This is a genomic window from Schumannella luteola, from assembly GCF_013408685.1.
GTDB classification, from domain to species: domain Bacteria; phylum Actinomycetota; class Actinomycetes; order Actinomycetales; family Microbacteriaceae; genus Schumannella; species Schumannella luteola.
In genome coordinates this window covers 2,613,724-2,668,694 of record NZ_JACBZY010000001.1, presented here as the reverse complement: position 1 = coordinate 2,668,694, position 54,971 = coordinate 2,613,724, and the positions used below count along the sequence as shown (strand labels likewise).

General features: G+C 72.7%; 56 protein-coding genes (2 of these 56 only partly in view). 28 read left to right on the top strand and 28 right to left on the bottom strand.

Features of this window, described 5'->3' with window-relative positions:
• Window positions 1–827 carry the 5' portion of an NADP-dependent oxidoreductase gene (locus tag BJ979_RS12075; RefSeq protein WP_179568169.1) on the bottom strand. 139 nt of this gene lie to the left of the window's left edge, so the window shows 827 of its 966 coding nt (coding positions 1–827); its start codon is at window positions 825–827; the stop codon falls past the left edge of the window.
• A 96-nt stretch (window positions 828–923) separates the two neighbouring features.
• Between BJ979_RS12075 and BJ979_RS12070 the strand changes: the two genes are divergently transcribed.
• Window positions 924–1,427 carry a hypothetical protein gene (locus tag BJ979_RS12070; protein WP_179568167.1) on the top strand — a complete coding sequence of 168 codons (504 nt, stop codon included), beginning with the start codon at window positions 924–926 and terminating at the stop codon, window positions 1,425–1,427.
• 128 nt (window positions 1,428–1,555) lie between these two features.
• Here the strand turns inward: BJ979_RS12070 and rpsO are convergent, their stop codons facing one another.
• Together rpsO and BJ979_RS12060 are read right to left on the bottom strand one after the other, a co-directional pair.
• Window positions 1,556–1,825, bottom strand: a complete 270-nt coding sequence (rpsO, locus tag BJ979_RS12065; RefSeq protein ID WP_179568165.1) for a 30S ribosomal protein S15 — start codon at window positions 1,823–1,825, stop codon at window positions 1,556–1,558.
• A 134-nt stretch (window positions 1,826–1,959) separates the two neighbouring features.
• On the bottom strand, window positions 1,960–2,790 hold the full coding sequence (locus tag BJ979_RS12060) for a nuclease-related domain-containing protein (protein ID WP_179568163.1): 831 nt from the start codon (window positions 2,788–2,790) through the stop codon (window positions 1,960–1,962).
• 151 nt (window positions 2,791–2,941) lie between these two features.
• Between BJ979_RS12060 and BJ979_RS12055 the strand changes: the two genes are divergently transcribed.
• Entirely contained in the window at window positions 2,942–4,129 is a 1,188-nt protein-coding gene (locus tag BJ979_RS12055) for a MarP family serine protease (protein ID WP_179568161.1), read from the top strand.
• Between the two features lie 164 nt (window positions 4,130–4,293).
• Here the strand turns inward: BJ979_RS12055 and BJ979_RS12050 are convergent, their stop codons facing one another.
• The 5 genes from BJ979_RS12050 to BJ979_RS12030 all read right to left on the bottom strand — a co-directional run bounded on the left by BJ979_RS12050 (window position 4,294) and on the right by BJ979_RS12030 (window position 10,115).
• Window positions 4,294–5,907, bottom strand: coding sequence for a PrsW family intramembrane metalloprotease (locus tag BJ979_RS12050; protein ID WP_246286774.1), 1,614 nt, complete (start codon window positions 5,905–5,907; stop codon window positions 4,294–4,296).
• Between the two features lie 85 nt (window positions 5,908–5,992).
• Window positions 5,993–7,273 carry an MFS transporter gene (locus tag BJ979_RS12045; RefSeq protein ID WP_179568159.1) on the bottom strand — a complete coding sequence of 427 codons (1,281 nt, stop codon included), beginning with the start codon at window positions 7,271–7,273 and terminating at the stop codon, window positions 5,993–5,995.
• 150 nt (window positions 7,274–7,423) lie between these two features.
• A complete protein-coding gene (locus BJ979_RS12040) occupies window positions 7,424–7,966 on the bottom strand; it encodes a hypothetical protein (RefSeq protein WP_179568157.1) in 543 nt (180 codons plus the stop codon).
• Between the two features lie 55 nt (window positions 7,967–8,021).
• On the bottom strand, window positions 8,022–8,612 hold the full coding sequence (locus BJ979_RS12035; protein WP_179568155.1) for an MDR/zinc-dependent alcohol dehydrogenase-like family protein: 591 nt from the start codon (window positions 8,610–8,612) through the stop codon (window positions 8,022–8,024).
• A gap of 123 nt (window positions 8,613–8,735) precedes the next feature.
• A complete protein-coding gene (locus BJ979_RS12030; protein ID WP_179570301.1) occupies window positions 8,736–10,115 on the bottom strand; it encodes an FAD-binding oxidoreductase in 1,380 nt (459 codons plus the stop codon).
• 114 nt (window positions 10,116–10,229) lie between these two features.
• Between BJ979_RS12030 and BJ979_RS12025 the strand changes: the two genes are divergently transcribed.
• Window positions 10,230–11,240, top strand: coding sequence for a YihY/virulence factor BrkB family protein (locus BJ979_RS12025; protein WP_179568153.1), 1,011 nt, complete (start codon window positions 10,230–10,232; stop codon window positions 11,238–11,240).
• Here the strand turns inward: BJ979_RS12025 and BJ979_RS12020 are convergent.
• Window positions 11,206–11,535, bottom strand: coding sequence for a DUF7882 family protein (locus tag BJ979_RS12020; RefSeq protein ID WP_179568151.1), 330 nt, complete (start codon window positions 11,533–11,535; stop codon window positions 11,206–11,208). The two genes, BJ979_RS12025 and BJ979_RS12020, sit on opposite strands and share 35 nt — an antisense overlap.
• A gap of 189 nt (window positions 11,536–11,724) precedes the next feature.
• Here BJ979_RS12020 and BJ979_RS12015 point away from each other — a divergent pair, with 189 nt between their 5' ends.
• Complete coding sequence (locus BJ979_RS12015; RefSeq protein ID WP_179568149.1) at window positions 11,725–11,991, top strand: DUF7218 family protein; 267 nt, start codon at window positions 11,725–11,727, stop codon at window positions 11,989–11,991.
• A gap of 15 nt (window positions 11,992–12,006) precedes the next feature.
• Here BJ979_RS12015 and ku read toward each other — a convergent pair whose 3' ends face one another.
• A complete protein-coding gene (ku, locus tag BJ979_RS12010) occupies window positions 12,007–12,993 on the bottom strand; it encodes a non-homologous end joining protein Ku (RefSeq protein ID WP_179568147.1) in 987 nt (328 codons plus the stop codon).
• A gap of 59 nt (window positions 12,994–13,052) precedes the next feature.
• Between ku and BJ979_RS12005 the strand changes: the two genes are divergently transcribed.
• Entirely contained in the window at window positions 13,053–15,497 is a 2,445-nt protein-coding gene (locus BJ979_RS12005) for an ATP-dependent DNA ligase (RefSeq protein ID WP_179568145.1), read from the top strand.
• 77 nt (window positions 15,498–15,574) lie between these two features.
• Here BJ979_RS12005 and BJ979_RS12000 read toward each other — a convergent pair whose 3' ends face one another.
• Genes BJ979_RS12000 through BJ979_RS11990 form a run of 3 tightly spaced genes read right to left on the bottom strand, consistent with a single transcriptional unit; the run spans window position 15,575 to window position 18,628 of the window.
• Window positions 15,575–17,200, bottom strand: a complete 1,626-nt coding sequence (locus BJ979_RS12000; RefSeq protein ID WP_179568144.1) for an aspartate ammonia-lyase — start codon at window positions 17,198–17,200, stop codon at window positions 15,575–15,577.
• A gap of 52 nt (window positions 17,201–17,252) precedes the next feature.
• Window positions 17,253–17,465, bottom strand: a complete 213-nt coding sequence (locus BJ979_RS11995) for a hypothetical protein (RefSeq protein WP_179568143.1) — start codon at window positions 17,463–17,465, stop codon at window positions 17,253–17,255.
• Entirely contained in the window at window positions 17,462–18,628 is a 1,167-nt protein-coding gene (locus tag BJ979_RS11990) for an inorganic phosphate transporter (RefSeq protein ID WP_343046687.1), read from the bottom strand. The genes BJ979_RS11995 and BJ979_RS11990 overlap by 4 nt, the downstream gene beginning before the upstream one ends.
• A 195-nt stretch (window positions 18,629–18,823) precedes the next feature.
• Here BJ979_RS11990 and BJ979_RS11985 point away from each other — a divergent pair, with 195 nt between their 5' ends.
• Complete coding sequence (locus BJ979_RS11985) at window positions 18,824–19,237, top strand: hypothetical protein (RefSeq protein ID WP_179568142.1); 414 nt, start codon at window positions 18,824–18,826, stop codon at window positions 19,235–19,237.
• 30 nt (window positions 19,238–19,267) lie between these two features.
• On the opposite strand, the gene BJ979_RS11980 is transcribed toward BJ979_RS11985, so the two are convergent.
• Window positions 19,268–21,727 carry a DEAD/DEAH box helicase gene (locus tag BJ979_RS11980; protein WP_179570297.1) on the bottom strand — a complete coding sequence of 820 codons (2,460 nt, stop codon included), beginning with the start codon at window positions 21,725–21,727 and terminating at the stop codon, window positions 19,268–19,270.
• Between the two features lie 279 nt (window positions 21,728–22,006).
• Between BJ979_RS11980 and BJ979_RS17355 the strand changes: the two genes are divergently transcribed.
• From BJ979_RS17355 to BJ979_RS11930, 10 genes are all read left to right on the top strand, one after another.
• Window positions 22,007–23,137 (top strand): DUF2510 domain-containing protein, encoded by a 1,131-nt coding sequence (locus BJ979_RS17355; RefSeq protein ID WP_218853487.1) that lies wholly within the window; start codon window positions 22,007–22,009, stop codon window positions 23,135–23,137.
• 5 nt (window positions 23,138–23,142) lie between these two features.
• Window positions 23,143–23,289 (top strand): DUF2510 domain-containing protein, encoded by a 147-nt coding sequence (locus tag BJ979_RS11970; RefSeq protein ID WP_179568141.1) that lies wholly within the window; start codon window positions 23,143–23,145, stop codon window positions 23,287–23,289.
• Between the two features lie 205 nt (window positions 23,290–23,494).
• Window positions 23,495–24,910 carry a DUF2510 domain-containing protein gene (locus tag BJ979_RS11965; RefSeq protein WP_179568140.1) on the top strand — a complete coding sequence of 472 codons (1,416 nt, stop codon included), beginning with the start codon at window positions 23,495–23,497 and terminating at the stop codon, window positions 24,908–24,910.
• Window positions 24,911–24,962: 52 nt separating this feature from the next.
• Window positions 24,963–25,247, top strand: a complete 285-nt coding sequence (locus BJ979_RS11960) for an acylphosphatase (protein ID WP_179568139.1) — start codon at window positions 24,963–24,965, stop codon at window positions 25,245–25,247.
• Entirely contained in the window at window positions 25,244–25,978 is a 735-nt protein-coding gene (locus tag BJ979_RS11955) for a histidine phosphatase family protein (protein WP_179568137.1), read from the top strand. Before BJ979_RS11960 ends, BJ979_RS11955 begins: the two co-directional genes overlap by 4 nt.
• A 248-nt stretch (window positions 25,979–26,226) precedes the next feature.
• Window positions 26,227–27,546, top strand: coding sequence for a maltokinase N-terminal cap-like domain-containing protein (locus tag BJ979_RS11950; protein ID WP_179568134.1), 1,320 nt, complete (start codon window positions 26,227–26,229; stop codon window positions 27,544–27,546).
• Window positions 27,547–27,610: 64 nt separating this feature from the next.
• The gene (locus tag BJ979_RS11945; RefSeq protein WP_179568132.1) at window positions 27,611–28,897 is read left to right on the top strand and encodes a maltokinase N-terminal cap-like domain-containing protein; all 1,287 of its coding nucleotides are present in this window, start codon (window positions 27,611–27,613) and stop codon (window positions 28,895–28,897) included.
• Between the two features lie 53 nt (window positions 28,898–28,950).
• Window positions 28,951–29,541, top strand: coding sequence for a hypothetical protein (locus BJ979_RS11940; protein ID WP_179568130.1), 591 nt, complete (start codon window positions 28,951–28,953; stop codon window positions 29,539–29,541).
• A complete protein-coding gene (locus BJ979_RS11935; protein WP_179568128.1) occupies window positions 29,538–30,116 on the top strand; it encodes a DUF4352 domain-containing protein in 579 nt (192 codons plus the stop codon). The genes BJ979_RS11940 and BJ979_RS11935 overlap by 4 nt, the downstream gene beginning before the upstream one ends.
• The gene (locus BJ979_RS11930) at window positions 30,113–30,712 is read left to right on the top strand and encodes a hypothetical protein (protein ID WP_179568126.1); all 600 of its coding nucleotides are present in this window, start codon (window positions 30,113–30,115) and stop codon (window positions 30,710–30,712) included. The genes BJ979_RS11935 and BJ979_RS11930 overlap by 4 nt, the downstream gene beginning before the upstream one ends.
• On the opposite strand, the gene BJ979_RS11925 is transcribed toward BJ979_RS11930, so the two are convergent.
• Window positions 30,676–31,962 (bottom strand): hypothetical protein, encoded by a 1,287-nt coding sequence (locus BJ979_RS11925; RefSeq protein WP_179568124.1) that lies wholly within the window; start codon window positions 31,960–31,962, stop codon window positions 30,676–30,678. The genes BJ979_RS11930 and BJ979_RS11925 overlap by 37 nt on opposite strands.
• A gap of 133 nt (window positions 31,963–32,095) precedes the next feature.
• Between BJ979_RS11925 and BJ979_RS11920 the strand changes: the two genes are divergently transcribed.
• Together BJ979_RS11920 and BJ979_RS11915 are read left to right on the top strand one after the other, a co-directional pair.
• Window positions 32,096–34,222 carry a S9 family peptidase gene (locus BJ979_RS11920; RefSeq protein WP_179568122.1) on the top strand — a complete coding sequence of 709 codons (2,127 nt, stop codon included), beginning with the start codon at window positions 32,096–32,098 and terminating at the stop codon, window positions 34,220–34,222.
• 25 nt (window positions 34,223–34,247) lie between these two features.
• Window positions 34,248–34,622, top strand: a complete 375-nt coding sequence (locus BJ979_RS11915) for a YbjQ family protein (protein ID WP_179568120.1) — start codon at window positions 34,248–34,250, stop codon at window positions 34,620–34,622.
• A 42-nt stretch (window positions 34,623–34,664) separates the two neighbouring features.
• Here BJ979_RS11915 and BJ979_RS11910 read toward each other — a convergent pair whose 3' ends face one another.
• Window positions 34,665–35,567 (bottom strand): J domain-containing protein, encoded by a 903-nt coding sequence (locus tag BJ979_RS11910; protein ID WP_179568118.1) that lies wholly within the window; start codon window positions 35,565–35,567, stop codon window positions 34,665–34,667.
• A gap of 66 nt (window positions 35,568–35,633) precedes the next feature.
• Window positions 35,634–36,053: a hypothetical protein gene (locus BJ979_RS11905; protein WP_179568116.1), complete on the bottom strand. Its 420-nt coding sequence runs from the start codon at window positions 36,051–36,053 to the stop codon at window positions 35,634–35,636.
• A gap of 184 nt (window positions 36,054–36,237) precedes the next feature.
• Between BJ979_RS11905 and BJ979_RS11900 the strand changes: the two genes are divergently transcribed.
• Window positions 36,238–36,930 (top strand): DUF2510 domain-containing protein, encoded by a 693-nt coding sequence (locus tag BJ979_RS11900; protein WP_343046686.1) that lies wholly within the window; start codon window positions 36,238–36,240, stop codon window positions 36,928–36,930.
• A gap of 38 nt (window positions 36,931–36,968) precedes the next feature.
• Here BJ979_RS11900 and BJ979_RS11895 read toward each other — a convergent pair whose 3' ends face one another.
• Window positions 36,969–37,760: a DarT ssDNA thymidine ADP-ribosyltransferase family protein gene (locus BJ979_RS11895; protein WP_179568112.1), complete on the bottom strand. Its 792-nt coding sequence runs from the start codon at window positions 37,758–37,760 to the stop codon at window positions 36,969–36,971.
• Between the two features lie 210 nt (window positions 37,761–37,970).
• Here BJ979_RS11895 and BJ979_RS11890 point away from each other — a divergent pair, with 210 nt between their 5' ends.
• Entirely contained in the window at window positions 37,971–39,332 is a 1,362-nt protein-coding gene (locus BJ979_RS11890; RefSeq protein ID WP_179568110.1) for a DUF2510 domain-containing protein, read from the top strand.
• Between the two features lie 15 nt (window positions 39,333–39,347).
• Here the strand turns inward: BJ979_RS11890 and BJ979_RS11885 are convergent, their stop codons facing one another.
• Window positions 39,348–40,664, bottom strand: a complete 1,317-nt coding sequence (locus tag BJ979_RS11885) for a GNAT family N-acetyltransferase (RefSeq protein WP_179568108.1) — start codon at window positions 40,662–40,664, stop codon at window positions 39,348–39,350.
• A 68-nt stretch (window positions 40,665–40,732) separates the two neighbouring features.
• On the opposite strand from BJ979_RS11885, the gene BJ979_RS11880 reads away from it, so the two are divergent.
• Complete coding sequence (locus BJ979_RS11880) at window positions 40,733–41,791, top strand: DUF429 domain-containing protein (protein WP_179568106.1); 1,059 nt, start codon at window positions 40,733–40,735, stop codon at window positions 41,789–41,791.
• Between the two features lie 9 nt (window positions 41,792–41,800).
• On the opposite strand, the gene BJ979_RS11875 is transcribed toward BJ979_RS11880, so the two are convergent.
• From BJ979_RS11875 to BJ979_RS11865, 3 genes are all read right to left on the bottom strand, one after another.
• On the bottom strand, window positions 41,801–42,283 hold the full coding sequence (locus BJ979_RS11875) for an SRPBCC family protein (protein WP_179568105.1): 483 nt from the start codon (window positions 42,281–42,283) through the stop codon (window positions 41,801–41,803).
• Window positions 42,280–42,678 carry an ArsR/SmtB family transcription factor gene (locus tag BJ979_RS11870; RefSeq protein ID WP_179568104.1) on the bottom strand — a complete coding sequence of 133 codons (399 nt, stop codon included), beginning with the start codon at window positions 42,676–42,678 and terminating at the stop codon, window positions 42,280–42,282. The genes BJ979_RS11875 and BJ979_RS11870 overlap by 4 nt, the downstream gene beginning before the upstream one ends.
• Window positions 42,679–42,775: 97 nt before the next feature.
• On the bottom strand, window positions 42,776–43,135 hold the full coding sequence (locus BJ979_RS11865; RefSeq protein ID WP_179570295.1) for a DUF5997 family protein: 360 nt from the start codon (window positions 43,133–43,135) through the stop codon (window positions 42,776–42,778).
• Between the two features lie 74 nt (window positions 43,136–43,209).
• Between BJ979_RS11865 and BJ979_RS11860 the strand changes: the two genes are divergently transcribed.
• Genes BJ979_RS11860 through BJ979_RS11850 form a run of 3 tightly spaced genes read left to right on the top strand, consistent with a single transcriptional unit; the run spans window position 43,210 to window position 45,189 of the window.
• Complete coding sequence (locus BJ979_RS11860) at window positions 43,210–43,941, top strand: LysR family transcriptional regulator substrate-binding protein (protein ID WP_179568102.1); 732 nt, start codon at window positions 43,210–43,212, stop codon at window positions 43,939–43,941.
• A 10-nt stretch (window positions 43,942–43,951) separates the two neighbouring features.
• Window positions 43,952–44,275, top strand: a complete 324-nt coding sequence (locus BJ979_RS11855; RefSeq protein WP_179568100.1) for a tryptophan synthase subunit alpha — start codon at window positions 43,952–43,954, stop codon at window positions 44,273–44,275.
• A gap of 35 nt (window positions 44,276–44,310) precedes the next feature.
• The gene (locus tag BJ979_RS11850; protein WP_179568098.1) at window positions 44,311–45,189 is read left to right on the top strand and encodes an aminodeoxychorismate lyase; all 879 of its coding nucleotides are present in this window, start codon (window positions 44,311–44,313) and stop codon (window positions 45,187–45,189) included.
• Window positions 45,190–45,611: 422 nt separating this feature from the next.
• On the opposite strand, the gene BJ979_RS11845 is transcribed toward BJ979_RS11850, so the two are convergent.
• Complete coding sequence (locus BJ979_RS11845) at window positions 45,612–47,750, bottom strand: DEAD/DEAH box helicase (protein ID WP_179568096.1); 2,139 nt, start codon at window positions 47,748–47,750, stop codon at window positions 45,612–45,614.
• A gap of 204 nt (window positions 47,751–47,954) precedes the next feature.
• Window positions 47,955–48,344: a DUF6804 family protein gene (locus BJ979_RS11840; RefSeq protein ID WP_179568094.1), complete on the bottom strand. Its 390-nt coding sequence runs from the start codon at window positions 48,342–48,344 to the stop codon at window positions 47,955–47,957.
• Window positions 48,345–48,401: 57 nt separating this feature from the next.
• Here BJ979_RS11840 and BJ979_RS11835 point away from each other — a divergent pair, with 57 nt between their 5' ends.
• A complete protein-coding gene (locus BJ979_RS11835; RefSeq protein WP_179568092.1) occupies window positions 48,402–49,733 on the top strand; it encodes a M20/M25/M40 family metallo-hydrolase in 1,332 nt (443 codons plus the stop codon).
• Here BJ979_RS11835 and BJ979_RS11830 read toward each other — a convergent pair.
• Window positions 49,717–51,312 (bottom strand): SDR family oxidoreductase, encoded by a 1,596-nt coding sequence (locus BJ979_RS11830; protein ID WP_179568090.1) that lies wholly within the window; start codon window positions 51,310–51,312, stop codon window positions 49,717–49,719. The two genes, BJ979_RS11835 and BJ979_RS11830, sit on opposite strands and share 17 nt — an antisense overlap.
• Before the next feature lie 111 nt (window positions 51,313–51,423).
• Between BJ979_RS11830 and BJ979_RS11825 the strand changes: the two genes are divergently transcribed.
• Window positions 51,424–51,771 carry a TfoX/Sxy family protein gene (locus BJ979_RS11825; RefSeq protein ID WP_179568088.1) on the top strand — a complete coding sequence of 116 codons (348 nt, stop codon included), beginning with the start codon at window positions 51,424–51,426 and terminating at the stop codon, window positions 51,769–51,771.
• Between the two features lie 45 nt (window positions 51,772–51,816).
• Here the strand turns inward: BJ979_RS11825 and BJ979_RS11820 are convergent, their stop codons facing one another.
• The gene (locus tag BJ979_RS11820; protein WP_179568086.1) at window positions 51,817–52,254 is read right to left on the bottom strand and encodes an SRPBCC family protein; all 438 of its coding nucleotides are present in this window, start codon (window positions 52,252–52,254) and stop codon (window positions 51,817–51,819) included.
• A 90-nt stretch (window positions 52,255–52,344) separates the two neighbouring features.
• On the opposite strand from BJ979_RS11820, the gene BJ979_RS17670 reads away from it, so the two are divergent.
• The gene (locus BJ979_RS17670) at window positions 52,345–52,716 is read left to right on the top strand and encodes a hypothetical protein (protein ID WP_246286770.1); all 372 of its coding nucleotides are present in this window, start codon (window positions 52,345–52,347) and stop codon (window positions 52,714–52,716) included.
• Window positions 52,713–53,645 carry an ROK family protein gene (locus BJ979_RS11815; RefSeq protein WP_343046685.1) on the top strand — a complete coding sequence of 311 codons (933 nt, stop codon included), beginning with the start codon at window positions 52,713–52,715 and terminating at the stop codon, window positions 53,643–53,645. Before BJ979_RS17670 ends, BJ979_RS11815 begins: the two co-directional genes overlap by 4 nt.
• Window positions 53,646–53,675: 30 nt before the next feature.
• On the opposite strand, the gene BJ979_RS11810 is transcribed toward BJ979_RS11815, so the two are convergent.
• Window positions 53,676–54,908, bottom strand: coding sequence for an MFS transporter (locus BJ979_RS11810; protein WP_179568082.1), 1,233 nt, complete (start codon window positions 54,906–54,908; stop codon window positions 53,676–53,678).
• Window positions 54,905–54,971 carry the 3' portion of a bifunctional riboflavin kinase/FAD synthetase gene (locus BJ979_RS11805; RefSeq protein WP_179568080.1) on the bottom strand. The gene runs 887 nt beyond the window's last position, so 67 of the gene's 954 nt are visible here — the last part of the coding sequence; its start codon lies beyond the right edge, outside the window — the gene reads right to left on this strand; the stop codon is at window positions 54,905–54,907. Before BJ979_RS11805 ends, BJ979_RS11810 begins: the two co-directional genes overlap by 4 nt.

Sequence of the window (54,971 nt, the reverse complement as noted above, 5' to 3'; positions counted from 1 at the left end):
CGCACCTGGCCGCCGGCGACCAGGGCCGCCAGCTCGCCCAGCTCCGGCAGGCCCGGAGTCAGCGAGTGACCGCCGATGTTCGTGACGCCGAGGCGCTCGACCGCGCTCGGATCGGTGATCGTGTTGATCCGGTGGGCCGCGACGCCGAGGGCGAGAGCCAGCTCGATCGTGCCGTGCCCGGCCTGATCGAGCACGGCCGTGATGCCGTCGGGGGCCAGGTCGCGCAGGCGCTGCTCGAGGCCGTCGCCGTAGCGCACCGGCTCGACGCCGAGACCGCGGAGCAGCTCGTCGTTGTCGGCTCCGCAGCTGCCGATCACGCGCGCACCGGTGCGTCGCGCGAGCTGCGAGCTGAACACGCCGACGCCGCCGGCCGCGCCGCTGATGAACACCGTGTCCTGCGGGCCGAGGCCGAAGGAGGCGACGCTCGCCCACGCCGTGCGTCCCGCGATGTCGAGCACGCCGGCGACAGCGAAAGGCACCTCGTCGGGGATCGCCACCACCGCATCCGCAGCGACGACCAGGTGGTCGGCCTGCGCGTGGAACCGCGCGCCGCCGAAGACGCGATCCCCCACGGCTCGCTCGGTGACGCCGGCGCCCACGCGGTCGATCACGCCGGCGAAGTCGTTGCCGTTCACCGAGGGCAGCGTCGGCGAGTAGCGCGAGCTCGATCCGCTCAGGATCTTCCAGTCGACCGGGTTGAGGCCCGCGGTCACGACGCGCACGCGGATCTGTCCCGGCCCGGGCTCCGTGGCCTCGACCGCGTCGAGCTGCAGTGAGTCGACGCCGGCCAGGCGGTGGAAGCGGACGGCGCGATCGGCAGTGCTCATGCTCCGAGCGTAGACGCGGTGCGTCACTCGGATGGGGACGTGCAGTGACTGCAACGAGCAGGGAAGAATCCTCGCGTACCTCAGCAGGGAGTCCCCATGACCGATCAGTCCGTCCCGCCCGTTCCCGCGCCGCAGCCGGGCATCGCCCCGCCGCAGCAGTTCTTCCCGCAGCCGGGCAACGCCGATCCGATCCCGCAAGCCGGAGCGGCTCAGCCGCAGTACGGGCAGCAGCCCCAGTACAGCCAGGCCCCGTACGCGCAGGCGCCGTACGACCAGGCTCAGTACGGGCAGCACCAGTACGGCCAGACCCAGTACGCGCAGCCCCAGCCCGGCGCCGCGCCCTACGCCTGGTCGGCGGCGCACCAGGGCCAGCAGAACGCCTCCGCGTTCGGCGCGCCGGCCGCGGGGATGTCGGCGGCGCGGAAGGCCGGACTGCGCACGATGCTCGTCGGATTCGGCATCATGCTCGTCGGCATCGTGATCACCGCAGGCACCTTCTTCTTCGCGGCGCCGGGCGGCAGCTACGTCGTGACCTGGGGCGCGATCATCTTCGGCGGTGTGCAGGGCGTCGCCGGGCTCGTGCGCTTCCTGCGCAACTGAGAGCGCCGGAGGCGGTCGATTCGGCCGCCTCCGGCCCCGGCGGCGACTCGCCGGGAACGCAGAAGCGGGCCGCCACCCGAAGGTGACGGCCCGCTTCCGTGCTGGGTCGAATCAGTGCTGAGGCGAACTCAGCGACGAAGGCCGAGACGCTCGATCAGCGAGCGGTAGCGCTCGATGTCGATGTCCTGCAGGTAGCCGAGCAGGCGGCGACGCTGTCCGACCAGGAGGAGCAGGCCACGACGCGAGTGGTGGTCGTGCTTGTGCTCCTTCAGGTGCTCCGTGAGGTCCTTGATGCGCTTGCTCAGCAGCGCGATCTGCACCTCCGGGGATCCGGTGTCACCGGGCTGGGTGGCGTACTCGTCGATGATCGCCTTCTTGGTGTCTGCATCCAGTGCCATAGAGGGATCCCTTCTCTCGTTGCGCGGTGCGCGACGCGGGGTGCGTGCGCTCTCTCGATCCGCGGCCGTCGTGACGGCAACCTCGCAAGATTAGCAGGAGTCGGCGGCTGCCGTGACACCGTCCGACGAGCGCGTCAGAGTCCGAGCGCGCCGCTGAGCCGCGTCAGCACCTCGGGTGCGGCGACTGCGATGGCGCCCAGCATCGCCGCGAGGCCCGCCGCGCTGCCGAGAACGGTCCAGAGCAGGCGGAGCCGCCGAGCCACGAGCACGTCGAGTTCGAGGCTGCGGAAGCGCTGCTCGACGTCGATGTCGGCGTCGTCGATCGCCTCGACCGGCTGCTCGCGCCAGGTGCGCGGCTGCTCGGCGACGGCACGGAGCAGCGTCACGGTCTGGGCGTCGAGGCGGCGCGGCGCCCGGGCGAGCACTCGCTCGAGTTCGGCCGGCGTCACGAAGGAGACTCCGTCGGCGTGGCCGCTCACCCGTCCGGCGCCCACCGCGACGACGAAGGAGCGCACCTCGACCTCGGAGCCCATCGCGACCGAGAGGCGGCTCTCGGCGTCGAGTCGCTCCGCGATCGCCGAGCGCAGAGCATCCGCCTCGGCGCCGGCGAGCTCGAAGCCCTCGCTCGTGAGCGGACGGCGAGCTGCCGCGCGGGCGACGACGGTGAAGACCCCGGCCGGGCCGATGAGCAGATGGTCGACCTGACCGGAACGCCCGACGGGGATGCTGTTGAGCACCGTCCACGGCGCGCCGAGACCGGCGAGCACGGCATCCAGTCGGCGCTCCCCCTGCGCGGCCCGGAACCAGCGGCGGGTGCCGGCGTCGAGCGGATCGGCGCCCAGTGCGCGATCGACTCGGCCGCGAACCCGCACCTCGGCCTGGTGCTCGAGGCACTGCCGCACGACGCGATACGACGGGGCGCGGCCCCGCAGAGTGCGCCCCGTGTGCGCCCAAGTCACTGTCATCGTTCCCCCCAGAACGTTTCCGGTTCGACGGTAGCCCGGCGACTCCTCGCGCAGAATCCCCCGAACGGGTGCTCGGGATGCGGCGCACGCGCACCTCCCGGGCATCCCGACAGGGCAGAATCGACCCCGATCGTCCCGACCCGGAGTGCCCATGCTTCTCGCCCGCCTGCTCGACGTGCTGCTCGTGCTCGTCCTGCTCGTCTACTTCGTCGTCGGCTGGCGCACCGGCATCCTGCGCACCCTCGGCGGGCTGCTCGGCGTCGTCGCGGGTGCGGCGGGCGCGTTCTTCGCGATCCCCCTCATCGTGCCGCTGATCCCCGAGCCGGGCTGGCGGCTGACCGCCGCGATCGGCCTCGCGCTGGTGCTCATCCTCGCCGGCCAGGGTCTCGGCGTCGGACTCGCTCGCGCGCTGCGCGGCCGGGATGCGGAGGATCGACGCGTCGCCTGGCCGAGCCGCCTCCTGGGCGGGGTGATGGGCGTCGTGATCGCCGCGCTCGCGAGCTCGCTCGTGATCAGCAGCCTCAGCGCCCTCGGCTCTCCCCTGCTCTCGCAAGCGGCTGCGGGCTCAGTGGTGCTGCGCGGCATCGACCAGCTCACGCCGGACCCGGTTCAGCAGGGACTCTCGCGCATCCGCGCCGCCGTGCTCGACAGCGGGCTCCCGCGCATCACCGAGGCGCTCGGCGGGGTCGACTCCTCACCCGGCGCGCCGACCCTGCAGGGCACGGATGCCCTCGGTCGCGCCTCCGCGTCGGTCGTGCGGATCAACGGCACGGCCTACGCCTGCGGCCAGAACCAGTCGGGGTCGGGATTCGTGGTCGCCCGCGACCGCATCGTCACGAACGCGCACGTGGTCGCCGGAGTCGCCGAGCCCGTCGTCGACACCCGCGCGGGCCAGGTCGTCACGGCGAAGGTGGTCTACTTCGACCCGAAGGCGGACCTGGCTGTGCTCGCGACGAGCGGCCTCGCGGCGACTCCGCTCAAGCTCTCCGACCCGCTCGATGTCGGTGCTCAGGGCGCTGTCGACGGCTACCCCTACGGCGGCCCCTACACCTCGGGCGGCGCGCAGGTGCTGGCCCGGTCGACCGAGCTCGTCGCGGACATCTACAACGACTCCCGGAACCCGCGTGAGATCTACACGCTCGCCGCCGTCGTCGAGCCCGGCAACAGCGGCGGCCCGTTGCTCACGACCGACGGCCGTGTCGCCGGCGTCGTCTTCGCCGAGAGCGCGACCGACGATCAGCTCGGCTACGCCTCCACCGACGCCTCGCTCGCTCCGGTGGCGGCGCAGGCGCCGGGACTCACGACGGCGGTCACCGCGGGTCACTGCACGCGGGGCTGAACTCCGCTTCCGATCGCTCGGCAACGGGGGTATTGACCTCGGGACCGGCCGGGTGCACCCTGGACTCAGATCAGCTCATCGCCCAGAAGCGTCGGAGTCACTGACCCGCCACTGGGCGATGAGTCTTTAACGGGCGGACTCGGTGATTCGACCGGCGCTCCGGCTCAGCCGCCGACGCCGAGCAGTGCCCGTCGCGAGGCCGTGACCTTGCCGAGCAGCACCAGCTCGTCCGACTGCGCCTCGGCTCGTCCCGTGTCGCGGATCACGCGCTGACGGGCCGCCGCCAGCATCGTGGCGTCGCGGATGTACCGCCCCATGAGCGCCTTCTGCCCTCGGGACGCCGCCCAGGCCCGCGCCTGCCGTCGCCCGGCCGGGCTGCCGAGCGCGACGACCTCATCGCGGTTGATCCACCCGGCGGCCGCATACTCGGCGAGGCGCGCGAGCGTCTGCCGCGACTCGCGACGCCGCAGCCAGAAGACGATGACCAGCAGTCCGATGAAGAGCGGCACCTCGACGACGCAGTAGTAGAGCAGGTAGCCGGGGATGCCGCCGGGAACGAGCGACGCCGCGGCGTTCCAGATGCCGTGCAGCAGCATCGCACCCAGCAGGCCGACGAAGTAGAAGCCCACCGACGGAGCCCAGTGCTTGAAGCGGCTGGCGGCGAGCCCCAGCGCGAGTCCCGTCATCGACGTGAACATGACGTGCGCGAACGGCGCGAGCACTCCACGCAGGAAGAAGATCGTCACGACCTCGCCCGAGAACAGGCCCGAGCTCAGCATCTGCTGGCCGAAGTAGAGGATGTTCTCGGTGAAGGCGAACCCGGCGGCGATCGTCGCACCGTAGACGATGCCGTCGACGGGGCCGTCGAAGTACTTGCGGCCGATGAGGAAGATCAGCAGGATGCCGAGACCCTTCGCGCCTTCCTCGACGATCGGCGCCTGCACGACCGCGCCCAGGAACTGGGCATCGCCCGAGCCCGGGTTCGACCCGGAGATGTAGAGCGCCACATCCACCCCCACGCCGACGACGAGGGCGGTCACGACGGCGACGCCCGCGCCCCAGAGGAAGGCGAAGATCTTGATTCCGAGCGGCTCGGGCTCCCAGCGGTCGACCCAGCGGATCGCGAGCAGCACGACCGTGAGCGGGATGAGCGCCAGCACGGCGGCGAAGATCGAGGCGACGCCGAGTGCGATGAGCGTGTAGACGAGGGCGAGGAGCAGGGCCAGTCCGGCCACGACGATGCCGATGATCAGCGCGACCCGACGACCGGTGTGCGGCTGGGGCGGCGGGGCGGCGAAGACCGGAGCCGCGTGCTGCATCGTCTCGGCGCGGATGTCGGCGGGCGCCGTGGCGAGGGCCGAGACGGTCACGCCCTGGGTGCGCACGAGCGTCGGCTCCGCCTCCTGCGGCTCGAGCGCGACCTCGTAGCCGGGCGTGAAGTGCGCCGCGTCGTAGGAGGGCTGACGGGAGTAGCGCGCATCGGGCAGCTCAGCGTCGGTCAGTCCGGGCTGCTGGCGGTAGTCGCGCGGCGGGGCGTACTGCGGCTGAGCCGGCTGGCCGTATTGAGGCTGGCCGTACTGAGGCTGGACCTGCTGGCCGTACTGAGGCTGGCCGTACTGAGGCTGGACCTGCTGGCCGTACTGCGGCTGAGCCGGCTGCTGCCCGTACTGCGGCTGCGGGTTGCCCCGCTGGGGCGGCGGGCCGGTGGGCGCGGCGGTCTGAGGCGGGGTGCCGTTCTGCTGATCGGGCTGCTGATCCGGCGTCCGCGGGTCGCTCATGCCGACACTGTATCCGGCGGCCCGGGCCGATCGCCGTGGACACGTCTCCCCATCCGTTCCGGCTCCGCCGGGGTGGGCGGGGTGCTCAGTTCGCGGCGACCGTGGTCGTCCGCCGCGCGATCCCCGCACTGATCACGGCGGCCACGACGCACAGGCCGGCGGCGCCGAACCACGCCGCCGTGTAGGTGCCGCTCGACTCGCGGATCACCCCCGCGACGATCGCGGCGATCGAGGCGCCGATCTGGTGCGCGGCGAAGACCCAGCCGTAGACGACGGGTCCGTCGGCGCCGAACAGCTCTCGGCACAGCGCCGCCGTGGGCGGCACGGTCGCGACCCAGTCGAGGCCGTAGACGACCACGAACATCAGCACCGGCGGCTGCACGGTCGACGCGAGCAGGTAGGGCAGCATCAGCAGCGCGAGTCCGCGTCCGGCGTAGTAGACGGCGAGCAGGATGCGCGGATTGATCCGGTCGGTGAGCCAGCCCGAGGCGATCGTGCCGACGACGTCGAACACGCCGACCAGTGCGAGCAGCCCGGCGGCGGTCGTCTCCGACATCCCCGCGTCGTGCGCCCCCGGGATGAAGTGCGTGCCGATCAGCCCGTTCGTCGTCGCGCCGCAGATCGCGAAGCCGGCCACGAGAGCCCAGAAGGTGCGCACGCGGGCCGCTCGGGCGAGCACCTGCAGCGCGCGTCGCGCCGGCGCGACGGCGCTCTTCGGCGGGAGGGCCGGGAGCGCGTCGGCGGGCGAGCCGTACGGGGTCATGCCGAGCTCGGCCGGGGAGTTGCGCAGACCGAGCACCGCGAAGGGCATCACGACGAGCGCGATGACGGCGATCACGAGCGAGGCGACGCGCCAGTCGCTCTCGACCGCGAGCCGCGCGACGATCGGCAGGAACACCAGCTGGCCCGCGGCGCTGCCCGCGGTCAGCACGCCCGTGATGAGCCCGCGACGGCGCAGGAACCAGCGGTCGGCGATCAGCGCGGCGAAGACTAGCGCCATCGACCCCGTGCCCACGCCGATCAGCACGCCCCAGGTGGCGACGAGCATCCACGGCGCCGTCGACAGCGTGCTGAGCGCCGCTCCCGCCGAGATGAGCAGCAGCGCCACCGCGACGACGCGACGCAGCCCGAAGCGTTCCATGAGCGCCGCCGCGAAGGGCGCGGTCAGCCCGAACAGCAGGATGTTGATGCCGACGGCCACGGAGATGTCGGTGCGCGACCAGCCGAGATCCTGCTCGATCGGCACCATGAGCGCGCTCGGCGCCGAACGGAAGCCGGCGGCGCCGACGAGGGCGAGGAGCCCCGCGCCGGCGACGAGCCAGGCGGGGTGGAGTCGGCGCGGGCGGCGCGTCTCGGGCGAGGTCACAGGGTGAGTATGCCGACTCGGCGTGCCGGTGACGCGCGCGCCGGCGCCGCCGTTCGTCGCGTTCCTGCCGTTCTCACCGGTCGAGACGGCGCGACGCGTCCGCCGACCGAACGGCTCCGGTCGACGCGACCGCGCTCCGACGGCGGGCGGTCAGCTGGTGCGCAGGTCGCCCGGGCGGCGGAACTCGAGCAGCGGCTCCGCGAGCGGGACCCGCCCGACCGCGGCGAAGACCGCGGCGGCGACGGTCTGTCCCGCGAAGGCGACGAGCATCAGCCGCAGACCGGGCGAGAACTTCGCCTGGATCAGGTCGGCGACCTCGTCGGGGATGCCGTTCGCGTCGGCTCCGATCCGGCGACCCCAGTCGAGCAGCACGCGCTCGGTCTCGGTGACCTCGGCGGAGTCGGGATCCCCTCCGCCCTCGACGAGCTGACGCCGGAACCAGGCGGTGCCGTGCAGGCTGTCGAGCGCGTCGGTGATGGCGTAGCCGAAGAGAGCGAGGGCGCGCTCGCCGATGTAGGGCACGAGCTCGTCGCGCAGCGCGTACCACTGGGTATAGGCGTCGAAGCTCGGCAGATGACCGAGCAGTGCCCGCTCCGACGGCGTCGCCGTCGCGCCGTCGGGCAGTCGGCGCAGCGCCGCGACTCGGGCGGCGGCGGTCAGCTCGGCGTCGGCCGGGATCGGCAGGAACGTCATGCCGACCAGCCTAGGCGGGGCGCCACGCCGCAGCGCGACGTCCCGCCACAGTGCGTCACGCGGCGGTGACGGCTCGCGGCTGATCTGCGTCGATGTCGTCGAACATGCCGGCGCGGATGGCCTGGAACACGTCGACGGCGGCCTGTGCGAGGCGACCGTGCGCCTGCGGGAAGACACGGCCGCGGGTGCTGTGCTCGAGCACGAGCGCGGGGCCCTGCTCGACGATGTGAGCGCCGAGATGACGGGCCCAGGCGGTCGCCATGGCCGAGACGCGCGCGTCGGTCGAGATGACGCGGACGTCGTCGCCGCGGCCGACGGGGTGGCTCGAGCGCATGAGCGCCCGGGCGACGAGACCCGGGCCGAGGTAGTCGACGACCTGCTGATCGGTGATCCACGAGGGGACGCCGAGCACGTCGTCCTGACTCTTGAGCAGGAGGTCGGGCAGCTCCGTCGAGTCGTCGCGCCAGGCGACGCGGTCGCGGTTGGCGAAGCCGACGGTGTCGGGGCCGTTGGCCTCCACCGATCCGACGACGAAGCCGTTGCCGCGAAGACTGGGGCGCAGTCGCAGCTGTCCGGTCGAGGGACGGGGCACGTGCAGGGGTCGCAGCTCTCGCGGCGCCTGACGCAGGGAATCCGAGGTGATCATGTAGCGGGTCGCTCCCTTCCAAGGCCTGCAACTCACGACCCTGGCGTGGTATTCCGGGCGAGGGGACGGTGGTGCCCGGGTGTTTCCTGAGAGCGATCCGAACAGCGAGCGTCCGCTGCGCGGTCAGAGCACCTTGCCGGGGTTGAGCAGCCTCTGCGGGTCGAAGACCGCCTTGATGCCGCGCTGCAACTCGAGCTGCGTGTCGCCGATCTCGTCGCCGAGCCAGCGCTTCTTCAGCAGCCCGACGCCGTGCTCGCCGGTGAGCGTGCCCCCGAGGCGCAGAGCCGCGCGGAAGAGCTCGCTCGCCGCATCCCAGACCTCCTCCGGCACATCGAGCGCCGAGCCCGTCGCCCTCGTGGGCAGCACGAAGTTGGGGTGCAGGTTGCCGTCGCCGGCGTGCGCGACGGTGGGGATCGGGATGCCGTGCTCGGCCGAGATGCGGTCGATCTCGGCGAACATAGCCGGGAGCGCGCTGCGAGGCACCGCGACGTCTTCGATGAGCACCGTGCCGTGCGACTCGAGCGCGGGGTGGAAGGAGCGGCGGATGCGCAGCAGGCGCTCCCCTGCCTCTGCGTCGGGCGCGAGCTGGGCCTCGCCGCCGAGGGAGGCGATGATCGGCAGCAGCTCCTGCGCCTCGCGAGCGGCATCCGCGCCGTCGGTCTGCACCAGCAGGTAGGCGCCGCCGGGCAGGTCGACCGCTTCGCCCTGGGACGCGAACCAGGTGCGCAGCATCTCGAGCGCGCGCGCATCCAGCAGCTCCATGACCGCGGGACGCACCGAGGAGGTCGCGATGACGCTCGCCGCCCGAGCCGCGTCAGCGACGTCGGCGAAGCTCGCGCCGATCGTGACCGGATCGCCTGCGGGCACGCGGCGCAGTCTGAGCGTGGCCTCGACGACGATGCCGAGCAGCCCCTCCGAGCCGATGAACAGCGCGGTGAGGTCGAGCCCGGTCACGCCCTTGACGGTGCGGTGACCGGTCGAGATGAGACGTCCGTCGGCGAGCACGACCTTGAGGGCGAGCACCGCCTCGCGCGTGACGCCGTACTTGACGCAGAGCAGTCCGCCGGCATTCGTCGCGATGTTGCCGCCCACCGTCGAGATCGCCTTGCTGGCGGGGTCCGGCGCCCACCAGAGCCCCTGCTGGGCGAGCCGGGCGTTGAGGTCGGCGTTGATGATGCCGGGCTCGACGACCGCGAGCTCGTCATCCGCCGAGATCTCGAGGATGCGGTCCATGAGCCGGGTCGAGATGACGAGCTCCCCCGCATCGCCGACCGCGCCGCCCGCCAGGCCGGTGCCCGCACCGCGCGGGACGACGGGGATGCCGTGCCGGCTGGCGAAGCGCAGTGCGGTCTGCACGTGCTCGATCGTGCGGGCCTCGACGAGCGCCAGCGGAGCCGCGGCGGAGACGTGCCCCGACTTGTCGGCGCGCAGCGCGTCGAGGGCGGCCGGGTCGAGCACGAGGGCGTCGCCCAGCTCGGCGAGCTCGTCGCGGATGATGTCGATGGTGGGCTGCGTCACGCCTGTCCTCCGGTGGTGCGGCGGCCGGCGGCGGGATCGCGCCTGGCCGTCGACCGAGTCTAGGGACGCGCGGCTCAGGCCCGCCGCTAGCCTCGCCCCATGCCCGAATCCGCCCCGGTGAGCCGTCGCGGTCGCGCGGTCTACGCGCTGCGGCGCACCTGGCGCGGCTACCTGCGCGGGCGCGGCTACGACGCTGCGGCGGCGCTCACCTTCTTCGCTGTGCTCACCGCCTTCCCCGCCGTGCTGCTCACGGTCGCCGCCTTCGCGCTCCGGGATTCGTCGGCGGATGCGGCGAGCGAGCTCGTGGCCGTGATCGGTCCCTTCGTGCCCGCCGGCGAGACGGACACGGTGCGTGACGCGATCGGCGAGCTGCTGAGCCTGCGCTCGCCCGGCGTCGCGGTGCTGATCGGGATCGCTCTCACGCTGTGGACAGCCTCCGGCTGGTGCACCGCCTACGGCCGCGCCGTGAACACGATCTGCGGGGTGCAGGAGGGTCGGCCGTTCTGGTTCTTCCGCGGCTGGATGCTCGTGGTCGCCGCCGCGGCGATCGTGCTCGGCGGGGCCGCACTCGGCATCCTGCTCATCGGACCGGACACGATCGGCGAGCTCGTGGGCGGACCGCTGAGTCCGGTGACCGCGACAGCGTGGGCGATCGTGCGCTGGCCCCTGCTGCTGGTGCTGCTCGTGGCCCTGCTCGCGCTGCTGCAGCGGCACGCGCCGAATGTGCGCGTGAGCGGGCTGCGTCGCCTGAGCATCGGATCGCTGCTGACCTTGACCGCGTGGTCGGCCGTCACGGCGGGATTCGCGCTCTACCTGCACCTCATCGGGGCGTACGGCCAGCTCTACGGACGCCTCGGCATCCTGCTCGCCGGGGTGCTCTGGGCCTACCTCAGCAGCACCGCGCTGGTGCTCGGCGCGCAGCTCGATGTCGAGCTGATCCGGCTGCAGCAGCTCGACGAGGGCGTCGAGGCCGAGGATCACATCCGGCTGCCGGTCAAGCGCACCGACCGGATGCTGCAGCTGGCCCGCCAGCACGACCAGGACGTCGCCGAGGGGCGGCGGATGCGCGAGTCGCTCAGTCGTTCCGGGGCGTCGACGTCGTCAGACTGACCGGCTCGTCACCGAGCTGGAGGCCGCCGTTGCTGCCGGCCGAGAGGGTGAGCTGCTCGAGCCACTGACGGTTGAGGTCGATCGGCCGACCGCCGTAGTACTTGAAGTAGAGCGGGATGCCGGCGCCGATCCAGATCGCGGAGTGGCCGTCGCCGACCGAGGGGTCGTCCTTCCAGTTGAGGAAGAAGCTCTCGCCCCGGCGCAGCTTGCTCGAGATCACGGCCTGCAGGTGAGCGAGAACCCGATCGTCGAAGGCGATCTCGGTCTTCACCGCGCCGTACAGAAGCTTGCCCATCGATCTCCTCATGCTCTCCCGCGCGGGTCACCGGCGGTCGGTCGTCATTCTCCCATTCCCGCCGAATCGTACTTCGGGGCTGGACCTGAGGTGGCGCGGGCTGCTATATCGTTCGCGCCGCGCGGATGCCGTGTGCGAGCGCGCTGAGAGCCTCGCGGAACCCTCGCCGCAGCGTCGTAGCGTGCCCGCATGCCAGGGAAGACGAATCCGAGTCTGAAGAATCCGGAGATGTACGAGGAGCTGCGCGACGACGGCGCCGGCAAGCAGAAGGCGGCGCGCATCTCGAACGCCGCCGCGGCGCGCGGGAAGAGCGCGGTCGGGCGGAAGGGCGGTGAAGCGGGCAGCTACGACGACTGGACGGTGGCCGAGCTGCGCACGCGCGCGAAGGAGATCGGTCTGACCGGATACTCGGGCCAACGCAAGTCGGAGCTCATCCGCGCGCTCCGGAACTCCTGACACCGCGTCCTCCCGTCACGACGCCGCCTTCCGCGAACCGCTCCCGCCCGAGGATCGCTTCTTCGGAGTGGACGCCGCCGGCGCCCGCTCCTCGGACGACGAAGACCGCGACGCCGCCGAGGCGCGCTTCTTCGGCGCGGAAGCCGCGTCCGTGCTCTTCGTCGTCGGCGTCTTCTTCTTCGCGGGGGCCTTCCGGGCGGGAGCCTTCTTCGCCCCGCCGGCGCGACGCCGCTCGACGCTCTGCCGCAGCGCCTCCATCAGGTCGAGCACCTCTCCCCCGCCGCTGTCGCTCTCGCGACCGAAGGTCTCGTCGGTGTCGAGCGTGTCGCCCTGCTCGAGCTTCGCCTCGACCAGCTGCCGCAGTTGCACCTGGTACTCATCGTCGAACTTCTCCGGCTCGAAGTCCTTCGAGAAGCTCTCGACCAGCTGCTGCGCCATCTTGAGCTCGTTCTCCGAGACGCGCGGATGCTCGTCCAGCCCGGGGAACTCGGCGTCGCGCACCTCGTCGTCCCAGAGCAGCGTCTGCAGCAGCAGCACCTCGTCGTGCACGCGCAGGGCGGCCAGGCGGGTGCGCTGGCGCAGCGAGATGCGCACGATCGCGGTGCGCTCGGTCTCCTCGAGCGTGCGCCGCAGCAGCGCGTAGGCCTTCATGGAGCTGGAGTCGGGCGCCAGGTAGTAGCTGCGGTCGAGGCGGATCGCATCCACCTGCTCTGAGGGGACGAACTCGACGACGTCGATGTCGCGACTGCGCTCGGCCGGCAGCGAGGCCAGATCGGCCTTCGTCAGCACGACGGTCTGATCGCCGTCGTCGTAGGCCTTGTCGATGTGCTCGAACGGCACGACCTCGCCGCAGATCTCGCACTTGCGCTGGTAGCGGATGCGTCCGCCGTCGTCGTCGTGCACCTGGTGCAGCGGCACGTCGTGGTCTTCCGTGGCCGAGAAGAGCTTGACCGGCACGTTGACCAGCCCGAAGCTCAGCGAGCCCTTCCAGATCGCCCTCATTTCTGCATTGTTCCGCAGAACGGCCGATCAGCCCAGAGGTGCGGCCCTACGTTCAGCTCATGGCCGAGAAGGGCACGCAGGTCGACGTCGACGGGCGACGTCTCACCCTGACCAACCTCGACAAGGTCATGTACCCCGCCACCGGGACGACCAAGGGCGACGTGATCGACTACTACGCGGCCGTCGCCTCGCGCCTGGTGCCGCTCGCGGCCGGGCGAGCGGCGACACGCAAGCGCTGGGTGCACGGCGTCGGCACCGCGCAGGATCCCGGCGCGATGTTCTTCCAGAAGGACCTCGGCGCGGGCACCCCGAGCTGGGTGCGCACCCGCGTCATCGCCCATGCCGATCACGACAACGTCTATCCGCTCGTCGACGACCGGGCGACCCTCGTCTGGCTCGCTCAGCTCGCGACACTCGAGCTGCACGTGCCGCAATGGCGCTTCGGCCCGCGGGGCGGACGCCACGATCCGGACCGGCTCGTGCTCGACCTCGACCCCGGCGAGGGCGCCGGTCTGCCGGAGTGCGTCGAGGTCGCCAAGCTCGCCCGCGCGATCCTGCGCGACGTCGGGCTCGATCCGATCCCGGTCACGAGCGGCAGCAAGGGCATCCACCTCTATGCCGGGCTCGACGAGTCGCGCTCGAGCGAGCAGATGAGCGCCTTCGCGCACGAGCTGGCACGAGCCCTCGAAGCCGACCACCCCGAGCTCGTCGTCAGCGAGATGCGCAAGGCGAAGCGCACGGGCAAGGTGCTGGTCGACTGGAGCCAGAACAACGGCAGCAAGACGACGATCGTGCCCTGGTCGCTGCGCGGACGCCCGCGGCCGACCGTCGCGGTGCCGCGCACCTGGCGGGAGCTCGGGATGGCGTCGCTGGCCCAACTCGAGCTCCCGCAGGCGCGGGAGCGGATCGCCCGGCGCGCCGACCCGATGGCGCAGCTCGAGGCCGGGCACGTCGAGCGGCGGCTCGGCGAGTACCGCGCGAAGCGGCGCGCCGGCGGCACCCCGGAGCCCTTCGGCGACGAGGCGCACCGCGCGCGTCGGGGCGAGGACGACGCGCCGATCTTCGTCGTGCAGGAGCACCACGCGACCCGACTGCACTGGGACTTCCGGCTCGAGCACCGCGGCGTGCTGGTCAGCTGGGCCGTGCCGAAGGGCGTGCCCGACGACTCCGGTCAGAACCGACTGGCCGTTCAGACCGAGGACCACCCGCTCGATTACGCGGGGTTCGCGGGCGAGATCCCGAAGGGCGAGTACGGCGCCGGCTCGGTGCAGATCTGGGATCACGGCCGCTACGAGCTCGAGAAGTGGCGCGAGGGCGAGGAGGTCATCGTCGACCTGCGCGGCGAGCGGCTCAGCGGGCGGTACGCCCTCATCCACACTGACGCCGACCAGTGGCTGCTGCACCGGATGAAAGAGCAGGGGGACGCCGAGTCGGCATCCGGTCAGGCTGCTTCGGTGACGACGGCGGCGTCTCATCCGCCCGCGCGTCGGCCCGGTCGCGCCTCGTCCGCCACGCCGCGCGACACGACACTCGCGCCCATGCTCGCGACGGCGGGCGCACCCGCCGACATCCGCGACCGGGATCCGGCGAAATGGCGCTACGAGATGAAGTGGGACGGCGTGCGCGCGCTCGCGCGGATCGCCGACGATCGGGTCGAGCTGCGCTCGCGCAACGGACTGGACCTGACTGCGACGTTCCCCGAGCTGCAGGAGCTCGCCGCCGGCGTGCCCGGATCGGCCGTGCTCGACGGCGAGATCGTGGCGCTCGACTCCGCGGGCCGGCCGAGCTTCGCGCGGCTGCAGCAGCGGCTCGGGCTGACGAAGGAGCGCGACGTCGAGAAGGCACGGCGTCGGGTCGCGGTCAGCGTGTTCCTCTTCGACGTGCTCGAGATCGACGGCAAGGCGACTGTCGAGCGCACCTGGCAGGAGCGCCGCGCGGCGCTCGAGGCGCTGGTCACCACCTCGTCGGAGCGCATCCAGGTGCCTCCGCTCGCGGGCGACGATCTCGAGCACGCCCTCGAGGTGAGTCGGCGCCTGGGGCTCGAAGGCGTCATGGCGAAGCGCATCGACGGCCGCTACCGGTCCGGACGCCGCAGCGCCGACTGGCTCAAGCTCAAGCACCTGCGCACGCAGGAGGTCGTGATCGGCGGCTGGCGCCCCGGCAACGGCCGTCGTGCCGACTCCATCGGCTCGCTGCTGCTCGGCGTGCCCGACGGCGGCCGACTGCGCTACGTCGGCCGCGTCGGCACCGGCTTCCGCGAGCGCGACCTCGAGCGGATGCGTCACCGCCTCGACGCGCTCGCCCGGGTGACCTCCCCGCTCGACGACGTGCCCGAGGCCGACGCGGCCGACGCGCACTGGGTCACCCCGTCGCTCGTCGCCGAGGTGGAGTACGCCGGGCTGACCGGCGAGGCGCGGCTGCGTCAGGCGAGCTGGCGCGGGCTGCGCCCCGACAAGGGCGCCGCCGAGGTGCACGACGAGACCGGCGATCCGGCCGTGGACTGAGAGCGGACGCTCCGGAATCGCAGCGGTCGCCGACGGTCACCTCGTCGACCGACCCGCTCCGGAACCCGCGACTCGGCTCAGGTGAGGTCGGCCTCCGTGCGCGGCGCGCCCGCGGCACGATCCTTCGCGGCCTGCTGCGCGTGCTGGATCGCCGCGAGATCGACGACGCCGGTGATCGGCGCGATGCCCGAGAGGCGTTCCGGCGACAGCACCCGCTGCACCTCCTCGCGCTCCATGAGCCCCGCATCCACCACCAGATCGGCGATCGACGACTGCGTGGTCAGCGCGGTGTGCGCGAGGGCTGCCGAGGCCGCGTAGCCGATGTACGGGGTGAGCGCCGTCACGACGCCGACGTTCGTCTCCACCTGGCGCTCGAGCCGGTCGGTGTTCGCCGTGATGCCGTCGATGCAGTTCACGCGCAGCGTGCGGCACGCGTTGGTCATCCACGCCAGCGACTGCAGGATGCTGTGCGCGATGACCGGCTCGAAGGCGTTGAGCTGCAGCTGGCCGCCCTCTGCCGCCGCGGTGACGGTCGCATCCGCGCCGATGACCGAGAAGGCCACCTGGTTCACCACCTCGGGGATGACCGGGTTGACCTTGCCGGGCATGATCGACGATCCGGCCTGACGCGGGGGCAGGTTGATCTCGCCGAGTCCCGCCTGCGGGCCCGAGGAGATGAGCCGGAGGTCGTTGCAGATCTTCGAGAGCTTCACCGCCGAGCGCTTGAGCACCCCGGAGAGCGTCATGAACACGCCGGCGTCGCTCGTCGCCTCGATGAGGTCGGCGGCGGTCTGGAACGGCAGCCCGGTCAGCTCGACCAGCTGGTCGCGCACGGCCGCGGCATAGCGCGGATCGGCCGTGATGCCCGTGCCGATCGCGGTCGCGCCCAGGTTCATCTCGGCGAGCCACGGGATGACCTCGCCGAGGCGCTCGTGGTCTTCGGCGAGGGTGTGGGCGAAGCCGCCGAACTCCTGGCCGAGCGTCATCGGCACCGCGTCCTGCAGCTGCGTGCGCCCGACCTTCAGCACGTGCTCGAACTCGCGGCCCTTCGCGGCGAACGACTCGGCGAGCAGTCGGTGCTCGGCGAGCAGACGCTGCAGGCCGAAGATCATCGCGAGCTTGATCGCCGTCGGGTAGGTGTCGTTGGTCGACTGGCTGCGGTTGACGTCGTCGATCGGGTGCAGCGTCGCATAGTCGCCACGCGGGCGGCCGAGGTGCTCGAGGGCCACGTTCGCGATGACCTCGTTGCAGTTCATGTTGGTGCTCGTGCCGGCGCCGCCCTGGATCGCGCCGACCACGAACTGGTCGTGGTGCTCACCCTCGAGGATGCGCTGGCAGGCCCACTCGATCGCGTCGGCCTTGTGCGCCTCGAGTGCGCCGAGCTCGCGGTTGGCGCGCGCAGCGGCCTGCTTGACCCGGGCGAGCGCGCGCACCAGGTCGGGGTAGTTGCTGATCGCGCGACGGGTGATCGGGAAGTTCACGAGCGCCCGGGCGGTGTGGATGCCCCAGTAGCTGTCGGCGGGGATGGGCAGCGATCCCAGCGAATCCGACTCGGTGCGGGTCTCGGCGGCGGCCGCGAGCTCCTCGGCCGCGCGCTCGGGACCGGTGGTCTCGAAGTTCTCGTCGCCGACGATGCGCTGCTCTTCGGAGAGCGGCGGGGAACCGGCGTCGGTCGATCGGGCGGCGGGCACGGAATCCGTCATCGGATCACTCCTTGAAGCACGAGAACAGCCTATTCAGCGCCGGCGGCGCGCGTCATCCCCCGTGCAGTGCGGGGACGATCAGGTAGATGCCGAAGAGCACGACGAGCGCGCAGAGCACGTAGAGGCCGACCGAGACGCGGCGTTGCCAGGAGCCCGTCGCCCCGCCGTCGCCGAAGCGCAGCGCGAGCGAGAACAGCGTGACGATCGCGCTCGCCGCGACGAGCGCCGCCGCTGCGACGATGAAGAAGGCCGCCCAGTCGATCATGCCGTCGCCCCCGATCCGCCCTTGCTCTTGCGCTTCTTGCGCTTCGGCCGCACGATGTCGCCGGGCTCGACCGTGTCGAGCGCGCGGCTGTCGACCGACTCGCGGCGCGAGTAGATGAAGATCGCCAGGATCGCGGCCAGGGCGAACGCGGCATCCGCGACGATGCCCCAGAAGCCGAGCTTCTCGACCAGGGCCATGAAGGCGCCGACCGCGCCGGCGGCGGGGATCGTGATGAGCCAGCCGAGGGCGATGCGCCCGGCGGTGCCCCATTTGACCGAGGCTCCCTTGCGGCCGATGCCGACGCCGATGACGCCGCCCGAGGCGACCTGCGTGGTCGAGAGAGCGAAGCCGAGGTGGCTCGAGGCGAGGATCGTCGCCGTCGTCGAGGCCTCGGCCGCGAAGCCCTGCGCGGGCTCGACCTCGGTGATGCCCTTGCCGAGGGTGCGGATGATGCGCCAGCCACCGCTGTAGGTGCCGAGCGCGATCGCGAGCGCGCAGACGATCACGACCCAGAGCTGGGGGCCGGAGCCGACCTCCTGCTGGCCCGCGGCGATGAGCGCCAGGGTGATCACGCCCATCGTCTTCTGCGCATCGTTCGTGCCGTGGGCGAGCGAGACGAGGCCGGCGGTGAAGATCTGACCGCGCTTGAAGCCGTCGCGGGCGCGCTTGGCGACGATCGCGTAGGCGATCTTGGTCGCGAGGAAGGCGACGAAGCCGGCGAGCACCGGCGCGAGGATCGCGGGGATGACGATCTTCGAGAGCAGGACGCCGCCGTCGATCGCCTGGAATCCGACGCCGACGATCGCCGCGCCGATGAGGCCGCCGAACAGGGCGTGGCTCGACGAGGAGGGCAGACCGAGCAGCCAGGTGATGAGGTTCCAGACGATCGCGCCGATCAGGCCGGCGAACACGAGCTCGGGCCCGATCTGGATGCCGCCCTCGCCCTCGCGGATCAGCCCGCCGGAGATCGTCTTCGCCACCTCGGTCGAGAGGAAGGCGCCGACGAGGTTGAGCACGGCGGCCAGAGCGACGGCGACTTTCGGCTTCAGAGCGCCGGTCGCGATGGGCGTCGCCATCGCGTTCGCGGTGTCGTGGAATCCGTTCGTGAAGTCGAAGACGAGAGCCAGTGCGATGACCAGCGCGACCATGAGAGTGACGTCCACCGCGAATGACCTTTCCACTCGGGTGAACGGAACACAACTCGGAGATGAACACGGAGTGTCGTGAGCACTCCTTGCGGACGACCGTTCTGTACCCCGGGCGCGGGTGCCCCGTTCTGGGCGTGTCCCCCGATGGCCTCCGATCCCTAGCCTGAACGCGGACGCACCCTCCCTCCGCAGCGTCCGGAAAGTACGCCCGTGCCGTCTCGCAGAACTCTCGGCGCGGTCGCGCTGAGCTCGCTCGGCACGGCCGCCGTCTCCTTCGCCGTCGTCGACGTGACGACGTCGATCAGCCGCGGCTGCGCCGACGCCACTGCCCGGGCGTGCTCGCACGAGGCGATCCCGGTGGCGGCCATCGTCTTCACCGTGCTCGGTTTCGTCGCGGTCGCCGTCGGCGTGGTGCCGGCGCTCATGTGGATCGTGCAGTCGGTGCGCGCCGCCCACGAGCAGACCGACGAGGAGGTCGACGACGAGCTGGTCGCCGACGACCACCGCCGTGCGCTGCGCGAGCCGGGCGACAAGCTGCTCACCGGGGAGGTCGACCTCGGCGACCCCGACGACGACGCGCCCGGTCGCCCGGGCCTCGGCGGGCTGCGGCGCTTCCTGCCGTGAGCCGGCTCAGCGCCCGGCTTCACTGACGCCTCAGCCGTCGAGCCGCTCCACCGCGCTGATCCGCACGACGGCGATGCCCTCAGCGGCGGACGCCTCGAGGTCGACCTCGCCGCGCACGACCCAGTCGTGATCTCCCGCCGGATCGGCGAGCGTCTGACGCACGAGCCAGGTGTCCGCCTTCTCGTCGACGTGCAGGAACGCCGCCGAGCGGGCATCCGCGCCGATGCCGATCGAGTCGTGCTCGTCGAAGTAGGCGTCGAGCGCGGCAGGCCAGTCGACGTCGGGATCGAGGGCGACCAGCTCGTCGTCGGCCTGACGGGCGGCCAGCTGCACCCGGCGCCAGAAGGCGTTGCGCACCATGGCCGTGAACGCGCGCCGATTGGCGACCACGCTGACCGGTCCCGGCGGCCGCACCGGCGCCGCTGTCGCGCTCGTCGCGACCGCGGCCCCCGGCTCGAGCAGCGCCTGCCACTCGTCCACGAGCGAGGAGTCGACCTGGCGCACGACCTCGCCGAGCCAGTCGATGAGCTCGCGCACCTCCTCGGTCTTCGCCTCGTCGGGCACCGTCTGACGCAGCGCGCGGAAGGCGTCCGAGAGGTAGCGCAGCACGAGGCCCTCGCTGCGGCCGAGCTTGTGGAACGCGACGTACTCGGCGAAGGTCATCCCCCGCTCCCAGAGCTCGCGCACGACCGACTTCGGCGAGACCGCGAAGTCGCGCACCCACGGCTGTGACCCGGCGTAGACCTCGTAGGCCTCGGCGAGCAGCTGCTCGAGGGGCATCGGCCAGGTGATCTGCTCGAGCAGCTCCATGCGCTCCTCGTACTCGATCCCCTCCCGCTTCATCGCGGCGACCGCCTCGCCGCGGGCCGTGAACTGCTGCTGGCTGAGGATCGCCCGCGGGTCGTCGAGGGTCGACTCGATCACGCTGAGCACGTCGAGCGCGTAGTCGGGAGCGTCCTCCTCGAGCAGCTCGATCACCGCGAGCGCGAACGGCGACAGGGGCTGGTTGAGCGCGAAGTCCGGCTGGAGGTCGACGGTCAGGCGGATGCGGGCCGTGCCGTCGAAGCCGCCGCCCTCCTGCGCGACGACCTCGGAGGTGCGCAGCGTGCGGTAGATGCCGAGCGCACGTCGGGCGAGCGCGCGCTGACGCGCGGGGGCCTCGTGATTGTCGAGCACGAGCCGGCGCACGTCGTCGAAGACCCCGCGGCCGTCATCGCTGCCGCGCGCGATCACGTTGATGAGCATCGCGGCGGTGATCGTCATCGAGCTCTGCAGCGTCTCGGGCTGCGCGTTCTGCAGCCGCTCCAGACTGCCGGGTCCCCAGCTCACGAAGCCGTCAGGGGCCTTCTTCTTGCTGACCTTCTTCGCCTTGCCCGGGTTCGCGGCGGCCTTCGCCGCGGCCTTGGCGTTCTCGATCTCGTGCTCGGGCGCGAGCACGACGACCTCGCCCGCGGTGTCGTAGCCGGCCCGCCCGGCGCGTCCGGCGATCTGATGGAACTCCCGGGCGCTGAGCTGCCGCATCCGGGTGCCGTCGAACTTCGTCAGCGCCGTGAACAGCACGGTGCGGATCGGCACGTTGATGCCGACGCCGAGCGTGTCGGTGCCGCAGACGACCTTGAGCAGGCCGTCCTGCGCGAGGGTCTCGACCAGGCGGCGGTACTTCGGCAGCATCCCCGCGTGATGCACGCCGATGCCGGCGCGGATGAGCCGGTTGAGCGTCGCGCCGAAGCCGGGGGCGAAGCGGAAACCCGCGATCGCCTCGGCGATGCGGTCGCGGTGGGCGCGATCGGCGACCCGCACGCTCGCGAGCGCCTGAGCCCGCTCGATCGCGGCGGCCTGCGAGAAGTGCACCAGGTAGATCGGAGCGAGGCCGTCGGCGAGCAGCGACTCGACCTCCTCCTGCACCGGCGTCAGCTCGTAGCGGAAGTCGAGCGGCACGGGCCGCTGCACCCCCGTCACCATCCCGACCTCGCGCCCCGTGCGGCGCTCGAGATCCGACGTGATCGCGCTTACGTCGCCGAGCGTCGCCGACATGAGCACGAAGCGGGTGCGCGGCATCTGCAGCAGCGGCACCTGCCACGCCCAGCCGCGCTCCGGGTCGGCGTAGAAGTGGAACTCGTCCATCACGACCGTGTCGTAGGGGGCCTCGTCACCGTGGCGGAGGGCCGCGTTCGCGATGATCTCGGCCGTGCAGCACAGGATCGGCGCGTCCGGGTTGACCCGGGTGTCGCCCGTGATCATGCCCACGCGCTCCGCCCCGAAGAGCTCGACCAGCGCGAAGAACTTCTCGCTCACCAGCGCCTTGATCGGCGCCGTGTACACCGAGCGGCGGCCCTGCGCCACATCCATCGCGTGCGCGGCGATCGCGACCAGCGACTTGCCGGTGCCGGTCGGGGTGCTGAGCACGAGGTGGCGGTCGAGCAGCAGCTCGAGCAGCGCGTCCTCCTGCGCCGGGTAGAGGGGCAGGCCGCGCCCCTCCGACCAGGACATGAAGCCCTGGGCGAAGGCGTCGGCGTCCCAGGGGCGGGTCAGCAGGTCGGCGAGCACCCGTCGAGTCTGCCGCACCGCGTCGAACCGAGCCGACGGACGCCGGCCTGTCCCCCGGATGCCCTCCAAATGGGGCCAGCCTGTCCCCCGGAGGGGGCGCGCCCACCCCGTTCCGGCGCGCACAGCTCTCCCCTAGGCTCCCAGTCCAGAAGGATCGATCGGGTTTCGGTCCTGGCGCGGGCGGGGGTCCGCGCCGCAACGATGGCAAAGGGGATCGTCACGGTGGCTGAGGGAGATGTTCGCGTTCCTGCGGGGTGGTATCCCGACCCGCTCGGACTGCCGCAGCTGCGGTGGTGGGACAACCACGCCTGGACCGAGTACACCTCGGATGCGCGCCAGCCGATGGTCGCGCAGGAGACCGTCACCCAGCAGGCCCGGCTGACCTTCGCCGACGCCGAGGACGAGCTTCCCGCCACCGACGCGGGAGCGACTCTCCTCGCCGAGGAGCCCGCGAAGCCGACGCAGGAGGCCCTGCTCTCGCTCGAAGCCCCGGTCAAGGAGGCCATCGTCGAGGAGGAGCTCTCGCCGGCGGCGAAGTTCGCCGAGTTCGTGCCGAGCAACGCGCCGACCACGCCCGCCTTCGACCTCGACACCCGCTTCGACGACCTGCTCGGCGACGCGCTCTCCGCGTCGCGCAGTGCCTTCTCTCACGTCAGCGAGGCGTCGGAGAGCTTCATCCCGGCCGCGGCCGACGACATGGCCGCCGCTCCGCTGGCTGCGACCACGGCGAAGGGCTCGACCTCGACCGGTCCCGCGTGGGTCATCGCGATGACGCCGCTCTACGTGCTGCTCGTCACCATGTTCTTCCTGCTGTCGCACTCCGGCGGCACCCTGCAGCTCGTCATCAGCCTCGTCGTGCCCTACCTCGGCTCGATCGTGCTCGCCTTCTTCGACTGGAAGATCCTGCGCGAGCGCGGTCTCGCGCCGGCGCACTGGGCGTTCTCGGTGCTCTCCGGCCCGGTCTACCTGATCGCCCGATTCGTGCAGCTCGTGCGCCGCTCGGGTCGCGGCTTCGGCCCGCTGCTCGGGATGCTCGGCTTCGCCGCCGTCAACCTCGTCGCGGTCGTCGCCGTTCCCGGCCTGATCATCTCGCTCGCGCCGGCCACCTTCGCCCACCAGGCCGAGTCGTCGATCACGGCCAGCGCCAAGGCCTTCGGCGCCGACATCATCGTCACCTGCCCCGAGACCGTTCCGACGATCGTCGGCGACGGGATGATCTGCAAGGCGAAGAACAACGCCTCCGACCCGATCGGCTGGGGCATCAACGTCAGCCTGCAGCGGGCCAACGGCTGGTTCACCTGGCAGGTCGACAACTGGGGCATCTACAGCTTCGACCAGGGCGACCAGGGCTGACGGCCATGAGCGACCAGGTGAACCGCGTCGTCGCCGCCGGCTGGTACGAGGACCCCGACGACGCCACGATCGTGCGCTGGTGGAACGGCCTCGGCTGGACCGAGAACGTCGCCGCGAAGCCGGAGCGCGCCGCTCCGGTCGGCGAGCTCTGACTCCGCCGCCACGCAGCTGAGCGGAAGGGCGCCCCGAGATCTCTCTCGGGGCGCCCTTCCGTGTCATCGGCGCCCGCTGCGATCGGGCGCGACCGCTCACCCTGGCCCCCGGTCGGGGTGAGGCGCGCCTCACCCCGGGATTCCTAGAATTCAGGGGTACCGCGCGACCAGGGGGGACGTGCGGCACGACACTGGGGGAACGATCATGACCGACGTCGCGAGCGCGCGGCCGCGGGCCGGGTGGTACGACGACCCGACCGACGCCGCCGGGCTGCGCTGGTGGGACGGCATCGTCTGGACCGACAACGCCATGCCGAAGCCGGCGGGTGCGCCCGTCGCCGTCCCTCCGCCGCTCGGTTCCGCCTACTCCGTCGACGACCAGCGCGCCGCCGCCTCGCCGCGCCGTGCCGCCCGGATGGCCGCCCGCGAAACCGCGCGCCGTGAGTCCGATGCCGAGCCGCTCGCCCGTGTGACGCAGCTGCGCCCCGCCGCCGACGTCATCCCCTCGCTCGGACTCGTGCCCGATGCGGTCTTCGCGCCCGAGCCGGTGCCCGTCGCGGTGCGACCCGAGCCGACCCCGGCCGAGCCGGCGCCGCTACCGAGCTTCGACGACTTCCTGGCGGCGGCATTCCCTCCGGCCGTGGACGCGGCGGCGACGCCGGCCACGGCCTCGACCCCGGCCACGCCTTCGATCCCGCAGCCCGGCGAGCTCGTCGGCGGGCCGGCGCCCGGCACCGCCGTGCTCGACGCCGCCGCGACCGCGCTGCCCGAGCCGGTGGCGCTCGCGACTCCCGCACCCTCATCGCCGGTGAGCGCCCCGCCGTCGCCCGAGCGCACGGCTCTGCCCGCGCCGGCCCCGCAGACGGCCGCCGCGGCGCCGCTGCTCGCACCGCGCCCTGCCGAGACCCGCGCACCGGACCGTGCGGAGCCGACGCCCGCGTCGCCCGGACGCGAGCTCGCCCCCGCCGCTCCGGCGGCCGGCGCTCAGATCGCCACGGGCGCGGTCGTCCCGACCCCGGGCGTCGACGCTCCGGAGAGCACCGGCGCCTTCGTCCCGGACTTCGCTCCCGACGGCCGGCCGATCGCGCCGGCCCCGGAGCTCCGGCTTCCCCCCGAGGTGCAGGCCGTCGCCGCGCCCGCGGTCGCAACCGCATCGCCGGCGCCGAGCCGGCGCGCCGACGACTGGTGGCGAGGACTCATGCCCACCGGCTCGGTGACCACGGCCTCGGTGCTGCTCGCCCTGACCCCGGTCTTCTCGGCCGTGCTGCCGCTCGCTCTGCTCGGCTTCGCCGTCGAGCTGCCGGAGTTCGCGATCGTGCTGCTCCTGCTGCCGGTCGCTCTGATCGTGCCGCCGGTGGTGCTCGCGCTCGTCGACCGCAGGCGCCTGCGCGGAATGGGCTGGGGTGCTCAGGCCAGCCCTGCCTGGGTGGTGCTCGGCCCGTTCGTCTACCTGCTCGCCCGCCAGTTCGTCCTGCAGCGACAGGGGGCGCGAACTCGCGCCTTCACCGTCACGACCGTGCTGATGCCGCTCGTGGCGATCGCCACCACCGGCGCGCTGCTCGCCATGTACCGGCACGACCTCCTCGTCTGGCTGCTCGTGCTCCAGGTGCGCCTGGCCTGACCTCGCCCCCGCCGCTCCGCATCGACGGGCACGCCCCGGGTACCGTGGCGTGATGACCGCCGCGCGCCGCATCCACGCCGTCGTCACCGGCCGCGTGCAGGGTGTCGGATTCCGCTGGGCGACGCTCGAGCACGCCGAGAGCGCAGGACTGAGCGGATGGGTGCGCAACCGCCCCGACGGGTCGGTCGAGCTCGAGGCGCAGGGCCCGGTCGAGCGGATCGACGACCTCGAGCGGTGGCTCCACGAAGGACCGCGCTGGGCCGAGGTCGCGTCGGTCGAGCTGCGGCCGATCGACGTCGCCGACGACGAGGCCGACACGGCATTCGAGGTGCGATGAGCGCCGCAGGGTCCGTGGGTCCGGTGCGGCTGCTGCTCGTGAGGCACGGCGAGACCGTGCTCAACGAGCGCGGCGTGCTCGACGCGGAGGCGCCCGGCGCTCGGCTGAGCGCGCTCGGACGCGCCCAGGCCGCGGCGCTGGTCGACCGGCTCGCCGGCGAGCGGATCGCGGTGCTCGGTCACAGCTCCATGACGCGCACGCGGGAGACCGCGCAGCCCCTCGCGTCCGCCCGCGCACTCCCCCTGCGGCTGATCGCGGGCAGCGAGGAGATCCTCGCGGGCGACCTGCAGGGCGTCACCGATCCGCGCCTCGTGCACCGCTACCTCGAGACCGCGCTCGCCTGGAGCTCGGGCGATCTCGCTCCGCGCATCCCCGGCGGCGAGGACGGTGGAGAGTTCTTCGACCGCTTCGATGCCGGCATCGCCGAGATCGTGCGGCGACTGCGCTCCGCTCACCGCGATGGCGTGACGGGTTCGGCCGTGCTGGTCACGCACAGCGCCGCGATCCGGGTCTGGGTGGCGCGCCGCGCTCAGGGCCTCGGTGCGGACTTCTCAGCGCGACGCCCGCTCTCGAACACCGGGATCGTCGTGCTCGAGGGCGCTCCGGAGAGCGGATGGCGTCTCGCGGGCTGGGCGGTCGACCGCATCCCTGGCGCCGTCGACGGCGGTCACGACGACGCCGGCGATCCGCTCGGCGCCCCGCTGGACGCGTCCGCCGACGACCTGGACTGATCCGGCGTCAGCGCTCGTCGTCGAGCTGCCCGAGCAACGCGCCGAGATCGCTCTGCTCGCCGCAGAGCCCGCTGAGCGATGCCTGACCGGCGTCGATCGACTCGCCGAGATGTGCGATGGTGCTCATGGTCTCCCCCCTGGCGACGACGGTAGGCATCCGGCCCGCGCGGCGCGCCTCCGTCTTCGGGTGGCGCCCGTCGTGAGGGGCACCCGAACCGGGGAGGCCGATCGCGCGCGAGAGGAGCCCCGTGACCGACGCCCCCTTCCCCGAACTCGATCCCCACGGCTGGGCGGCCCTTGCGGCCTGGATGCGCGAGCAGCGCTGGTACGCGGCGAAGGGCTCGACGCCGCGACTGCGCCAGGTCGCGCGCATCGAACTGGCCGCGACTCCCGACGGAGCGCTGCCGGTGACGCTGCTCGTCGCGGACGACGCGGACCCGCGCCGGCCGGTCTACCAGCTCGCTCTCGTCGTTCGTCCCGACCGCGATCAGCCGGCCCCGACTCCGGACGCCGCGGCGCGTATCGTGGAGCTCCCCGGCGGCGCCCTGCACGACGGCGCTCGCGATCCGGCCTACGCGGAGGCCGTGCTCGCGGAACTCGAGAGGGCCGGAGCCGAGATCGGCGAGGCGCCGCGCTCCCCCGCCGTCCCCTTCGCCGGCGAGCAGTCGAACACCTCGCTCGTCATCGGGCGCGACGGCGACCGCGACCTCGTGATCAAGCTCTTCCGTGTCGTCCGCCACGGCGAGAACCCCGAGATCGAGCTGCAGCGCGCCCTGACCCACACCGGCTCGCCGGTCGTGCCGCGCTTCATCGGATCGCTCTCCGCGGAGTGGTCTGTCGATGCCGGCGCAGCCGAGCGCGGCGATCTCGCCGTCGTGCAGGAGTTCGTGGCCGACGCGGTCGACGGCTGGTCGCTCGCGAGCCGAGCCGCCGCCGGCGGAATCGACTTCGGCGCCGAAGCCCGTCAGCTCGGCGCCATCACGGCGGCGGCCCATCGCGGGCTCGCGGCCGAGCTCGGAACGGTCGGCGCGACCGACGATGACGTCGCAGCGCTCACCCGGGTCTGGGAGCAGCGGCTCGACGACGCCGTCGCCGCGGTCCCTCAGCTCGCTGAGCGCGCCGACGCGATCCGGGGTCGCTACGCGGCGGCGGCCGCCTCGTCCTGGGGTGAGCTGCAGCGCATCCACGGCGACCTCCACCTCGGGCAGGCGCTGCACGCGGCCGACGGCCGCTGGCTGCTGATCGACTTCGAGGGAGAACCGCTGCGCTCGCTCGCCGAGCGGACGCACCCCGAGCCGGTGCTGCGGGATGTCGCGGGCATGCTGCGCAGCTTCGACTACGCCGGAGCCGGGCACGGCGAGTCGGGGGCCCGCTGGGCCGAGGCGGCCGCGACCGCCTACCTCGAGGGCTACGCGGATGCGGCCGGGGCGCTTCCGGGACCGCCCGAGCTGCTCACGGCGCTGCTGCTCGACAAGGCGGTCTACGAGGTGAGCTATGAGGCGCGCAACCGCCCCGACTGGGTCGGCATCCCGCTCGCCGCCGTCGTCCGGATGAGCGACGGCGGCTGAGCCGCCACGCCGTTCCCGGCGCACGCGCAGCCGGTGACCCCCGTTGGGGGGATATAACTGTCACATGCAGAGCACCCTGGACCGGATCGCCCAGTGGATGTCTCAGCAGGACTGGTACGTCGCGGTTCCCGGATCCGCCCCGCGTCTGCGCGAGCTCGTCGAGGTCTTCCTCCCCTCCGCCGATCCGACCGCCCGTGTGCGCGTGCTCGTCGTCGAAGACGAGGCACGGCCTGAGGGCGTGATCTACCAGGTGCCGATCGTCGAGCGCGACATCGCGCCCGAGCCGGGCGACCCGCGCTGGATCGGGCGAGGCTACGGCGGTGCCGCGTTGTTCGACGGCGTGGGCGACACCTCCTACGCCGCCGCGCTCCTCGCGGCGATGCACGAGACCGGCACCCTGGTCGACCCCGCCGACGATCGCTTCGTCGTGCGCTGCGAGGCCGTGCAGGATGCCGGCCCGAGCGCCCGCCTGCACGTGCAGGTCTACGGGCGACCCGAGATCACCGTCACCGTCTACCGCCAGGTGCTGCCCGGCCCGCACCCCGACGCGGATGCCGCCGCGCGGCTCGCCGGCCTCGGCGTCCGACCCCGACTCGTGGGGACGCTGCCGGTGCGGTGGACCGACGACGACGGCTGGGTCGAAGCCGCGCACCTGGCGCTCGCCGAGGAGAGCCAGGCCGGGCTCGTCGACGGCTGGACCTTCTTCGCCGCCGCAGCCCGAGCCGGACGCCCGGTCGACGACGAGCTGCGCCGCATCGGCGCCGCGATCGCCCGGATGCATGACGGCTTCGGCGCGACCGCACGCCGGGTGAGCGCCGCCGAGCGCACCCGCACCCTCGACTCCTGGCGCACCCGGCTCCTCGCCGCCTCTCACCTCGTGCCCGGCCTCGCGCCGCACTCCCTGGGCGCGCAGCGCGTGCTCGACCTGGCCGAGAACGCCGATTGGCCCGACGCCCAGAGCGTGCACGGTGCACTCGAGCTCACCGCGCTGCGCCGCACCCCCGGCGGCGCGTGGCAGATCGCCGACCACTCCGGACCCGCTCCGGCCCCGGCCGACGACCGCACCGACCTGCCCGACCGCGACCTCGCGGCCGTGCTGCGTTCGCTCGACTACGCCGCCGGGCTCACCGGAGCAAACCCGGTCTGGGCCGAGCGCGCCCGCGCGGCGCTGCTCGAGGGCGCGGGCGTCGAGGAGACCCCGCTGCTCGTCGCGCTGCAGCTCGATCTCGCCGTGTTCGACGCGGTCTCGGAGCATCGCACGCGTCCCCAGGCGGTCGGCATCCCCCTCGCCACGATCGCGCGACTCACCGCAGCACGACGCGACATCGACAGCGCGCTGACCGCCGCCTGACGGAGCGGGGTCCTCTGTCTGACGGTCGCTCACGATCTCGGTAGCCTGTCCTCATGACGCAGGATCGGGCGAGACTCACGCGTCGCATCGCGATCGCCGCCGTTGCCGCCGTCGCGCTCGTCGGCGTGATCCTGGTCATCGCACTCGGTGGGCTCGCCGATGACGAGGGCCGCGTGGTCGACAGCTACAGGATCGGCGAACGGATCGAGGCGAGCGGAGCCGCCACCGTCATCGAGTCGGTCACCCTCACCGATCGTCGCCCGGCGGGAGACCTCGAGGCCGCCGAGGGCAGGAGGTGGCTCATCGTGTCGGTCACGCAGACGAACCTCGGGACCGTGCCGCTGTTCGTGGCGAACCTGCGCATCGGCATCAACTACGGCTCGGCGCTCGACCAGACCGACGACACCAGCACAGTCGACCGCGTCGATGGCGGATTGTCCGCCTCGCCCCTGCAACCCGGCGTCGCCACCCGACTCGATTACGTCTTCGACGTGCCCGCTGACGAGACGGACGCCCGCAACGCCGTCGTCGGGGTGTACCGAGTGGATCGGGTGTACGGCGACCCGGTCTTTGGCGACACCTCCTACTCCTCGCCGCACCCGGTCGGTCGCATCGAGGTCGCCGACATCGAGGTCGCGTCATGAAACGGTCGGCGCGTGTCCTCGCGTCGCTCGCGGCCCTGGCCGTGGCGATGATCGCCGCCGCGACGGCGCCGAAGGACAACGCCGCGATCTCCGAGCCCTTCGCCGTGCACGGACGGCAGGGCGAGGTGGTGTCGACCCGTCTGCTGCTCAGTCGACTCGACGACGTGGAGATCGCCCGCACGCTGACCACCGATGACTGGGCGCCTCAGACGATCGACACGACAGGCCGGTGGGTCGTCGTGCATCTGACGGTGCAGACCCGCCGCGCGACCGAGAGCATCTCGTCAGCGCGGCTCGTGGTCGGCGGTCGCGAGTACGCGAACTACCTGGGACTGCGCAACGACCTCGGTTCGATCCAGAACGGCCCCGGCATCGCGACACGGGGCACGATCGCCTTCGAGGTCCCGACCGAGCTGCTGAGCGAGGCCGCCGCGGCGAAAGCCGAGGTGCGGCTGCAGACCGCGGTGCTGCCGTCGCTGGACGATGTGCCCACCTTCGAGGTCGATCTCCGTGCGGCGCCACGCTCCCGCTCGCTCGTGATCCCGGAACCCGAACCCGTGGAGCCGCTCGGATGAGCGCCGCACCGGCCACGGCCTGGCTTCGACGCAACCTGCTCGCCCTGGGAGTGATGGTCGTCGCCGGCGGCACCCTCGCCGTCCTGCTCGTCGCCGAGCCGTTCCTGCCGGGCGGTGGCGCCTCGACGACGCCCGTGCACCGCGTCGCGACGGGCGACGACCTCGAGCAGCAGGGCACGTCCTTCCGCATCAGCAAGGCCGGGATCTTCACGGCGGAGAGCGCGAGCCCGGTCACCGTGCCGAAGGGCTACGCACTCGTCGGCGTGCTGGTATCGATCACCCCCGGCGACGACGCCCCGGCCGACCCGGGCAGTTGCGACATCGTGCTGGCGGCGCCGGGAGGGCCTGGGGATGTGGACCGGGCCTGGACCAGCGAGAGCAGCCCGTCGCAGTACGACTACGGGACATCCCGCGGCACCCGCTCGCTGTGCCGTTTCTCCGACGACGGGGAGCGGCTCACCTACGAGGGCGTCTTCCTCGTGCCGGAGGCCGTCTATGACGACGCGTGGCTGGAGATCCGATTCACCGGATCGAAGGCGCAGAGCTACGCCCGCAGCGTCTACCGGCTCGCACTGCCCGACGACCCCATCCGCTGATCGTCGGTCTCCGCGGCGGAACGACGCGGTGCGCGGATGCGCACACGCTGCGGCGGGAGCTCACCCGTGCGCCGCCGCCACCAGCGGCCGATCACCTGATCGAACACCGCCGCCAGCAGCGCGATGCGGAGCGGCTCGGTCACCAGGCCGATCAGCACCGAGACGTTGTGGAACTCGTCGCGGGCGTACGCCATGTCGTGCGGGCCGATCAGCACCAGCACACCGCGGAACAGCCACTGGTGCACGGCGTACAGGAGGCCGGAGAGCGTCATGAGGATCACAAGGGTGCGAGCCCGCGCGTGCAGGATCATCCGCGCGCTGATCAGCAGTGGCTCCGCGGTCTCGTACCAGAGGCTCACCGTGCCGCGGATCCAGCGTCGCACCGGGCGCGGCATCGTCGCGAGTCGCACGCGCAGGCGCGCCTCGACCTTCACCGGCATCAGCCGCTCGTGCCGTGACTCCGCGATCGCCCGGCTGTACAGCACACCGCCGATCACCAGCCACGCCACCGGCAGCACGATGACCTGCAGGAGCAGCGGGATGGCGCCATCGATACCGCGGAAGATCAGGCCGACCCCCGACCAGAGCGACTCCAGATCACCGCGCAGATCCTGGATGGCGACCACGATGCGCCGCGACGCGAACCAGCCTCCCGCCTCGCCGAACACCGTGGACAGGCCGCCGACGGCGACGAAGATCCAGGTGGCCTCCAGGTAGATCTCCACGACGGCGAAGAATGACGGCAACCGGTCGCGGAGCCGGTCGATGAGGATGCGCAGCACGAAGGCGACCACGACGACGGAGGCCACGACCGGGCCGCTGCCGGGGTCGAGGACGTAGCGCCCCGACCCGAAGCTGTAGTAGAACGCCGTGACGGCGTAGTCGGAGAGATCGTCGGCGACTCCGCCGATCAGCGCGTAGAGCACGAAGAACGGCACGATCGACGAGAACAGCACGTCGCCGAACTCGCGCACGCGTCCGCGGAACGTCGGGGGGATGCCGCCACCCGGTACGGCCAGATACTCGCGCATCGCTCCACGTGCGACGAGGAACATGCCGACGAAGGCCACGAGACGAGCCAGCACGGCGATCGGCAGGAACAGGAGTGGCAGAAGTCCGCTGTCGAAGGAGAGCGGCGCCGCCGTCGAGATGACCACCTGACGCACCAGCTCGCCGGCGAGGTACCACGCCATGAGCGCGGCGAGGCTGCGACCGAGGATCCGGACCAGATCGGTGACCGTGCGGCGCATGCCCCCGATGCTAACGGGCGCTCAGCTCCGGAACGCGCGGGCTGCTCCGCCCGGCTACCGCCATTGCGCGCTGCGCCGCCGCGCTCTCTCGACGCGCAGGGTCCGCACGCCCCGACCGTCTTACTGTGGTGGCATGAGTCTCGAACCGCCCGTCGCCGCCCGCCGCCCCGTCGAGCGCCGTCACCACGGCGACGTGGTCGTCGACGACTACGAGTGGCTGCGCGCCAAGGACGAACCCGAGGTGCTCGCCCACCTGCACGCCGAGAACGCCTACACCGACGGGCAGACCGCCGACCTCGCCGTGCTCGAGGAACTCGTCTACGAGGAGATCACCCGGCGCACCCAGGAGGACGACCTCAGCGTGCCCGTGCGCGAAGGCGGCTGGTGGTACTACGCCCGCACCGAAGCGGGCTCGCAGTATGCGCTGCACTGCCGCATCCCGGTCGCCGACGAGTCCGACTGGACACCGCCGTCGCTCCCCGCCGATGGTTCGGCCCCCGAGGGTGAGCAGATCATCCTCGACGGCAACGCCGAGGCCGACGGCGACTTCTTCTCGATCGGCACCCTCGACGTCTCCCCCGACGGAGCCCTGCTGCTGTGGAGCGTCGACGCCGTCGGCGACGAGCGCTACGAGCTGCGCATCCGCGACCTCGCGACCGGCGTCGACCGGGAGGAGCGCATCCCCGGCACCTCCGGCGACGCGCTGTGGGACGCGAGCGGCGAGTGGATCTTCTACACGACGGTGGATGCGGCCTGGCGCCCCGATCGCGTGCTGCGCCACCGCCTCGGCTCGGCCCCGGCCGACGACGCCGTCGTGCTGCAGGAGCCCGACGAGCGCTTCTGGGTCGGCGTGGGCCTCTCGCGCAGCCGCCGCTACCTCGTCATCGAGCTCGGGTCGAAGATCACGAGCGAGGTGCACCTCATCGACGCCTCCACGCCCACCGCCGAGCCGAGGGTGGTGTGGCCGCGGCGCGACGGCGTCGAGTACGACATCGTGCACGCCGTGATCGGCGGACACGACCGGCTGCTGATCACCCACAACGAGGGCGCACCCGACTTCCGCATCGACGCGGTCGACCCGGCCGATCCGGCGGGCGCGCGCCAGGAGCTCGTGCCGCACCGCGAGGGCGTGCGCGTCAGCGGCGTCTCGGCCTTCGCCCACCACCTCGTGCTGCACTACCGCCGCGACACGCTGCGCCGCGTGGCGCTCGCCCGCCTCGACGCGACGACGACAGAGCCCGAGTTCCGCGAGCTCGAGGTCGACGAGGAGCTGTTCACCCTCGGCGCCGGCGGCGGACCGGAGTGGGAGCAGCCGACCGTACGGCTCACGCAGACCAGCTTCGTCACGCCGACGGTCGTGAGCGAGCTCGATCTGCGCACCGGAGAGCGGCGCGAACTCAAGCGCCAGCCCGTGCTCGGCGGCTACGACCCGGCGCTCTATGTGCAGCGCCGCGTCTGGGCCGAGGCGCCCGACGGCGAGCAGGTGCCGATCTCGCTGGTGTTCCGCCCCGACCTCGTGGGCCTCGACGCGGACGGTCTGCCGACCGCGCCGGCTCCGCTGCTGCTGTACGGCTACGGCTCGTACGAGCACTCCATCGACCCGGGGTTCTCGATCCCGCGGCTCAGCCTGCTCGAGCGCGGCGTCGTCTTCGCCGTCGCTCACGTGCGCGGAGGCGGTGAGCGCGGCCGGCGCTGGTACGAGCAGGGCCGGCTCGAGCACAAGCGCAACACCTTCACCGACTTCGTCGCCGCGGCGCGCCACCTGGTCGACCGGGGCTGGACGGCGCCCGACCGTCTCGTCGCCGAGGGCGGGTCCGCGGGCGGGCTGCTCATGGGCGCGGTCGCGAACCTCGCTCCGGAGCTGTTCTCGGGCGTGCTCGCCGCGGTGCCCTTCGTCGATCCGCTCACGAGCATCCTCGATCCGGAGCTGCCGCTCACGGTCGTCGAGTGGGACGAGTGGGGCAATCCGCTCGCCGACGCCGAGGTCTACGCGCTGATGAAGGGCTACTCGCCCTACGAGAACGTGCGCGACACCCACTACCCGCGCATCCTCGCCGTGACGAGTCTCAACGACACCCGGGTGCTCTACGTCGAGCCGGCGAAGTGGGTCGCGAGACTGCGCGAGGTGAACGCGCCCGTGCTGCTGCGCTGCGAGATGAGCGCCGGTCACGGCGGCGTCTCCGGTCGCTACGCGGGCTGGCGGCGTCGGGCCTTCGAGCTCGCCTGGATCCTCGACGCGGCCGGGGTGCACGGCCGCTGAGCCCGCCTCGTGGGATGCTCAGCGCATGATCATCGTGACTGGCAACGACATCCCCGGCTATCGCATCGACGCCGTCTTCGGCGAGGTGATGGGGTTGACCGTGCGCTCCCGCGACTTCGGCTCGAACCTGCTGGCGGGCTTCCGCGCGATCGGCGGCGGCGAGTTGCCCGAGCTGACCCAGGCGCTCTACGAGAGCCGTCACGAGGTGATGAACCGCATGGTCGTCGAGGCGCAGCAGCGCGGCGCCAACGCGATCATCGCGATGCGCTTCGACGCCTCGGAGATCGGTCAGCAGTGGACCGAGGTGTGCGTCTACGGCACGGCCGTCGTGGCGTTCCCGATCCCGGCCGGCGAGCCCGGTTCGACGGGGCAGTCGGCCGCGATCGCGGCTCAGGGCTGAGGATCGCGCGAGGCCCGCGGAGCTCACCGCACCGGCACCGGCTCAGATGAAGCGGATCGCCGCCTGGAGGCGGCTGCGCACCTCGAACAGATCGGTGCCGCCGATCGCGACGCCGGGGATGCCGCGACGCAGCAGGTCGACCGCGCGTGAGCGCTCGGCCAGCAGCGTCACGACGCCGCGCATCTCGCCGATGTCCTCGACGCCATCAGCGTGACCGTCGGGCACGACGATGAGCGCCGCGGTGAAGCGCACATGGGCCGACCGGCCGAGCTTGCGCGCGTCGAGGACCGTCTCGCGCACCGGGCGCGCGCCCGGCTCGATGCCGTCGCCCACGAGGTCGCCGCGTCGCGCCGTGACGGGCGCTCCCCAGTCGGCCGACTGCACGGCCCACAGTCCCGTCGGACCGAGCACGACGTGGTCGATCTTGCCGTCGCCGGCCGCGACGTCGTGCCAGAGCGTGAAGCCGATCCCGAGGGTGCCGAGGCGCCGTGCGGTCTCCTCCTCGGCGACGGCCGCCGCGAGCAGCGAACGCACCTCCCACGGCGCGCGCCGCACGAGGGCCGGGTCGTAGGGGTCGGGGATCGGGTCGCCGAGGCCGATCCAGGCGCGCACCTCGTCGAGGTAGCGCTGGCGATACCAGCCGCCTGGATGACCGGATGAGCGGGCGCTCGCCCGCGTGTCCTGCCGGGCGCGCGGCGCGCTCGGCGCCCACACCTGCGGCTGCTCGTCGGCGGCTGCCGAGCCGTCGTACCGGGCGCGGCTCTGCGGATCGCCGATCAGCGACCACGCCCGCTGCACGGCGTCGAAGGCGGCGGTCGAGCCGCCGGCATCGGGGTGCGTCACGCGCATCTGGCGACGGAAGGCCCGCCGCAGCTCGTCCTGCGACGCGGTCGGCGGAACCCCGAGCACGTCGTAGGGGCTCGCGGAGAGCGGGCTGTCGGGCATGAGCGGAACCTTATCGAGTCCCGGCCGGGAGATTCCGCCATCGGCATGAGCGGGCGATGGGAGGCGTCAGGCCCAATCGTCAGGAGCGATCCAGCGGAGTCCCTGAGCTCCGGCGAGAAGGCTCGCCCGCAGACGCAGGCCCGACACGGTCGCCGCCTCGTGCAGGGCCCGGATCCACGCGCGGTCCCCCGGCGGGAGCGTCGTGAGCGCCGGCCGCTCGAGCACCGCGACCACCGCCCGCGCCTCTGTCTCGGTCCGCAGCATCCTGAACACTCCCGCGAAGCCCTCGGAGGCGAGCTCATCCGGTTCGCTGGGGAGGTCGTCGATGGGAAGCAGCACCGGCAGCTGCACGTCGGCGCGGTCGAGCAGCAGCAGCCAGAGCTGGTCACGGCGGGCCTGGCCGATGAGCTCCTCCGCACGCCGCAGCACCAGGGCATCGGAGTCGAGCGGCGTGAGCACGGTCTGGTCGTAGTGGGGGATCGTCATGCGGCCAGCCTGGGGCGACGGGCGGGCCCGCAGATCCACCCGGTCACGATCCGTGGGGAATCGATCGAACGCGCGATTGGGGAGGAGGCCTGGACCGAGGCCGCGTGACCGTGGCCCGAACGGGGGCCTGACCGACGCCCGTCGGCTACCTACCCTGGGTCACGCGACCGAGGAGGAGCGATCGGTGACCGACACGCTGAGCACCAGCCCCGACGCCGGGTGGTACGACGACCCCGCCGCCGGAGGCGAGCTGCGCTGGTGGGACGGCGCGCGCTGGACCGCCGCGACGCGTGAGCGGCCGACCGCTGCCGACGGCGCGGCGCGGGTGCCGACCGAGGCCATCCCCGCCCCGTCTCTGGCCGAGCTGCTGCGCGAGGACGCGGAGCTCGATCGACGCCTGCACGAGCTCGGCGACGACCTGCCGCGGCCGCCCCGGCGCCGGCCCGACCCGGTCGGCCCGCGCCGCTCCACCTGGACCGCCGCCCCGGTCGAGGAGCCGGATGCGGGAGACCGCTCCTCGCGCACCCCCGCGGCGTGGGCTCTCGTCGCGCTCCCGCTCGTCCTCGGGCTGCTGCTGCCGCTCGGCTGGACCGTGCTCCGCGGCGTCGGCTTCTCGGCCGTGTTCGGAGTGCTGCTCGTGCTGGTGCTCGTGCACGCCCTCGCGGCGCTCCTGCTCGGCCTCGACGCGCGCGAGCTCCGCCGCCGCGACTGGGAGCCGCTCTCGCCGGTCTGGGCGCTGACGAGCGTCGTCGGACTGCTCGCCGCACGGATCGCCCTCGTGCACCGCCAGGGCGGCGAGGTGCGCCTCGGCATCATCCTGTCGGCGGCGTCCACCGCGCTCGGCATCGCGGCGGCCGCGCTGCTCGGATCAGCCTGACGTCACGGCCCGGAACGCGCGAGCTGCGGCGTGGCTGCTCAGTCCTCGGCGGGCTGGAACCAGGGCGGATAGACGCTGACCTTGGGGGTGCGCCCCGAGGGCAGCAGTGCGCGCAGCCGCTCCTTGGCCGGCTCGTTGGCGAGCCCGATCACCGCGATCGCCGCGAACGGGACCACCGCGGGCACCAGGAACTCGGCGCCGAGCAGGCCGTCCTCCTCGAAGCGCAGTCGGCGCAGCATGGTGGTCTGCGCCTCCTCGCCGACCGCGAAGCGCGTCGTCGTGCCGGCGGCGTCGCCGTCGGTCAGCACCGTCGCCTCGACCCCGGCCGACACGGCGGCGATCGTGGACACCAGCACGACGAGATCGGCCGAGGCGGTGGCCCGCGCGGCGTCCGACCAGGTCGCCCCCTCGGCGCCCGAGCGCAGCTCCACCCAGCGGCTCGCCTCGGGTGAGACGTGGAAGGCGACCGTCGCGGAGACGGGGAGCCCGGCGACCTCGGTCTCGCGGCGCAGTTCGCGCGTGACCGGAGAGCTGAGGTCGACAGCGGGCTCGGCGCCCGGCACGAGGCCGTCGGCGATGATGCCGGGCAGATTGTCGACGTGGGTCACGTGGAACAGTCGCTGGGTGCCGCGGTCGATGCGGACGGGCGGGGGCGCGGCGGCCACACGAGCGCCGCTGCGGTCCGGCGGAGGCGTGCGCAGCGAGGTGCGCGCGATGCTCGGCTTGGCTGTGCGCGACGGCGTGGACCGAACGGGCTCCTCGACGACGCGCGGGGTGCAGATGTCGCACAGTCCCGGCTCCAGTCCGTGGATGCACTCCTCAACCGGCAACGCTCACCCTCTCCGACCCGGAGACGCTCCGCGGGCCTCGACCAGGGTACGCGGATCGCGGCAGCGCGGCCGACGCGGTGAGCGGATGTGCACGCTCGGGCGGGGCGGCCGCGCGCGGCATCCCTCGGGCGGATGCCCCACGTCCTGGGGACTGTGCGACGCCCGTCGCCTGCCTACAGTGAGAGGGCATGCCGACTTGAGGGGGGAAGCGTGACTGATCTGGCGGTGCGTCTGCCCGTTGCCGGCTGGTACAAGGATCCGGCCAACGCAGAGCGACTTCGCTGGTGGACGGGCGAGACCTGGAGCCAGCACACGATCGAGCGTCCGACGAAGAAGGACGACGTCGAGGCCTCCGACGAGCGCCCGCGCAGCCGCGGCGCCCATCGCGCCGCCGGCGAACCGGACGTCGCAGCGGCGGCCCGCGAGGCCGCCGGAACCGAGGGTGTGACCACCGGCGAGATCGCGGCCTTCATCGCCGCCGAGACCGGCCAGACCCCGGCCCTGGCAGCTGCACCCGTCATCGTCGAGCCCGCGGGCTCCGAACTGGTCGCCGCTGTCGAGGCCAGGGATGACGTCGATCTCGACGAGGATCTCGAAAGCATCGACGATCTGGACCTGCAGCCCCGTCCCGCTGTCGAGCAGGCGCGGGACGTTACCACGACGACGCCCGAACCCGGCGTCGAGATCCGTCCTGCCGATGCGGGCGACCCGTCTGAGACCGCGCCCGCCGCCGAGATCCCCGTCGCCGAGGCCTCCTCCATCGAGCTCGCTGTCGAGCCCGAGCCCGCGCCCCGTCCGGTCTCGCTCGTCCCCGAGGTCATGGAGACCTCCGTCAACTCCCCGCTGCTCGAGCAGCTCGCCGCCGCCCCACCGCCCGTCGTCGCGGGCAGCACGCCGGGCACCGACGTCGTCGTCGCCGCCTCCGGGGTCAGCTTCGACGAGCTCATGAAGCAGCTGCCCTTCGCCGTCGACCCGGCGACGCCCGAGGCCGACGCGCTGCCGGGCAAGGCCGGCAGGTCGGGCAAGGGCGCCAAGGCCCGGAAGACCGCCAAGCAGGGCAAGGCCGTCGCGCCGGCGAGCGCGAAGAAGGCCGCCGGCACGAGCGACCAGGCTGCGCCCGCGGGCGCAGCGAAGTCGGGTCCGCGCACCGAGAGCGTCCAGACCGTGGGCGCCTGGCTGCTCGCGCTGCTCCCGATCGTCGCGGCGGTGCTCGCGACCGCGGCCCTCGTGCTGCCGCTCGTGGTGCCGGCCGTCGCCGACTTCGCCCTGCTCGGCGCGGGTGCGCTCACGCTGCTGCTCGGCGTCGTCTTCGCCGCCGCCGACGACGCGGCGCTCGCGAAGCGCGGCGTCGAGAAGCGGGTCACGGCGGTCATCGGCCTGCTGACCCCGCTGCCGTACCTGGCGCTGCGCACCCTGTCGCTCGCGCGGCAGAAGCGCAACGGCGTCGCACCGCTCGCGGTCTTCGTCGTGCTGCTCGGCGCAGCTGCGGCCGGCTACCTGCTCGCCGGGGACCGCCTTCCCGAGCTCGTCACGCTCGTGCAGGACCAGGCGAGGGCCCTGCTCGGCCTCTGACGCCCCGCCCGCCGCTCAGTACCAGAAGCTGAGGAAGGGCGGCACGGCGCTGTGCAGCACACGATCCGCGATGGCGACCGCCTCCGCATCCGATCCGGCGGTGCGTCCGGCGTCCGCGAGGGTGCGCACCCCGACCCCGCCGAGGTAGAGCGAGCCCAGCGTCGCCACGTCGGTGCGCAGCAGCGGAGCGTCCTCGTCGTGCCCGGCGTCGCCGACCCGCACACCGCCCTCGGCATCCGACTCGACCAGCCACCGCCCGCTCGCGAAGCCGAGCTCGTCCGCCACGTCGAGCCGCCAGCGCCCGGCGCCGGAGAAGCGACGCGCCTCGAGTGCGCGCGGCACGTCGAGGATGCGCAGCCACTCGTGATCGCGCACGGTCACCTCGGCGGCACGCTGGTCGGCGAGCCGCCAGCGCAGCGGCTCGTCGGCCGAGAGCAGGTTCGCGTCGAGCCGTGCGACGAGATCGAGCGAGAGCAGGAAGCGCAACACACCGAGTCGAGCCGAGGGGGTCGTGCTGTCGAGGTGGAGGACGCGCACCGTGCTGTGCTCGTCGCGCTGCGGGTCCTCGACGATGCGGAAGGCCGCCGCGGCGCGCACCTCGCCGTCTTCACGGAACTGCACCGCGCGCACGCCGGCCGCGTCGCTGTCGCCCGGTCGCAGCCCGGCGAACTGACGCCAGCGCTGCGGCCAGCCGTCGACCTCGCCGGGGCTCTGGATGCGGGCGGTCTCGTGCAGCTCGTAGGCGACGCGCGCGTAGTCCTCGACCGGGATGAAGTCGACGCGCCCCTCCGGTTCGTCGCCGACCCAGCCAGCCGCGCGCGTGTCGATGCGCCAGTCGGCCGCCGTCGTCGCCGGCCCGAAGCCGTAGCGACCGTAGATCGTCGCCTCGGAGACGGTCAGCGCAGCGAGCGGCAGGCCGAGCCGCTGAGCCGTGCGCAGCTCCCCCTCGAGCAGAGCTCGCGCGATGCCGCGGCGGCGGTGCGTGGGCGACACCGTGACCGAGCTGATCGCCCAGGTGCCGACGGTCCGCTCCCCCGGCACGCTGAGCTCGACGGGCCAGCTGTTGACGGTCGCGACCGGCTCGGCGATGAGCACCGACTGCGGATCCCACACGCCGGTCGTGCGCCGGGATCCCATCGCGACCCGCGAGAAGGCATTCTGCTCGTCGGTCGACGCCGGCCCGTGGAAGCCGCGCTCGTCGGCGCGGATCCAGGCCGCATAGGCGGCCTCATCGGCGGTGTCCAGGAGCCGGTAGTGCAGGCCGCGCTCCGCGAGGCGGCCGGCCGAGATGGCGTCGACGGGAAGGGCGAGGTGGTCGGGGGCGTCGCTCATGCCCCCAGCCTAGGAACACCCTCGGACTCGGGGCATCCCGCATGCGTCGCGCCCGATAGCCTCGCGCCATGCCGCGCTTCTTCGGGGTCGATCTCGCCTGGCGCGACAGCACCCCCGCCCGTGCCGCGAACGAGACCGGGCTGGCCGTGATCGACGAGACCGGCGCCGTGCTCTCAGCAGGCTGGGAACGCGGGGTGGATGCGGTCGCGGCCTGGCTGATCGCCTCCGCGGCGCCGGGCGACGTGATCGCGATCGACGCCCCGCTCGTCGTCACCAACGCGGCCGGGATGCGGCAGGCCGAGCGTGAGGTCGCGTCCGGCTACGGGCGGTGGAAGGTCGCCGCCAACCCGATGAACCTCGCCAGCCCGCTGCAGGGCGGCACGCTGCTGCGCGAGCGGCTCGAACACGCCGGCTTCGTCTACGTCGACGGAACCGAGCCCGCGCCGACCGACCGCGTCGCCCTGTTCGAGTGCTACCCGTACACGACGATCGTGGGCATGGAGGAGCTCGGCTACGACGAGCGCCGGCCGCGCTACAAGCGGCTCGATCCCGCCGCCTCCCGCACTGAGGCCCGGGTGCTGCGCGCCGCGGCGTGCGATCAGCTGATCGAGCGCATGACGGGGCTCGACACGGCCGATCCGCCGCTGCGGATGCGCTCGCATCCGCTCTCCGCGGCGCTCGTCGACGACGACTCGCCCCTGCTCGACGCGCCCTACAAGCACCGCGAGGATCTGCTCGATGCGCTGCTCTGCGCCTGGACGGCGTCGATCTGGCATCGCCACGGCGGGGCTCGCGTGCAGGTGCTGGGCGCGGGAGCGGCACCGGACGAGTCCGGCCGCCGCCCGACGATCGTGGCTCCGGCGCGACCGATGCAGCGCGTCGCCGAGCCGGAGCCCGCCCCGGTCGCGGCCGTCAGCGCCGACCTCGAGGATCGGGCCGACGGCGCCTCGCGATCCACGGCGCTGTCCGCCGGTGACGCCGAGCTCGAGATCGGGATGCTCGCCCGGGTGCTGGCGCTGTCGGCCGAGCTGCAGGCGAGTGACGGCCAGCGTCTCGAGCCCGCGCTGCGCTCCGAGCTCGGCGAGCTCGCCGCCCGGATCGCCCGCCGGCTGGCCGCCGAGCACTGACCAGCGGTCTCAGCCCGCGGCGAGCTCCTCGAGCAGCTCGTCCAGCTGCTCGTAGCCCTCGGTCACGCCGGTCTCCATGCCGGAGGCGACCATGCCGTCGCGCGACTCCACCGTCGGGTAGACCGAGTGGATGTCGAGGCGCGTCCGTCCGCCGTCGAGCCGGGTGAAGGTGAGCGACTCGAGGGCGACAACATCGGGGTAGCCCTCGAACTCGAAGGTCTGCAGCGCGAACTCCTCCTCGCGCACCGTGTGGAACACCCCGCGGAAGCCGTACCGCTCGCCGTCGAGCTCGTGCACGTAGTGCCAGGAGCCGCCCGTGCGGAAGTCGTACTCGACCAGGTCCATCTCGTAGCCGCGAGGTCCGAGCCAGCGCCGGAACAGGTCGGGCTCCCGATAGGCGCGGAAGACGAGCTCGACGGGGTGGTCGATCTCGCGCGAGATCTCGATGAAGGGCAGGCCCTCGGGGGCGCTGATGGTGACGGGGTTGCTCATGATGGTTCCTCCGGTGAATCGCCGGTCGGCGTCGACCGGTCTGCTGCCGCATCCCCGTCGTCGGCCAGCCCGGCCAGCACGTCGTCGAGGTCGCGGAACTGCCGCTCGTGGATCAGCCGGTAGCGATCGATCCAGGCGGTGAGGGCCTCGAGCCGCGCAGGCTCGAGGTGCACGGGGCGCCGCTGGGCGTCCCGGCTGCGGGTGACCAGGCCGGCCTCCTCGAGCACTCGGATGTGCCGGGAGACGGCCTGGGTCGTGATGGGATGCGGCTCGGCGAGCTCGTTCACGGTCGCCGGACCGCGGCTCAGTCGCGCGACGATCGCGCGGCGCACCGGGTCGGCGAGCGCGAGGAAGGCGCGATCGAGTCGATCGTCCTCGGCCCGGGGATCCCTCATTCCAACACTTCCCTTTAGCAACGGTTCTGTTGAGTACAAGCTAGAAGAGAACGCCGGACCCGTCAAGGCCCGGCGTCGGCGCTCTCGCCCCGCGAGCTCAGTCGCGCGCGGCGTCCGCGGCGGCCTTCTTGCGATAGGCCGCGTCGGCACGCACCTGAGCCTGCGTCGCGCGCTCCTGACGCAGCCACTCCGGCTGGTCCTCGAGCAGCGCGCGGATCTGCTCGGTCGTCAGCGCATCCGTCACACCGGCACGAGCGAGCCCCGACGTGGAGACGCCGAGCTTGCGAGCCACCTCCTGCTTGGGGTGCGGCCCCGTCAGGCGCAGCTGCACGAGCCACTCGGGCGGCGAGCTCTGCAGCGACTGGAACGCCTCGCGGGTGAGCGGGGTCTGCTGGAACTCCTCCGGCGTCGACGGCAGGTGGATGCCGAGCTTCTTGGCCGCCGTGGCCGGCTTCATGGTCTGCTGCTGCGCGCTCACGACACCAGGTTACGCGGGCCCGGCGGCACGAGATGACCGCCTAGCCTGGGGACGTGAGCTTCATCGTCGCCTTCGTGCCCGGGGTCGTGCCCGGCAAATGGGGCCGCACCTGGAACGAGCGCGAGAGCGAGACGCTCGAGCTGCGGCCGCTCGGCGAGGCTGTCGCGCTGGCGGAGCTGCGCGAGGGCGGCATCGCGATGGCCCTGCTGCGCGATCCGCCCGAGGATGACGCGCTGCGTTCCATCCCCCTCTACCGCGAGCAGCCGGTCGTGGTGGCGCCGAAGGATCACGCGATCGCCGACCTCGCGCGCATCGACCTCGCCGACCTCGCAGGAGAGACCCTGCTCGAGGGCACCGGAGCCGACGCCGTCGAGCTCGTCGCCGCGAACGTGGGCGTCGCGATCATGCCCCAGGGCGTGGCCCGCGCCCACTCCCGGCGCGACGTCATCGCCCGCCCGCTCGACGGGGCCGACGACACCGGGATCGCGCTCGTCTGGCGTTCCGGCGACGCCGGCGACGACCGCGTGCAGGCCTTCATCGGCATCGTGCGCGGCCGCACCGCGAACAGTTCCCGCGGCGCCTCGGGCACCGCCGAGGCCGAAGCCCTGCAGCAGGCGAAGGCGGCCCAGCGCGCCGCGAAGGCGGCCAAGAAGAAGGCCAAGCAGGATGCGGCGGCGAAGTCCGCTGCGGCCACGAGGAAGGGCGCCCGCCCGACACGCCCGGGCCGCCCCGGCGGCCGTTCGGGGGGCGGCGCGTCCCGGCGTCGCGGCTCGGGTCGCGGTTAGTCTCGACGTCATGTCGTTCGATCCGGATGGCGGTCACGCCCGCCGCGCCAGCCTCGAGGTGCTGCGCGCCGAGGCGAACGACGAGCTCGGCACCGTGGTGCTCGAACGGCTGCACGCCGGTGAAGACCCCTGGGCGTTCATGGAGGAGATCCCCTCCGTCGACGAGCTGGTCGTCTGGACCCTCCGCGCCGAGATGATCCGCGCCGACGGCGGACGCGTGCCGACCGCCGACCGCGACTACCGCATCCTGCGCCAGATCGCCCTCGCCTACCCGGGCCTCACGACGACGGTCTGGTCGCTCATCGGCCGCCTCGAGGCGCGCCGCGACGCCTGAGCGCTCCGACGCCGCGGCGGGCGCAGGATGAGCCCATGCACCACCCCGACGCCGTACTCGCCCTGCTCGACCTCGCGCCCTCCGGCCGGGTGGATGCGGTGCGACTCGTCGATCCGGACGCGCCGGCTCTGCACGCGCTCGAACTCGCGGCGACGCGCGGCGACGGCGTCTTCGAGACGATCAGCATCGGGCGGGGTCACCCCCAGGCGCTGCGTCCGCACCTGACCCGACTCGCCTCCTCAGCGGCGATGCTCGACCTCCCGGCGCCCGATCTCGACGGGTGGAGGGAGGCGATCCTGCGCGTCGCCGATACCCTCGCCGCCCACGAGGAGTCGTGGGTCAAGATCGTGCTGAGCCGCGGCGTCGACGGCGGCGACCGGCCGACGGGATGGGCCTGGGGCGAGCCCTCCGGCGACTTCCACGCCGCTCGCACCGAGGGCATCCGGGTCGCGTTGCTCGACCGGGGCTACCACTCCGACGTCGCGAGCACCTCGCCGTGGCTGCTCGCCGGCGCGAAGACGCTGAGCTACGCCACCAACATGGCCGCGCGCCGCGAGGCAGTGCGGCGGGGCGCCGACGATGCGCTGTTCGTGTCGACCGACGGGCTCGTGCTCGAGGGGCCGACCGCGAACCTGGTCGTGCGCCTCGACGGCGTGCTCGCGACGCCGCGCACCGATGTCGGCATCCTGCCGGGCACGACGCAGGCCGACCTGTTCCGCTGGGCGGCGAGGCAGGGCATCCCGACCCGTTTCGCGTCGATCAGCCCCCTCGACCTGCAGCGGGCCGACGCGGCGTGGATGGTGTCCTCGGTTCGGCACGCCGCCGCCGTGCGGGCGATCGACGAGCGCGCGCTGCCGGTGGATGCGCAGCTCTCGGCCGCCATGAACGCCTACCTGGCCGGCCGCACGGAGTAGCCGAGCGCGGTCCCGACCCGACTGCGCACCCGGGAATGACGAAGGGGCCGCTCCCCCGAGCGGCCCCTTCCATGTCGGCGGAATCCCCCTCCGCGACATCCCCCCAAAAGACTTTGAGGATGCACTGGCGGCGGTGCTCCCGGAACACCGGGTCAACCCCCGTATCACCGGTTTCTCGACGAGATCACCGCCGCCTTCCAGTCCCCCGACTGGTGCAGGCACCACGTTACGAAATGAGGGAACCCCCGCGCGCCCCCCACCTCGGGTCACCCCCGCGCGGGGTACACGAGCGCATGCGCAACCGGGCCCGATCGCGGCGTCGCCGCGACTCCGGGGTGATCGTCAGCGCGCCGCGGGGTACAGCCGAGGGGCCGCCGCCCTGCGGTGACGGCCCCTCGTGCGGCGCTTCGGCCGCGCCCGGCTCAGCCGCGCGCGGCGACCGCGTCGGTCAGCAGCGCGACGAGCGCATCCTGCTGCACCGAGCCGCCGGCCTGCTCGTCGATCTCGGCGCCGTCGAGCGCGCGGGCGGCGAGGCCCGCCTTCGAGTCGATGAGCTCGGCGATGCGGCCGTCGAGCGTCTGCGCGGCGATGATGCGCCACGCGGTGACGGGCAGCGACTGGCCGATGCGGTGCACGCGGTCGATCGCCTGGGTCTGCTCGGCGCTGGTCCAGCTGAGCTCGGCGAGCACGACGTTGGAGGCGACCTGCAGGTTCACGCCGACGCCGGCGGCCGTCAGCGAGCAGACCGCGATCGCGACGTCGGGGTCGTTCGTGAACGCGTCGATCTGCGCCTGACGCGCCGTGGCGGTCTGGTCGCCGCGGATCGAGATCGTGCGCAGGCCCGCGGCCGCGAAGTGCTTCTCGGCCGCATCCATCACATCGATGTGCTTGGCGAAGAAGACGACCTTGCCGACGTTGCGCGCCAGGTTGACCGTGTAGTCGGCGGCCGGGGTCGCCTTGGCCTGGCCGATGCGGCGCACCATCGTGAAGACGTTGTCGCCCGTGCCCTCGCTCGAGCTCGCTCCGCGCGACTCCTCGAGCTCGGCGTGCGCCACGAGCCGGATGAGGTCGGCCTCGTCAGCGTCGGGCTTCGCCTGGCGGATGCGGTCGAAGCGCGCGAGCAGTCGAGCGACGAGCGCCTGCTCGGCCGCACGGATCGAGCGGCCCTCCTCGCCGTCGAGCTCGACCGGGATGTCGGCGACGCGACGCGCGGGGATGTCGGCCGCGACGTCCTCCTTCTTGCGCCGCACGATGCCCATCTCCACGACGGCCTCGCGGGCGGCGGAGAAGAAGCCCTGGTCGCCGGGCGAGAGCTCGGTGTCCTCGAGCTTCTTCATGAGCCCGCTCGTCGGCTTCTTCTCGTCGATCCAGCCCAGGTACTGCCAGATCATGCGGAAGTCCTCGATCTGGTTGATCAGCGGCGTTCCGGTGAGCGCGATGAACAGCGCCTTCGGCTGCGCGGCGCGGATGCTGGCCGAGAGCGCCTGCACGTTCTTCGAGCGCTGCGAGTCGCGGTTCTTGATGAAGTGCGCCTCGTCGACGATCATCCCCTTGAAGCCGCGACGCGACAGCCAGGCGACGTGCCGATCGAGCACCTCGTAGTTGACGACGACGATGTCGGCGAAGGCGTCGATGTTCTGGCCGTCGCCCTGCACGACCGTGACGGTGCGCTGCGGCGTCCACTTCTGCACCTCGCGGGCCCAGTTCATCTTGACGACATTCGGCACGACGACGAGCAGCGGGTAGGAGGCGGTGACGGACGCGGCGAGCAGAGCCTGCGCCGTCTTGCCGAGGCCGGGCTCGTCGGCGAGCAGGTAGGTGCGGTGGCCGTCGCGGGCGCTCTCGATGAAGCGTGCCTGGTGGCGCATGAGCTCGGTGCCGCCGGGCGTCGCGAGGCTGTGCGCCTCGGGCAGCGACATGCTCGCCGCTCCCCCGCCGCCGACCTCGAAGCTGCGGAACAGCGGGTCGATGAGCTCCCAGTTCGCGAGGCGGCCGGTCATCTGCGGCTTCGGCGTCGCGAGACTGAAGTCGGGCGCGAGGAACGGGTTCGACATCTGGTACTGCCGCACCGACTGCGGAACGACCTGCTTCTCCTGCTCGATCGTGACGACCGGAGCCTCGGTGACGACGATGAGGTCGTCGGGGCTCAGCTCGGTGCCGGCGTCGATCAGCAGCGAGCGACGCAGCTCCTGCTGGGCCGCGTTGAGCGGAGCGGTATCGGTGAGCAGCGCGATGAGCGAGGTGTCGCGCGAGGCGGTCTTCGCCATGATCGTCGCGATGCCGTCGAGCCGCGTGAGCTCCTTGACGCGCTCGCCCTCGCTGATCGCGGTGTCGGCCTTGATGCGGGCGCGCTCCTCGCGCACCAGCACGGCCACCACGCGGTAGCGGGTGCGTCCGCCGGCGTTGACCTTGCCGCGCTCGGCGGCGTTCTCGATCGCGCGCACGGTGCGGGCGAGCACCGGGATGAGACCCGCCTCGTCCGCGTGCGCGCGGCGTCGCTGCTGCTGACCGCCACGGCGCCCGGAGGTGCGCGGCGACTGCTTCTGCCCTGATTGGGCCATCGTTCTCCTCGAACGTCTCGCATCCACCCTCTGGCGGATCGGAATCGCTGTGCGATCGCGGGCGACACGGGCCGGATGCGCTCGGCCGACGGTGGTGGCGGAGTGCGGCGGACCGGGTGATCCACGATCTGCCCGCGCCAGACCCGGCGTCGAAGAGCCGGTGGTGCGAGGCGCAGTCAGTCTACCCCAGAGGAGTGCTCAGGCCTATTTGCGGCCGCGCGCGGCGTTGCGGTCCTCGGTGTTGCGCACCCGGATCGTGAGCCCGGCGGCGATGAAGACGATCGCGGCGAGGTACTGCGCGCCCATCCAGAGCTGGCCGGAGAAGTCGAAGGGGTAGACCGGGTTCCAGATCACCGCGACCGCGAGCATGACGGGGATCCACCACCAGTGCTTCGCCTGCAGCGCGAACCAGCCGACGATGAGGGCGAGGATCGCGGCGGCGTAGCGGATCCAGGTGAAGCCGTCGGTGCCGACCAGCAGCGAGCCGGCGATGAGCACGAGCGCGGAGATGATGCCGGGGGCGAGCGCGAAACGGCGCCACGGGGCGTCGGGATAGCGGGCGCCGGGACGGTCGGGTGCGGATCGGGTGGGCATCGCGTCCAGCCTAGGGCGCTCCCCCGGGGCGTCAGGCCACGGGGATACGCTCGGGGGATGCCGCATCCCGAGAGCGTCGAGCGGTTCCGCGAGCTGCTGCGCATCCCGACCATCTCGATCGAGCACGCCGACGACGGACGGGCCGAGCAGCTCGCGCTGTTCCGCGCCGCGCTCGAGCGCCTCTACCCGCGCGTGCACGCCGAGCTCGAGCGCGAGCTCGTGGCGGAGCACACCCTGCTGTTCCGCTGGCGGGGTCGCTCGTCCGAGCAGCCGACCGTGCTGATGGCGCATCAGGACGTCGTACCGGCCGACGACGGGGGCTGGACGCATCCTCCCTTCGCCGCCGAGCTGGTCGAGGTCGACGGCGAGCAGCGCATCTGGGCTCGCGGCGCGATCGACGACAAGGGGATGCTGGTGGCCCTGCTCGAGGCGGTCGAGCAGGCGCTGGCCGAGGGGGTCGTGCCGCAGCACGACATCTGGCTGCTGCTGGGCCACGACGAGGAGCGCTTCGGCACCGGTGCACAGTCCGTGGCCCGTCTGTTCGAGCAGCGCGGCGTGAAGCCGGCCTTCGTGCTCGACGAGGGCGGCGCGATCGTCACCGGAGTGCTGCCGGGGGTGGATGCCCCGCTCGCCATGATCGGAGTCACCGAGAAGGGCATCGCGAACTTCGAGCTGCGGGTCGAACAGCAGGGCGGGCACGCCTCGACTCCCCCGGCGACGACCGCCGTCGACCGTCTCGCGGGCGCGATCGCCCGCCTGCGTCGCCGCCCCGCGCCGGCCGAGGTGCCGGAGCCGGTCATCCGGATGCTCGAGGTGGTCGCGCCGCACGCCGCAGGGCCGCGCGGGCGGCTGTTCGCGCGCGCGCGCTCGCTGCGCGGCCTGCTCGCCCGCGTCTTCGTGCGGCTCGGGCCGGAGACGGCGGCGCTGGTGCGCACGACGCGCGCGGTGACCGAGCTGCGCGGCAGCGCGGCGCCGAACGTGCTGGCTGAGCGGGCCACGGCGACCGTCAACGTCCGCGTCGCCGTGGGCTCGTCGGTCGAGGCGGAGCGGCAGCGGATCGTGCGCGCCATCGATGACCCGAAGGTGCGCGTCACGACGGTCGAGGCCTCCGAGCCGTCACCGGTCTCGCCGACCTCCGGCGCGATCTGGGAACGGCTCGGGCGCGCCATCACGGGCGTGCATCCGGCTGTCGTGCCGACGCCCTACGTCATGCTCGGCGCGAGCGACAGCCGCCACCTCGCGCACCTCTCCCCCGCGGTCTACCGCTTCTCGCCCTTCGCGATCTCGGCCGCCCAGCGCGCGGCCCTGCACGCGATCGACGAGAACGTGTCGGTAGCGACCTGGCTCGACGGCATCCGGGTGTTCCGCCGGCTCATCGACGAACTCTGACGCCGCCGGCGGCTCTCGCCCGCGCGGCGCGCTGTCCAGCACCGTGGGCGCCGGAGGCCGGCTCGGTCGCTCGCACCGCGTCAGGGCGCGGCGCCGCCGGCCGGTCCTGCTCGGCCTCGGCCGTGATCCGCTGGGCCATGCTCGCGAAGATCACCCCGTGGAAGGGCAGGATCGCCAGCCAGTAGGCCCGGCCGGCGAGTCCCTTCGGGAAGAACACGGCCCGCTGCCGATACACCGAGCCTCCGCCCTCAGCACCGCCGCCCTCCCCCGGCTCGACCGAGAGCTCCAGCCACGCGCGCCCCGGCACCCGCATCTCGGCGCGCAGCCGCAGGAAGCGACCGCGTTCGAGCTTCTCGACACGCCACCAGTCGAGGGCGTCGCCCGGGGCGAGCCGGTTCGGGTCACGGCGGCCACGACGCAGGCCGACGCCGCCGACGACCTTGTCCATCCACCCGCGCAGCGTCCAGGCGAAGGGCAGCGAGTACCAGCCGTTGTCGCCGCCGACGGCCTCGATCACGCGCCAGACCCGCTCGGGCGGCGCCGACGACGGCCGCTCGCGCTCGTCGAGGAAGACCGTGTTGCCGGCCCAGTCCGGGTCGCTCGGCAGCGGGTCGCTGGGCGCGCCCGAGACCGGCGAATCCTGCCAGCTCGTCTCCACCTGGCCGTCTCGTACCCGCTTGAGAGCGAGCCGCACGGCCTTGCGGTAGCCGGTGAGCCCGCCGGGCGGGTCGGGGATCCAGTCGCGGATGTCGTGCTCGCGCACGACCGCGTCGTGCTGCAGCGAGGAGATGATCGGCACGGCGAGCGAGCGCGGGATCGGCGTCACGAGGTTGACCCACTGCGACGCGAGCCACGGGGTCAGCACCGGGAGCGTGGCGATCGGCCGCTGGCGCAGCCCCGCTTCGAGCGCGTAGCCGTTCATCAGCTGGCCGTAGCGGAACGCATCCGGACCGCCGATGTCGAAGGTGCGATTGACCTCGGGCGGCAGTCCCGCCGCGGCGATGAGGTAGTAGAGCACGTCGCGCACGGCGATCGGCTGCACGCGATTGCGCACCCAGCGCGGCGCGGGCATGTAGGGCAGCACATCGGTCAGGTGGCGGATCATCTCGAACGACGCGGAGCCCGAGCCGATCACGACCCCGGCCTGCAGCGCGGCCGTCGGCACGCCGGAGGCGAGCAGGATGTCGCCGACCGCGGCGCGCGAGCGCAGGTGCGGCGACAGCTCCTCGGCCGGACCGTCGGGGTGCAGCCCGCCGAGGTACACAATCCGCTGCACGCCGGCGTCGCGGGCGGCCGCGGCGACCGTGCGCGCCATCGCCGACTCCTGCTGCTCGAAGCGCGCATCCGCCGACAGCGAGTGCACGAGGTAGTAGACGACGTCGACGCCCTGGACGGCGGCGCCCACCGCGTCGGCGTCAGAGAGGTCGCCCTCGACGATCTCGACGCGATCCGACCAGGGCAGGTGGCGCAGTCGCTCCGCATCGCGGGCGATCACCCGCACGTCGTGTCCGGCGTCGGCCAGACGTGGAGCGAGTCGTCCGCCGAGGTACCCGGTCGCGCCGGTCACGAGCATCCGCATGCCGCCGACGCTAGGCGCGGCCGTCGCACCCGGTCGCCGACGTTGCGCGGACGCTCAGCCGGCATCCGGATCGCTCTCGACCTGAACGTGGCGGCGCGGTAGCTTGCGCGCATGGTGGCGATCAATCCCGACCACGACCGGCTCGCGCGACTCGCGGCCGAGCTGCTCGAGCACGACGACGTCGACTGGGGCCGGATGTTCGGGTCGATCGGACTGCGGGTGCGCGGCAAGGTCTTCGCCGTCGCGCTCTACCAGGGCGGCATGATGGCGAAGCTCCCCGAGTCGGAGGTCGACGCGCTCGAGGCCGCCGGCGTCGGCGAGCGGATGACGATGGCCGGCCGGCCGCGTCGCGAGTGGGTGCGGATCCCTTCCGAGGTCGACGATGTGCGATGGAGCGCCACGATCGCGGCAGCTCATCGCTACGTGGACGAGATCACGCCGGCCTCCGACGCGCGCTGAGCGACGGCCCGCCCGGCCGCGCGGCGGATCCGAGCCGCCCTGACGTCAGTGCGCGAGCCGCTGCTGGGCGAGCTCGAGCTGCTCGCGGTACTCGGAGCCTCGGTCGCGCTCCCAGTGGTCCCAGTCGACCGGGTGGCCGCGCAGCAGATCGGCGAGCTGGTGCAGTCGCACGCTCCAGCCGGCGGCGATCGGCGGGCTGAACCGCAGATCGCCGAGCGCGGGCAGCTCGACCGTCACGACCGTCGCCGTGCCGCGGGTGCCGCCGGCGACCGGGTCGAGCAGGATGCGCACCTGGCCGAACTCCGCGTGATCCACCTCGAGCAGCACCTCGGGCTCCTCGGCGACGAGGAGCGCGCCATCGCCGAGCAGCGTCAGCGAGGGGTGCAGCCAGCCCTCCACGAGCACGGGATCGACCAGCGCCTCCCACACGATCCCGGGCGGGAGGTCGATCGTGCGCACGACGTGCGCGGCGGCGGCCGACATGGCGCCAGTGTAGGTCGGCCGACCGTCATCCGACGGCACTCCGACAGCGCTGTCACGCGAGGGGGCCTCGACCCCGCTACGCTGGCGCTCATGCCCACGACGCCGCGCGCACCGCGCAATCGCGCCCTCGTCGTCGTCGATCTCGTGGTCGGCTTCGCCGTCCTCGCCTTCGGACTCGTGCTCGGCGGCGTCTGCACGGCGATCATCGGCGACGTCGGACTGCGCGAGGCCTGCTCGAGCACGAGCGGATGCGACGTCGGCGCGCTGTCGACGGCCACCGCGATCGGCGCCGGCGTCATCATCTTCGGCTTCGCCGCTGGTCTGGCCGTGTTCCTCGTCCGGGCGCTCCGGCGCCGCTGGGCCTGGTTCGGGCCGGTCATCGGACTGGTCGTCATCGTCGTCGCGTACTACGCGACCGTATTCGTCGCCGGGCAGCAGCTCGGCGGAGGAGGTGCCTCGTGAGCTCCGTCGCTCTCGCCCTGGACTTCGGCGGAACCAAAGTCGAGGCCGCGCTCGTCAGCGCCGACGGCGTCGTGATCCCGGGTACCCGCTTCCGCCGACCGAGCGGCGGCTCGAGCGACAGCGCGACCCTGCAGCGCGCCGTGCTCGACGTCGTGCGCGAGGCTCATGCCGCGCTGGCTCCCGAGCACGAGCTGCTCGGAGTCGGGATCGGGTCGGCCGGCCCCATCACCCTGGCCGAGGGGCTCGTCTCGCCGCTCAACGTGCCGGCCTGGCGCGACTTCGCGCTGCGCGACCTCGTGCAGCGCGAACTGCCCGACGTGCCCGTCACCCTGCAGATGGACGGCATCTGCATCACCCTCGCCGAGCACTGGGTCGGCGCAGCGCAGGGCTACGACAACGTCATGGGCATGATCGTGTCGACCGGAGTCGGCGGCGGCCTCGTGCTCGGCGGCCGCACGGTCGCCGGACCCACCGGCAACGCCGGGCACATCGGTCACATCGAAGCCGGCGGCTTCGACGACGCCTGCCCCTGCGGCGGCCGCGGCTGCCTCGAGGCCGTCGCCTCGGGTCCCCGCACGGTCGCCTGGGCGCGAACCCAGGGCTTCACCGGCTCGACCGGCGAGGAGCTCGCCGCCGCGCATCGCGCGGGCGATCCCGTCGCGATCGCGGCCATCGAGCGGTCGGGACGCGCCATCGGCCAGGTCGTCGCCTCGGCCACCTCGCTCGTCGACCTCGAGATCGTCGCGATCGGCGGCGGCTTCTCGCACTCGTCGCCGCGCCTGTTCGAGGCCGCCCGCGAGGCAGTCGCCGAGCGCCGCGAGTTCGGCTTCGTCACCAAGGTGAAGATCGTGCCCTCGGGTCTCTCCCACGACGGGCCGCTGATCGGCGCCGGCGCCCTCGTGCACCGGGCCGACCGCGTCGGCGGCTGATCGCCGCACGCATCCGCATCCGCGGCGGGATCAGCGAGCCAGCTCGTCCTCGACGTAGCGCGAGCGCAGCAGGATGATGCCCGCGGGGATCGCCGGCAGCGCCATGACGACCATCGCGACGCTGCCCGCGAACCAGGATCCGGTCGCATCGAACAGCGAGCCGACGACGATCGGGCCGAGCGCGGCAACGACGTAGCCGAAGGTCTGCACGAAGCCGCTCAGCGCGACCGAGCCGCGGTGGCTTCGGGTGCGCGCCGTGATCAGGTAGAGCGCGAGCGGGAACAGCGACGGGCCGAGCCCGTACACGAGCACCCACGCCCAGGTGCCGTTCGCGGGCGACAGCAGCAGCCCGAGACTGCCGATCAGCAGCAGGGCGGCGTCGCCGAACACGAGCGGCGCGACGTTGCGCAGCCGCGAGGCGATCAGCGGCAGCGCCGCCGACAGCGGCGCCACGATGCCGCTGAAGGCCGCGAGCATCGCCGCGGCGGTGCCGTTGTCGACGTGCGCGCGCTCGGTCAGGATCGCGGGCATCCAGCTGAACGCGGTGTAGACCGTGACGCTCGAGGTGCCGAAGACGAGCGCGATCGCGATGGCCGTCGGCGAACGCCAGACGCGGCGCGGCGCAGGCTCCAGCTCCTCGGCGTCGCGCTCGGCGGCATCACGCGGCTCGGCCGGCTGACCGCTGGCTCGGCGCTGCGCGAGCACGACGATCCACGGCGCCAGCGCGATGCCGGCCGTGATCGCCCACTGGGCGAGCGAGACCCGCCAGCCGAGCGCATCGGTCACCGGCACCGAGAGGGCGGCCGAGACCGCGGTCGACGCGGCGATCACGGTCGAGTAGATCGCCGTGAGCAACCCGATCCGCTTCGGGAACCAGCGCTTCACGATCGGCGGCATGAGCACGTTGCCGAAACCGGTTCCGAGCAGCGCGATCGCCGAGCCCGCCACCAGCACGACCGCATCCGGCGCCGCCGCACGCAGCACGTGCCCCGCGGCCATGACGATGATCGACACGACCGTGGCCGTCTCGAGTCCGAGCCGACGCACGATGAGCGGCGTCAGCACACCGCCGAGAGCGAAGGCGAGCGGCGGCAGTGCGCCCATGATCGAGACGACCGGATGCGGGAAGCCGATGTCGGAGTCGATGGCGTCGACGATCGGCGACACCGACGCGACCGCCGTGCGCAACGAGAACGCGAGCAGCACGATGCCCACGATGACCACCGCCAGCCGCACACGGCTGGACGAGAGCGCCGCGCTCACGAGTTCGCGTCGGCGGGGAGCGGGTACCCCAGGACCTCGCGGATGCGCAGCTCGTCCGCGTGC

Coding starts and splice junctions, on each gene's coding strand:
- BJ979_RS17670 (WP_246286770.1), top strand. CDS start 52,345: ATGCCCACGACGCCGCGCGCACCGCGCAATCGCGCCCTCGTCGTCGTC.
- BJ979_RS11825 (WP_179568088.1), top strand. CDS start 51,424: ATGGTGGCGATCAATCCCGACCACGACCGGCTCGCGCGACTCGCGGCC.
- BJ979_RS11915 (WP_179568120.1), top strand. CDS start 34,248: ATGATCATCGTGACTGGCAACGACATCCCCGGCTATCGCATCGACGCC.
- BJ979_RS11960 (WP_179568139.1), top strand. CDS start 24,963: ATGACCGCCGCGCGCCGCATCCACGCCGTCGTCACCGGCCGCGTGCAG.
- BJ979_RS12055 (WP_179568161.1), top strand. CDS start 2,942: ATGCTTCTCGCCCGCCTGCTCGACGTGCTGCTCGTGCTCGTCCTGCTC.
- BJ979_RS12020 (WP_179568151.1), bottom strand. CDS start 11,535: ATGGGCAAGCTTCTGTACGGCGCGGTGAAGACCGAGATCGCCTTCGAC.
- BJ979_RS11820 (WP_179568086.1), bottom strand. CDS start 52,254: ATGTCGGCCGCCGCCGCGCACGTCGTGCGCACGATCGACCTCCCGCCC.
- BJ979_RS11845 (WP_179568096.1), bottom strand. CDS start 47,750: ATGGCCCAATCAGGGCAGAAGCAGTCGCCGCGCACCTCCGGGCGCCGT.
- BJ979_RS11935 (WP_179568128.1), top strand. CDS start 29,538: ATGAAACGGTCGGCGCGTGTCCTCGCGTCGCTCGCGGCCCTGGCCGTG.
- BJ979_RS12070 (WP_179568167.1), top strand. CDS start 924: ATGACCGATCAGTCCGTCCCGCCCGTTCCCGCGCCGCAGCCGGGCATC.
- BJ979_RS12025 (WP_179568153.1), top strand. CDS start 10,230: ATGCCCGAATCCGCCCCGGTGAGCCGTCGCGGTCGCGCGGTCTACGCG.
- BJ979_RS11920 (WP_179568122.1), top strand. CDS start 32,096: ATGAGTCTCGAACCGCCCGTCGCCGCCCGCCGCCCCGTCGAGCGCCGT.
- BJ979_RS12015 (WP_179568149.1), top strand. CDS start 11,725: ATGCCAGGGAAGACGAATCCGAGTCTGAAGAATCCGGAGATGTACGAG.
- BJ979_RS11955 (WP_179568137.1), top strand. CDS start 25,244: ATGAGCGCCGCAGGGTCCGTGGGTCCGGTGCGGCTGCTGCTCGTGAGG.
- BJ979_RS12040 (WP_179568157.1), bottom strand. CDS start 7,966: ATGACGTTCCTGCCGATCCCGGCCGACGCCGAGCTGACCGCCGCCGCC.
- BJ979_RS12005 (WP_179568145.1), top strand. CDS start 13,053: ATGGCCGAGAAGGGCACGCAGGTCGACGTCGACGGGCGACGTCTCACC.
- BJ979_RS12060 (WP_179568163.1), bottom strand. CDS start 2,790: ATGACAGTGACTTGGGCGCACACGGGGCGCACTCTGCGGGGCCGCGCC.
- BJ979_RS11885 (WP_179568108.1), bottom strand. CDS start 40,664: ATGAGCGACGCCCCCGACCACCTCGCCCTTCCCGTCGACGCCATCTCG.
- BJ979_RS11865 (WP_179570295.1), bottom strand. CDS start 43,135: ATGAAGCCGGCCACGGCGGCCAAGAAGCTCGGCATCCACCTGCCGTCG.
- BJ979_RS11945 (WP_179568132.1), top strand. CDS start 27,611: ATGCAGAGCACCCTGGACCGGATCGCCCAGTGGATGTCTCAGCAGGAC.
- BJ979_RS11970 (WP_179568141.1), top strand. CDS start 23,143: ATGAGCGACCAGGTGAACCGCGTCGTCGCCGCCGGCTGGTACGAGGAC.
- BJ979_RS11980 (WP_179570297.1), bottom strand. CDS start 21,727: ATGTCCTGGTCGGAGGGGCGCGGCCTGCCCCTCTACCCGGCGCAGGAG.
- BJ979_RS12035 (WP_179568155.1), bottom strand. CDS start 8,612: ATGATCACCTCGGATTCCCTGCGTCAGGCGCCGCGAGAGCTGCGACCC.
- BJ979_RS11880 (WP_179568106.1), top strand. CDS start 40,733: ATGCCGCGCTTCTTCGGGGTCGATCTCGCCTGGCGCGACAGCACCCCC.
- ku (WP_179568147.1), bottom strand. CDS start 12,993: ATGAGGGCGATCTGGAAGGGCTCGCTGAGCTTCGGGCTGGTCAACGTG.
- BJ979_RS11965 (WP_179568140.1), top strand. CDS start 23,495: ATGACCGACGTCGCGAGCGCGCGGCCGCGGGCCGGGTGGTACGACGAC.
- BJ979_RS11830 (WP_179568090.1), bottom strand. CDS start 51,312: ATGCGGATGCTCGTGACCGGCGCGACCGGGTACCTCGGCGGACGACTC.
- BJ979_RS11870 (WP_179568104.1), bottom strand. CDS start 42,678: ATGAGGGATCCCCGGGCCGAGGACGATCGACTCGATCGCGCCTTCCTC.
- BJ979_RS11995 (WP_179568143.1), bottom strand. CDS start 17,465: ATGATCGACTGGGCGGCCTTCTTCATCGTCGCAGCGGCGGCGCTCGTC.
- BJ979_RS11930 (WP_179568126.1), top strand. CDS start 30,113: ATGAGCGCCGCACCGGCCACGGCCTGGCTTCGACGCAACCTGCTCGCC.
- BJ979_RS11910 (WP_179568118.1), bottom strand. CDS start 35,567: ATGCCCGACAGCCCGCTCTCCGCGAGCCCCTACGACGTGCTCGGGGTT.
- BJ979_RS11905 (WP_179568116.1), bottom strand. CDS start 36,053: ATGACGATCCCCCACTACGACCAGACCGTGCTCACGCCGCTCGACTCC.
- BJ979_RS11840 (WP_179568094.1), bottom strand. CDS start 48,344: ATGCCCACCCGATCCGCACCCGACCGTCCCGGCGCCCGCTATCCCGAC.
- BJ979_RS12050 (WP_246286774.1), bottom strand. CDS start 5,907: ATGAGCGACCCGCGGACGCCGGATCAGCAGCCCGATCAGCAGAACGGC.
- rpsO (WP_179568165.1), bottom strand. CDS start 1,825: ATGGCACTGGATGCAGACACCAAGAAGGCGATCATCGACGAGTACGCC.
- BJ979_RS12000 (WP_179568144.1), bottom strand. CDS start 17,200: ATGACGGATTCCGTGCCCGCCGCCCGATCGACCGACGCCGGTTCCCCG.
- BJ979_RS11835 (WP_179568092.1), top strand. CDS start 48,402: ATGCCGCATCCCGAGAGCGTCGAGCGGTTCCGCGAGCTGCTGCGCATC.
- BJ979_RS11875 (WP_179568105.1), bottom strand. CDS start 42,283: ATGAGCAACCCCGTCACCATCAGCGCCCCCGAGGGCCTGCCCTTCATC.
- BJ979_RS11940 (WP_179568130.1), top strand. CDS start 28,951: ATGACGCAGGATCGGGCGAGACTCACGCGTCGCATCGCGATCGCCGCC.
- BJ979_RS11855 (WP_179568100.1), top strand. CDS start 43,952: ATGTCGTTCGATCCGGATGGCGGTCACGCCCGCCGCGCCAGCCTCGAG.
- BJ979_RS11850 (WP_179568098.1), top strand. CDS start 44,311: ATGCACCACCCCGACGCCGTACTCGCCCTGCTCGACCTCGCGCCCTCC.
- BJ979_RS11925 (WP_179568124.1), bottom strand. CDS start 31,962: ATGCGCCGCACGGTCACCGATCTGGTCCGGATCCTCGGTCGCAGCCTC.